Origin of the sequence: Pseudovibrio sp. Tun.PSC04-5.I4 (genome assembly GCF_900104145.1) — a bacterium.
Taxonomy (GTDB): domain Bacteria; phylum Pseudomonadota; class Alphaproteobacteria; order Rhizobiales; family Stappiaceae; genus Pseudovibrio.
The window spans coordinates 1,067,743-1,125,413 of the sequence record NZ_FNLB01000006.1; the positions used below are offsets into that span (position 1 = coordinate 1,067,743).

At 49.4% G+C, this 57,671-nt stretch carries 49 protein-coding genes (2 of these 49 only partly in view); 32 read left to right on the forward strand and 17 right to left on the reverse strand.

The features are described 5' to 3' along the window. The 5 genes from fabF to BLS62_RS10000 form a co-directional block, all read left to right on the forward strand. Nucleotides 1-803 carry the 3' portion of a beta-ketoacyl-ACP synthase II gene (fabF, locus tag BLS62_RS09980; RefSeq protein ID WP_093180048.1) on the forward strand. It extends 463 nt beyond the left edge of the window, so the window shows 803 of its 1,266 coding nt (coding positions 464-1,266); its start codon lies off the left edge, out of view; it ends in the stop codon at nt 801-803. 144 nt (nt 804-947) lie between these two features. Further along, nucleotides 948-2,123, forward strand: a complete 1,176-nt coding sequence (mltG, locus tag BLS62_RS09985; protein WP_093180051.1) for an endolytic transglycosylase MltG — start codon at nt 948-950, stop codon at nt 2,121-2,123. 211 nt (nt 2,124-2,334) lie between these two features. After that, the gene (locus BLS62_RS09990; RefSeq protein WP_093180053.1) at nt 2,335-3,225 is read left to right on the forward strand and encodes a YicC/YloC family endoribonuclease; all 891 of its coding nucleotides are present in this window, start codon (nt 2,335-2,337) and stop codon (nt 3,223-3,225) included. Nucleotides 3,226-3,258: 33 nt separating this feature from the next. After that, entirely contained in the window at nt 3,259-3,951 is a 693-nt protein-coding gene (gene gmk, locus BLS62_RS09995; protein WP_093180056.1) for a guanylate kinase, read from the forward strand. Nucleotides 3,952-4,177: 226 nt separating this feature from the next. Beyond that, nucleotides 4,178-5,557, forward strand: coding sequence for a multicopper oxidase family protein (locus BLS62_RS10000; protein WP_093180059.1), 1,380 nt, complete (start codon nt 4,178-4,180; stop codon nt 5,555-5,557). Between the two features lie 146 nt (nt 5,558-5,703). On the opposite strand, the gene rsmA is transcribed toward BLS62_RS10000, so the two are convergent. The 6 genes from rsmA to lptF form a co-directional block, all read right to left on the reverse strand. Then, nucleotides 5,704-6,543, reverse strand: coding sequence for a 16S rRNA (adenine(1518)-N(6)/adenine(1519)-N(6))-dimethyltransferase RsmA (gene rsmA / locus BLS62_RS10005; RefSeq protein WP_093180062.1), 840 nt, complete (start codon nt 6,541-6,543; stop codon nt 5,704-5,706). Beyond that, the gene (gene pdxA / locus BLS62_RS10010) at nt 6,543-7,559 is read right to left on the reverse strand and encodes a 4-hydroxythreonine-4-phosphate dehydrogenase PdxA (protein ID WP_093180066.1); all 1,017 of its coding nucleotides are present in this window, start codon (nt 7,557-7,559) and stop codon (nt 6,543-6,545) included. Before pdxA ends, rsmA begins: the two co-directional genes overlap by 1 nt. Nucleotides 7,560-7,593: 34 nt before the next feature. After that, entirely contained in the window at nt 7,594-8,535 is a 942-nt protein-coding gene (locus tag BLS62_RS10015; RefSeq protein ID WP_159436515.1) for a SurA N-terminal domain-containing protein, read from the reverse strand. Between the two features lie 210 nt (nt 8,536-8,745). Beyond that, nucleotides 8,746-11,148 carry an LPS-assembly protein LptD gene (locus BLS62_RS10020; protein WP_093180074.1) on the reverse strand — a complete coding sequence of 801 codons (2,403 nt, stop codon included), beginning with the start codon at nt 11,146-11,148 and terminating at the stop codon, nt 8,746-8,748. Further along, nucleotides 11,148-12,239, reverse strand: coding sequence for an LPS export ABC transporter permease LptG (lptG, locus tag BLS62_RS10025; RefSeq protein ID WP_093180077.1), 1,092 nt, complete (start codon nt 12,237-12,239; stop codon nt 11,148-11,150). Before lptG ends, BLS62_RS10020 begins: the two co-directional genes overlap by 1 nt. After that, on the reverse strand, nt 12,239-13,432 hold the full coding sequence (lptF, locus tag BLS62_RS10030) for an LPS export ABC transporter permease LptF (protein WP_093180079.1): 1,194 nt from the start codon (nt 13,430-13,432) through the stop codon (nt 12,239-12,241). Before lptF ends, lptG begins: the two co-directional genes overlap by 1 nt. 284 nt (nt 13,433-13,716) lie before the next feature. Here lptF and BLS62_RS10035 point away from each other — a divergent pair, with 284 nt between their 5' ends. From BLS62_RS10035 to BLS62_RS10045, 3 genes are all read left to right on the forward strand, one after another. Beyond that, entirely contained in the window at nt 13,717-15,207 is a 1,491-nt protein-coding gene (locus BLS62_RS10035; RefSeq protein ID WP_093180083.1) for a leucyl aminopeptidase, read from the forward strand. Between the two features lie 723 nt (nt 15,208-15,930). Next, on the forward strand, nt 15,931-16,380 hold the full coding sequence (locus BLS62_RS10040) for a DNA polymerase III subunit chi (protein ID WP_093180087.1): 450 nt from the start codon (nt 15,931-15,933) through the stop codon (nt 16,378-16,380). Next, entirely contained in the window at nt 16,377-17,069 is a 693-nt protein-coding gene (locus tag BLS62_RS10045; protein ID WP_093180091.1) for a class I SAM-dependent methyltransferase, read from the forward strand. The genes BLS62_RS10040 and BLS62_RS10045 overlap by 4 nt, the downstream gene beginning before the upstream one ends. A 183-nt stretch (nt 17,070-17,252) precedes the next feature. Here BLS62_RS10045 and BLS62_RS10050 read toward each other — a convergent pair whose 3' ends face one another. From BLS62_RS10050 to BLS62_RS10060, 3 genes are all read right to left on the reverse strand, one after another. Continuing rightward, entirely contained in the window at nt 17,253-19,139 is a 1,887-nt protein-coding gene (locus tag BLS62_RS10050) for an ABC-F family ATP-binding cassette domain-containing protein (protein WP_093180094.1), read from the reverse strand. A 178-nt stretch (nt 19,140-19,317) separates the two neighbouring features. Continuing rightward, nucleotides 19,318-19,749, reverse strand: coding sequence for a DUF1801 domain-containing protein (locus BLS62_RS10055; protein WP_093180097.1), 432 nt, complete (start codon nt 19,747-19,749; stop codon nt 19,318-19,320). A gap of 142 nt (nt 19,750-19,891) precedes the next feature. Next, entirely contained in the window at nt 19,892-20,425 is a 534-nt protein-coding gene (locus BLS62_RS10060; RefSeq protein WP_093188735.1) for a DinB family protein, read from the reverse strand. Nucleotides 20,426-20,871: 446 nt separating this feature from the next. On the opposite strand from BLS62_RS10060, the gene ndk reads away from it, so the two are divergent. The 6 genes from ndk (at nt 20,872) to BLS62_RS10090 (ending at nt 25,759) form a co-directional block, all read left to right on the forward strand. Beyond that, on the forward strand, nt 20,872-21,294 hold the full coding sequence (gene ndk / locus BLS62_RS10065; RefSeq protein WP_093180100.1) for a nucleoside-diphosphate kinase: 423 nt from the start codon (nt 20,872-20,874) through the stop codon (nt 21,292-21,294). 220 nt (nt 21,295-21,514) lie between these two features. Beyond that, entirely contained in the window at nt 21,515-21,988 is a 474-nt protein-coding gene (locus BLS62_RS10070) for a GlcG/HbpS family heme-binding protein (RefSeq protein WP_093180103.1), read from the forward strand. Between the two features lie 321 nt (nt 21,989-22,309). Further along, complete coding sequence (locus BLS62_RS10075) at nt 22,310-22,921, forward strand: TetR/AcrR family transcriptional regulator (protein ID WP_208990794.1); 612 nt, start codon at nt 22,310-22,312, stop codon at nt 22,919-22,921. 238 nt (nt 22,922-23,159) lie between these two features. Beyond that, nucleotides 23,160-23,765, forward strand: coding sequence for a TetR/AcrR family transcriptional regulator (locus BLS62_RS10080; RefSeq protein WP_093180109.1), 606 nt, complete (start codon nt 23,160-23,162; stop codon nt 23,763-23,765). 484 nt (nt 23,766-24,249) lie between these two features. After that, the gene (locus BLS62_RS10085; RefSeq protein WP_093180112.1) at nt 24,250-24,864 is read left to right on the forward strand and encodes a TetR/AcrR family transcriptional regulator; all 615 of its coding nucleotides are present in this window, start codon (nt 24,250-24,252) and stop codon (nt 24,862-24,864) included. 283 nt (nt 24,865-25,147) lie between these two features. Then, nucleotides 25,148-25,759: a TetR/AcrR family transcriptional regulator gene (locus tag BLS62_RS10090; protein ID WP_093188738.1), complete on the forward strand. Its 612-nt coding sequence runs from the start codon at nt 25,148-25,150 to the stop codon at nt 25,757-25,759. A gap of 84 nt (nt 25,760-25,843) precedes the next feature. Here BLS62_RS10090 and BLS62_RS10095 read toward each other — a convergent pair whose 3' ends face one another. After that, on the reverse strand, nt 25,844-26,212 hold the full coding sequence (locus BLS62_RS10095; RefSeq protein ID WP_093180115.1) for a hypothetical protein: 369 nt from the start codon (nt 26,210-26,212) through the stop codon (nt 25,844-25,846). A 134-nt stretch (nt 26,213-26,346) separates the two neighbouring features. Here BLS62_RS10095 and BLS62_RS10100 point away from each other — a divergent pair, with 134 nt between their 5' ends. The 6 genes from BLS62_RS10100 (at nt 26,347) to BLS62_RS10125 (ending at nt 30,821) form a co-directional block, all read left to right on the forward strand. Continuing rightward, on the forward strand, nt 26,347-26,940 hold the full coding sequence (locus BLS62_RS10100; RefSeq protein ID WP_208990795.1) for a TetR/AcrR family transcriptional regulator: 594 nt from the start codon (nt 26,347-26,349) through the stop codon (nt 26,938-26,940). A gap of 280 nt (nt 26,941-27,220) precedes the next feature. Then, nucleotides 27,221-27,847, forward strand: a complete 627-nt coding sequence (locus tag BLS62_RS10105; RefSeq protein WP_093180117.1) for a TetR/AcrR family transcriptional regulator — start codon at nt 27,221-27,223, stop codon at nt 27,845-27,847. A 306-nt stretch (nt 27,848-28,153) separates the two neighbouring features. Beyond that, complete coding sequence (locus BLS62_RS10110; protein ID WP_159436516.1) at nt 28,154-28,708, forward strand: TetR/AcrR family transcriptional regulator; 555 nt, start codon at nt 28,154-28,156, stop codon at nt 28,706-28,708. A gap of 77 nt (nt 28,709-28,785) precedes the next feature. Beyond that, nucleotides 28,786-29,406, forward strand: coding sequence for a TetR/AcrR family transcriptional regulator (locus BLS62_RS10115; protein ID WP_093180123.1), 621 nt, complete (start codon nt 28,786-28,788; stop codon nt 29,404-29,406). Between the two features lie 161 nt (nt 29,407-29,567). Beyond that, the gene (locus tag BLS62_RS10120; RefSeq protein ID WP_093180126.1) at nt 29,568-30,188 is read left to right on the forward strand and encodes a TetR/AcrR family transcriptional regulator; all 621 of its coding nucleotides are present in this window, start codon (nt 29,568-29,570) and stop codon (nt 30,186-30,188) included. A 66-nt stretch (nt 30,189-30,254) separates the two neighbouring features. Beyond that, nucleotides 30,255-30,821, forward strand: a complete 567-nt coding sequence (locus tag BLS62_RS10125; protein ID WP_093180129.1) for a TetR/AcrR family transcriptional regulator — start codon at nt 30,255-30,257, stop codon at nt 30,819-30,821. A 27-nt stretch (nt 30,822-30,848) separates the two neighbouring features. Here the strand turns inward: BLS62_RS10125 and BLS62_RS10130 are convergent, their stop codons facing one another. Beyond that, nucleotides 30,849-31,466, reverse strand: coding sequence for an HAD family hydrolase (locus BLS62_RS10130; protein ID WP_093180132.1), 618 nt, complete (start codon nt 31,464-31,466; stop codon nt 30,849-30,851). Between the two features lie 245 nt (nt 31,467-31,711). Between BLS62_RS10130 and BLS62_RS10135 the strand changes: the two genes are divergently transcribed. Continuing rightward, nucleotides 31,712-33,805 carry a molybdopterin-containing oxidoreductase family protein gene (locus BLS62_RS10135; RefSeq protein ID WP_093180135.1) on the forward strand — a complete coding sequence of 698 codons (2,094 nt, stop codon included), beginning with the start codon at nt 31,712-31,714 and terminating at the stop codon, nt 33,803-33,805. A gap of 118 nt (nt 33,806-33,923) precedes the next feature. On the opposite strand, the gene purN is transcribed toward BLS62_RS10135, so the two are convergent. Together purN and purM are read right to left on the reverse strand one after the other, a co-directional pair. Next, nucleotides 33,924-34,577, reverse strand: coding sequence for a phosphoribosylglycinamide formyltransferase (gene purN, locus BLS62_RS10140; protein ID WP_093180138.1), 654 nt, complete (start codon nt 34,575-34,577; stop codon nt 33,924-33,926). Further along, nucleotides 34,574-35,659: a phosphoribosylformylglycinamidine cyclo-ligase gene (purM, locus tag BLS62_RS10145; RefSeq protein WP_093180141.1), complete on the reverse strand. Its 1,086-nt coding sequence runs from the start codon at nt 35,657-35,659 to the stop codon at nt 34,574-34,576. The genes purN and purM overlap by 4 nt, the downstream gene beginning before the upstream one ends. 407 nt (nt 35,660-36,066) lie before the next feature. Between purM and BLS62_RS10150 the strand changes: the two genes are divergently transcribed. From BLS62_RS10150 to BLS62_RS10165, 4 genes are all read left to right on the forward strand, one after another. Further along, nucleotides 36,067-37,158 (forward strand): AI-2E family transporter, encoded by a 1,092-nt coding sequence (locus BLS62_RS10150; protein WP_093180144.1) that lies wholly within the window; start codon nt 36,067-36,069, stop codon nt 37,156-37,158. Then, nucleotides 37,155-37,835, forward strand: a complete 681-nt coding sequence (locus BLS62_RS10155) for a P-loop NTPase family protein (RefSeq protein ID WP_093180147.1) — start codon at nt 37,155-37,157, stop codon at nt 37,833-37,835. Before BLS62_RS10150 ends, BLS62_RS10155 begins: the two co-directional genes overlap by 4 nt. A gap of 225 nt (nt 37,836-38,060) precedes the next feature. Further along, the gene (locus BLS62_RS10160) at nt 38,061-40,208 is read left to right on the forward strand and encodes an RNA degradosome polyphosphate kinase (RefSeq protein ID WP_244283635.1); all 2,148 of its coding nucleotides are present in this window, start codon (nt 38,061-38,063) and stop codon (nt 40,206-40,208) included. Next, the gene (locus BLS62_RS10165) at nt 40,186-41,709 is read left to right on the forward strand and encodes a Ppx/GppA phosphatase family protein (RefSeq protein ID WP_093180154.1); all 1,524 of its coding nucleotides are present in this window, start codon (nt 40,186-40,188) and stop codon (nt 41,707-41,709) included. Before BLS62_RS10160 ends, BLS62_RS10165 begins: the two co-directional genes overlap by 23 nt. Before the next feature lie 108 nt (nt 41,710-41,817). Here the strand turns inward: BLS62_RS10165 and rnd are convergent, their stop codons facing one another. Continuing rightward, the gene (gene rnd, locus BLS62_RS10170; protein WP_093180157.1) at nt 41,818-43,047 is read right to left on the reverse strand and encodes a ribonuclease D; all 1,230 of its coding nucleotides are present in this window, start codon (nt 43,045-43,047) and stop codon (nt 41,818-41,820) included. Nucleotides 43,048-43,346: 299 nt separating this feature from the next. Here rnd and aspS point away from each other — a divergent pair, with 299 nt between their 5' ends. Together aspS and BLS62_RS10180 are read left to right on the forward strand one after the other, a co-directional pair. Beyond that, a complete protein-coding gene (gene aspS / locus BLS62_RS10175; protein ID WP_093180161.1) occupies nt 43,347-45,131 on the forward strand; it encodes an aspartate--tRNA ligase in 1,785 nt (594 codons plus the stop codon). A gap of 155 nt (nt 45,132-45,286) precedes the next feature. Next, nucleotides 45,287-47,071, forward strand: coding sequence for an ABC transporter ATP-binding protein (locus BLS62_RS10180; protein ID WP_093180164.1), 1,785 nt, complete (start codon nt 45,287-45,289; stop codon nt 47,069-47,071). Nucleotides 47,072-47,151: 80 nt separating this feature from the next. On the opposite strand, the gene BLS62_RS10185 is transcribed toward BLS62_RS10180, so the two are convergent. Further along, entirely contained in the window at nt 47,152-48,906 is a 1,755-nt protein-coding gene (locus BLS62_RS10185) for a hypothetical protein (protein WP_093180167.1), read from the reverse strand. A gap of 404 nt (nt 48,907-49,310) precedes the next feature. After that, the gene (locus tag BLS62_RS10190) at nt 49,311-50,504 is read right to left on the reverse strand and encodes a hypothetical protein (protein WP_093180170.1); all 1,194 of its coding nucleotides are present in this window, start codon (nt 50,502-50,504) and stop codon (nt 49,311-49,313) included. 255 nt (nt 50,505-50,759) lie between these two features. On the opposite strand from BLS62_RS10190, the gene BLS62_RS10195 reads away from it, so the two are divergent. The 4 genes from BLS62_RS10195 to BLS62_RS10210 all read left to right on the forward strand — a co-directional run bounded on the left by BLS62_RS10195 (nt 50,760) and on the right by BLS62_RS10210 (nt 55,391). Then, nucleotides 50,760-52,421 (forward strand): EAL domain-containing protein, encoded by a 1,662-nt coding sequence (locus BLS62_RS10195; RefSeq protein ID WP_093180173.1) that lies wholly within the window; start codon nt 50,760-50,762, stop codon nt 52,419-52,421. Nucleotides 52,422-52,742: 321 nt separating this feature from the next. After that, the gene (locus BLS62_RS10200; RefSeq protein WP_093188744.1) at nt 52,743-53,555 is read left to right on the forward strand and encodes a ferredoxin--NADP reductase; all 813 of its coding nucleotides are present in this window, start codon (nt 52,743-52,745) and stop codon (nt 53,553-53,555) included. 56 nt (nt 53,556-53,611) lie between these two features. Further along, the gene (locus BLS62_RS10205; RefSeq protein ID WP_093180176.1) at nt 53,612-54,145 is read left to right on the forward strand and encodes a regulatory protein RecX; all 534 of its coding nucleotides are present in this window, start codon (nt 53,612-53,614) and stop codon (nt 54,143-54,145) included. 115 nt (nt 54,146-54,260) lie between these two features. After that, nucleotides 54,261-55,391, forward strand: coding sequence for a heparin lyase I family protein (locus tag BLS62_RS10210; protein WP_093180178.1), 1,131 nt, complete (start codon nt 54,261-54,263; stop codon nt 55,389-55,391). Here BLS62_RS10210 and BLS62_RS10215 read toward each other — a convergent pair. After that, nucleotides 55,388-57,055: a formate--tetrahydrofolate ligase gene (locus tag BLS62_RS10215; RefSeq protein ID WP_093180181.1), complete on the reverse strand. Its 1,668-nt coding sequence runs from the start codon at nt 57,053-57,055 to the stop codon at nt 55,388-55,390. The two genes, BLS62_RS10210 and BLS62_RS10215, sit on opposite strands and share 4 nt — an antisense overlap. A 303-nt stretch (nt 57,056-57,358) precedes the next feature. Here BLS62_RS10215 and BLS62_RS10220 point away from each other — a divergent pair, with 303 nt between their 5' ends. Beyond that, on the forward strand, nt 57,359-57,671 hold the beginning of the coding sequence (locus tag BLS62_RS10220) for a DMT family transporter (protein WP_093180184.1). The gene runs 581 nt beyond the window's last position; the window shows 313 of its 894 coding nt (coding positions 1-313); its start codon is at nt 57,359-57,361; its stop codon lies off the right edge, out of view.

The following is a 57,671-nucleotide window of genomic DNA, read 5'->3' on the forward strand; positions in this document are numbered from 1 at the left end:
TTCAGCACAAACTCAAAGGCCCGAACCATTCTGTGGTGACAGCTTGTTCAACAGGAGCGCACGCCATTGGCGATGCTGCTCGTTTGATCGCGCTGGATGACGCTGATGTTATGGTTGCAGGTGGTACCGAGAGCACAATTTGTCGCCTTGGTGTTGCTGGCTTTAACGCTTGTAAAGCGCTGTCTACTGCCTACAACGATGAGCCTGAAAAAGCGTCTCGTCCCTACGATAAAGACCGCGATGGTTTTGTTATGGGTGATGGGTCTGGTGTCGTTGTCCTGGAAGAATACGAGCACGCCGTTGCGCGCGGCGCTAAAATTTACGCTGAAGTTGTTGGGTATGGTCTGTCTGGTGATGCACACCACATTACAGCGCCAGCGTCTGACGGTGACGGCGGTTTCCGCTGTATGCAAGCTGCGTTGAAACGGGCTGGTGTATCACTCGGTGATGTTGATTATATCAATGCGCATGGCACTTCAACGCCAATGGGTGATGAAATCGAATTGCGTGCGGTAGAGCGTTTGGCTGGCGATGCGGCTGGAACTCTGACCATGTCTTCCACGAAATCTGCAACAGGTCACCTTTTGGGTGCTGCTGGCGCAGTTGAAGCAATCTTCGCAGTTTTGGCAATCCGTGATCAGATTGCTCCACCAACAATCAACCTTGATAATCCATCAGTTGAAACTGAGATAGACTTGGTCCCTAATAAAGCCAAGAAGATGGACATAACTTACGCATTGTCCAACTCATTTGGTTTTGGCGGAACAAACGCATCTCTGGTTCTCAAAAAAGTTGAAGCTTAATTCGCTTTTTTGATATGTGAATAAGAGGGGCCAGACTCCGCGTTGCGGGTTCTGGCCTTTTGTATTTGGACTCTTCAGTGAGTGTATGACTCGGTAATGAGTAAAGATGGGAAAGCCCTGTGCTTTCCGATGTAGAGGGTTAATATGGCTCAAACGCCTGAAGACAACTCAAACGGGCCAAATGACCATTCAGGTCTATACATCCAGCCGGGCGGATCTTCCGCACCGCGCAGTCCAAGTCGGGCCATCCAGCCTGAAACCGCTCCACCACCTCCACCTCGCTCCCGTCATGCGCGCAATCCTGTCGTTATTACAATCAACTTCCTACTTTCAATGGCGGTGTTGGGGATAATTATTGCAGGTGCTGCTCTGTATTGGGGCAAAGGTCAGTTTGACGCAGAAGGCCCGTTGAGCGAAGAAAAAAACTTCATTGTCGCCAGCGGCATGAGCCTGCCTCAGATCGCCGGAAAGCTGGAGGATGAAGGCGTCATCTCCAATTCCTTGGTGTTTGAAGCTGGAACTCGTCTGTTCAAAAACGAGACAAAAGTGAAAGCGGGTGAATACGCATTCCCTGCTCGCATTTCCATGAAAAGCGTCATGGATGATCTCGTGTCGGGCCGCGCGGTCTACCACTCAGTGACCTTCCCGGAAGGTTGGAGCAGTGCTCAAATCATCAAACGCCTCAATGCGAACGAAATTCTGACCGGTGAGATTTCATCGATCCCGGCTGAAGGATCGCTTTTGCCGGAGACCTACACATTCACACGTGGAACCACGAGAACGCGTATCATTGAGCAGATGCAAAAGGCCATGACGCAGAGCATTGCCCGTATCTGGGAAAAACGATCTCAGGGCCTGCCGATAGATTCACCAGAAGATCTTGTAGTACTAGCGTCCATCGTGGAGAAGGAAACCTCCAAGCTCGATGAGCATTCACGTGTTGCCTCTGTTTTTGTGAACCGTCTGCGCAAGGGAATGCCGCTACAATCCGATCCGACCATTCTTTACGGTCTGTTTGGCGGCGATGCATGGACCACAGATCGGTCCGCGATTACTCGCTCCATGTTGAAGGCAAAGAACCCCTACAACACCTACCAAATTAAAGCACTGCCTCCGGGGCCTATCGGAAATCCGAGTGTTGCTGCTCTGGAAGCTGTTGCGAATCCGGCACGCACCAAAGATCTGTACTTTGTGGCAGATGGAACCGGCGGCCATGCCTTTGCTACAAGCTACAAGCAACATCAACGCAATGTGGCCAACTGGCGTAAGATAGAAAAAGAGCTGCGCGCCAAACGCAAAGCTGAAAAGAATAAGAACTGATCTGCGGATTTTTGCAGGACAAGCCTGATGAAACCTGCCCTATGACTGCATAGGGCAGGTTTTTTCCTGACCGGACAGGTTTTGTGCAGAATGGAAGACATATCTCATGGGATCTGGAAGACTGAGTGAATAAGCTTTGGCTTAGGTATTTAGGATAATGGGTTGCCCATACTAATTTGAATGACCTTTTGGTCTTACGGAGTTTCAAAGAATGACACTGGCAAGCATGACCGGTTTCGCCCGCGTTGAAGGTGCGCATGAAGAAACACGATGGGTCTGGGAGCTGCGCTCAGTCAATGGCAAAGGCTTTGATGCGCGCTTACGCTTGCCTCAGGGCTTGGATGGTGTGGAAGCAGAAGTACGCAAGCGTCTCGCCGCCCAATTGAAGCGCGGTAACGTATCCGTCGGCTTGCAAATGCAGCGCCCTCACGGCGATACAGCGCTGGTCGTCAATGAAGTCGCTCTGGAGCAGGTTTTGAAAGCCATTTCCGTTCTGCGTGAGCGCCTGCCGGATTCTCCTGAACCGACACTTGATGCCATTCTTGGATACAAGGGTGTTCTGGAGTTTGAAGAGAGCGAAGAAAGCGAAGAAGAGCAGGGTGCCCAGCTCAAGACGGTGTTGTCCTCCTTCGATGAGGCTCTTTCTGAGTTGGTAAGCATGCGTTGCAGTGAAGGCCGCGCGATCACGACGCTGCTCAAGGGGCAGATCGACACCATTGAGGCGTTGACTAAGCAGGCAGAGCAATTGCCCTCTCGCAGCCCTGAAGCCATTCGGGCACGCATGAAAGCACAACTGGACGAGCTTCTTGAAGCCTCCAGCCAGCTGGATCCGCAACGCCTGCATCAGGAAGCCGCTGTTCTGGCAACCAAAGCAGATATTCGCGAAGAGTTGGACCGGCTCTATGCCCATGTCACAGCCGTTCGTGAGCTTGTAACAAAGGGCGGCGCAATTGGTCGCCGGTTGGATTTTCTTGCTCAGGAATTTAACCGCGAAGCCAATACATTGTGCTCCAAATCCAACAGTGTGGAACTGACAGCCATTGGTCTGGAGCTGAAAACAGTGATTGATCAGTTGCGCGAGCAAACACAGAATATCGAATAAGCGCACAACACTATAAAGAAGATAGAGATAAGAATGATCTCCGAAAACTCAAACGGGACCACTGTTTCAGCTCAGGCTATTGAAGATGTACGCCGCGGCTTTATGCTTGTGCTTGCTGCGCCATCGGGAGCAGGCAAGGGAACCATCGCAGCCAAGCTGATGGAAGAGGATGCCAATCTGGCTCTCTCGGTCTCAGCAACAACCCGCCAGCGCCGCGCTGCCGAAGAGCATGGCGTGCATTACTTCTTCCATGAAGCGGATGAGTTTGAACGCAAGATCAAAGCCAATGAATTGCTGGAATGGGCGAAAGTTCACGACAACTACTACGGCACGCCGCGCGAATCTGTTGATGCAAGCCTCAATGAGGGGAAGGACGTTCTGTTCGATATTGATATCGCAGGCGTTCGCCAGTTGCAAAAGCAGGCCGGAGAAGATGTTGTCTCAATCTTCGTCTTGCCACCGTCCATCGCAGAGATGCATGCTCGGCTCAAAGGCCGTGGCGATGATGATGACACAGCAATCAAACGCCGTATGAAAACTGCGATTGATGAAGTGTCAGGTTGGCAGGAGTTTGATTACATCATCGTCAATGATGACTTGAACAAGGCCGTAACGACGGTGCAATCCATCATTACAGCGGAGCGTTTGAAACGTCTTCGCCTTGCAAAACTAACTGGCAAAATGGATGGTATGATTGCTGATCTGAAAGCGGTAATCGCTGAGTAATCACACTTAAAATAGGATAAACCAAGCTAATTCAATAAGTTAATGAGATTTTGTGACTCAAAATGCCAACTACTTGATTCAGTTTGTGAAGTAGATGCGAGCCAAGCACAGCCAATGTAGGGCAGTGCTTGGCTCAACCAAACAATTCAAAAAATGACAGCCTGCACAGTGAATAGCCACTAACCAGCCAAGCATGCAGACAGGCCGAGCTTGAGGACAAAGAGCGATGATCACACGGCGTGAGGCGCTTAAAAGCGCTTTGGTTGGTGGAGCTGCTGTTGCGGGTGGTCTGACAGGTGCAACCAATCTGTGGGCTGTGCCTAAGAGGCATGATCTTGTAGCCCAGAACATCGAATATCAATTGATGCAGGGTGCTCCAACCACAAAGAACCTATTCACGTTCGGAGACGCGATGCCGCCAACTCTTCGCGTTAAGCAGGGGCAACCGTTCCATTCTCGCCTGATCAACAAACTCGATGAGCCCACCACCGTTCACTGGCACGGCATGCGTTTGCCCAACGATATGGATGGCGTAGCGTTTCTAACCCAGCATTACGTTTATACCGGTGATCATTTTGATTACCGCTTCACCCCCCACGATGCTGGTACATTCTGGTATCACCCGCATTGCAATTCGCTGGAACAGCTCTCCTACGGTATGACCGGGCTGATGGTTGTTGAGGAGGCCGAAGATCCCGGATTTGATCAGGATATTCCAGTCAATCTGCGTGATTTCCGGTTGGGCGGAGATGGTCAGTTTATCAAACTTTTTCAGGCCCGAAAATCTGCGCGCGCTGGCACCTTTGGCACGCTGAGAACGTCAAACTGGCAAAGCGCACCTCAAATGGATGTGACGGCCGGCTCTCTTGTGCGTTTACGGCTTTGCGTCACCGATGTGACACGCATTTATAAGTTGTCATTGCCAGAGGGAACGGCTGCAAAAGTCATCGCCATGGATGGCAACCCTGTCACTCCGTTTGCCATCAATAAATTGGCTCTGGGACCGGGGCAGCGCGCAGATATCGCCCTGCGCATTCCTGATGATGAAGGGCAGACTATCAATCTCACCAACTTCTCTTCTTCAGCACCATGGACGGTGTTGTCTCTAAGGGCAATCGGGCCGTCGCTGAAACGCGACCTGCGCGAAATTAAACCACTGCCAGCCAATCCAATTCCGCAGCCTGATCTCAAAGACGCCGAGTACATTCCGCTGGAGTTTTCAGCCGCTGCCGAAAAAAGGCCAGCGAACCCGATCTGCGGCAGCTTGGGATTCTCTTTTTGGGCGGTCAATAAGCGCGCTTGGCAAGGTGCCGAGCGTGGCCCGCTCGATCCCGTCGCAGTCTTGAAACGCGACAAGTCCTATGTGTTTGAGTTCATCAATCGCACACCGCAAACCCACCCAATCCACATTCACGGCATGACTTTCCAGCTGCTGAAAAGCAACAAGCGTAAGCTGCAACCATGGTGGACGGATACGGCATTGGTTTTTCCAGATGAGCGAGTGCAGGTCGCTGTGCGGCCAGATTATGTCGGGGATTGGCTCATGCACTGCCACATCATCGAGCATCAGGAAAGCGGCATGACTGCTTTTATGCGGGTGGAGTAGGCGAGGCTCGGTTTTCGCTGAGAGATTTTATAGAGATGAAAAAGCCCTGAGGCCCAATAAGGCACTCAGGGCTTTTAGTATTGCACGTTCTCGAAAATTGGGTCCGGTTTGCGGATCTAACCTATTCGGATGATCAGCAAGCGAATTTAGTCCTTGTCAAATGCATGGGCCAGAGCAACAAAGCCCGCAACGTCGATCTCTTCCGCCCGAGCAGTCGGCTTCAAGCCAACTGCTTCAATGCGTGCCTCTGCATCCGGTTTTAAGCCCTTCATGCTCGCGCGTAGCATTTTCCGGCGTTGTCCAAAGGCGTGAGCGGTAACGCGCTCCAGCGCCTTTAAGGGGCAATCCAGTGGCTTCTCCCGCGGGTGAAGCTGCACCACTGCAGATGTCACTTTAGGCGGTGGCATAAACGCTTTCGGATTCAGGTCGAACAGAATGTCCGTATGACAGCGCCAGTTTGTCAGAACGCTAAGGCGTCCATAGGCCTTGTCGCCAGCCTCGGAAACGATCCGTTGTCCCACTTCCTTTTGGAACATGAGCGTGAGGGACTCCCAAAAGGGCGGCCATTCCTCTGTGGTTAGCCAGCCAAGCAACAGCTGCGTCCCAACGTTATACGGCAGGTTCGCGATGATCTTGATCGGGCCATCAGCCAAATCCGCTGGATTGTATTTGAGAGCATCTCCCTCAATCACCTCCAGTTTGCCATCGTAATGGCTGGAGATTTGCGCCAGAGCAGGAAGACAGCGTTTGTCCTTCTCAATAGCGATAACCTTTTTTGCGCCAGCAGCCAGCAAAGCGCGGGTCAAACCACCAGGGCCAGGCCCAACTTCAATTACGGTACAGTTACTCAAATCGCCAGCACTGCGAGCAATGCGCGAGGTGAGGTTGAGGTCCAGAAGGAAATTCTGACCAAGGGATTTTCGAGCATCAAGCCCGTGCTCTGCAATCACCTCACGAAGAGGCGGCAGTTCATCAATTTGTGCCATTAAACAAGCTCAGGTTCTGCGAGGGCCGCTGCAAGACGCAAGGAGGCCATCAAACTGTTTGGGGAGGCCTTATCGGTCCCAGCTATATCAAAGGCAGTGCCGTGATCAGGAGATGTGCGCACGTAGGGGAGGCCGAGCGTCACATTTACAGCCTCGTCAAAGGCCAGTGTTTTAACCGGGATCAACGCCTGATCGTGGTACATGGCCACAGCAACATCGTAAGTATCCAAAGCTTGGCTGTGGAACATGGTGTCCGCAGGAAGTGGGCCACGGGCATCTATGCCCTCGCTACGCAACTGGGCAATAGCAGGAGAGATGATAGTAACTTCTTCCATTCCCATTGAACCGCCTTCACCTGCATGCGGATTAAGGCCCGCAATCGCAAGTCGGGGCGCAGCAATGCCAAACCGCTCAATCATGTCTTTGTTAATAGCTCGGCACCGGTCGACAATCAGATCTTTGGTAATGAGATTTGGAACGTCGATATAGGGAACGTGAATGGTAAGAGGTACGGCCATCAATTCTGGACCAGCAAGTAACATAATTGGGTCGACATCCACGCCCCAATAAGACTTGGCAAGCTCACCCAGAAACTCAGTGTGCCCGGGATGATGGAAACCACTGTCGTAGAGAATTTTCTTAGAAATCGGATTGGTAACAACGGCTGAGGCGCGGCCTTCTTTGACGTGCCGCACGGCTGTCTCGATTGATTCCACAACAAGGGGTGCATTGGTGCCGGACGGAGCGCCCGGGCTCACTTGTACCGGACCAGTCAAGGGCACGACAGGCAGAGCTTCATCAAAACACTGTCTGGCATCCTCAGGCTCAACCACTTTGATGGGAACCTTAAGACCAAGATGTTTTGCGCGAGATTTTAGAAATTCTGGATCACAGAGGACGTAAAACGGTTGTACTTCCTGCTCAAAGCGTATTTTCCAGGTTTTCAGGGTGATGTCAGGCCCAATGCCTGCAGGCTCGCCCATGGTGAGGGCGAGCGCTAACTTTACTCTGCGCATGATATCAAAGTATCTCCTGCTGCTGATCGGACGATCAGCGTTGCTCGATTACAGCATTGGAGCGGAGGTCACGAAGGTAACGGCGAGAAAGCTGTTGACCTTTTTTATTCCGCAACTCGCCCTCAACGGTGCTTCGTGCAGTCGCATCACTGTTGATTGTCTCTCTACCACAAAGCGCAATCATCTCAAATCCGGAGTCTACAGGGGTAGGCGCTGTGACGCGGCCAATTGAGATAGCATTCAGTCTTTTCACAAAGGCTGCTGGCAAATCTGTTTCCAAACGTTTTCCAATTGGCCGAACAGTCACTTCGTTCAGACCAGAAGCAATCCGAGTGCCTTCTTCACAGGAGGTAAAACGGGCTCGAAGCTTCTTCATTTCGGAGTTACGTTTGTTCTTAAAAGACTTGCTGGAGTTCTTTGGAACAACAAAGATGATGCGTTGCAGGTCGTACTCAACACTGGTCGCGCCGCTTTCATCTTTGTTCTCCTTGCCCTGCATTGCTGCAATGACGTCAGACTCGTTAATCCGAACGGTTGCGCGAAAACGCTGCATTACAACATCGGACCAAGCAATTTCTGCACGCAGGCGCTTCAACAAGCTGCGCGGATTCACGCCGCTCTGATTAAGGGCCTGCTTAAATTGGGTAGGTGACAGCTTAACGCGCTGGGAAATGGAGGCAAAAGCATCGTCGACTTGCTTGTCAGTGACTTCAACACCAACGCGCTTCGCTTCTGCCTGCTTCAACGCCTCGTCAATTAACTCTTCCTTAGCTTTGCGTTTGGCAACTTTGGAAGGAGCTCTGGTGGTCAGCGTGATAAGTTTTGAGCGCTGCTGCAGCTCATAGCTTGTGATTGGACGACCGTTGACAACAACAACAATCTTACTTGCAGCTTCTGCGGTCGTGAGCAGAGGGCCAGCCGGCGCCAGAAGGCCGGCAGCGACAACAAGCGAAGCACAGAAGCGGGTTAGTTTCATTTTGTAAAGCTCTCCGTCCCAGAGGCATATGCCAATATTTGGACGCTCCCTAGATAGCATTGATGTCTATTTGACACAGGTTGACTCAAATTTGAAGGGTGCAGCCAAGAAAATTTAATTCAAAGTCATACTAGTAAATATAGGCGACAATCTGTCGTGTCTCTGGCTGATATCTTGTGTACAGCCAGAGATTTAGTCGGAAACGTCTACTCAATCATTAGGGGAGGAGTTTGAAGTTGAGCTTGAAAGGCTACTGTCCCCAATTGTACGCAAGCCGAATCGGAAGAAGAAGATGCGTTCAACAGGTTCACCGTTGTTCCGGCTTCTATCTTCACCATAAGAAACCGAAGCAGAGAACCCTTCATCGTCATACCCAACGCCAACTGCGTCTTGTACGAAATTCTCGTTGATCACGTCGTAGCGAACGGAACCAAACATACGCCAATTTTCTTGTAAATTCAGATTGAGTGCACCGACAAGCTCTTCTCGTTGCTGATCAATTCCTGCGTCAGGACGCTCAGCAAGATAGGCATAGGAAAGTACTGTAGAGGCTGGGCCATAACGACCACTCGCGCTGACTTCAGCACGTTGAACGCCAAAGTCACTCTCATCGAAGCGCGCGTTACCACCAATTCGGAAGCCGGTGTTGGTGTCGAAGTACAAGCTGCTGACGTAATCTGATCCATCAGTTTGCAGGCCGGAATCCCCTGTCGCGTCTAGGAGACCTGGGATGGCATAGGAGTTCTGACCAGCCAGCTGGAATGAACGTCCGAACAATCCACTCAGGAATGAGCCTTTATCGAACTGCAACTTATACTGGAGGCCAAGGTTTGCGCGTGTTCCGCCTTCATTTCTGTCGAAGCCAGAAAACTTGTCCCATTCAAACAGGGTCGAGGCATCAAACACGATGGACTGAGCGTCCTCATTTGGAAGCTCGCCAATGGCAGTTTCATTCGGGCGCACAATGATCTGTGCCACAGGCTCGATCACCTGATTGCCGCCGTTGAAGCTTGCAAGGAACGGATAGCGGTACTCAAGACCTATCGCAGGCATGCCACGGAAAACAACGGCTTCGTCAGATAGCGCTGTCACGTTATCGTCAGCATTTGCAAGGAAGAAGAGGTTGGTCTTCACATAGGCAAAAGGCGTGAACACCTGTCCAATCGGATCAATAAGCGTACGTTGCCATGTCAGGTTCGCACTCGCACGGGAAAACGTACCTTCAACACCCCTGAACCGGTTTACACCATTCACAGAGAAAGCGTCTGTTATCTGGCGAGTCAAACTAGTTAAATTGCCATCGTAATTAAGCTGACCACCAAATATCGACTTATCGAAATAGATAGAGTTATCGATGCTTGGATGAACAAAGGGTTGTTTTTCCTGCAAGTCAGCATTGACTTGAGTAAATGGGCCGACCGGATTCATCGGCTGAGTAGGGCTGGGGTTGTCTTCCTGACTTACTTGGAAGCCATAGGCATTGGCGTCAAAGAGATTACGTTCCGTTTCGCCCTTCAAATAAAGCTTAGAGACGTCTTGGGCACTTCCAAACTGAGCAAAGCCGTAATCCTGGCGGAAGGCACGATCAGTCGCATACGTGATATCCCAACCGGTTTGCCAACGGCTTGTCAGGTCAAACTGACCATTCGTATTGATGATAAACCGTCCAGCAACATCGCCACTGGAACCTGCAAACTCGTCTTGGTTTGCCTGCGAAATACCGCCAACGGAAATATTATAGGACCCACTATCAAATTGCTGACGCCAATCCAGCTGACCAAGAACTCCCTGCTGAGTGAGGGGAGTGACTGTCACAGCCAAATCATAGGTCGGGGAAATTGACCAGTAGTACGGGATCGCGATTCCGTAACCTAAGCGGTTCTGAGCAACAAAACGTGGAAGTAGGAAGCCGGATTTTCGTTTGACTGATGGATCGGCAATCGAAAAATATGGGACCTTCGCAACCGTCTGTCCGAATAGCTCTATAGACGCGCCTTCAAAGTAAATGCGGCGCTCTTGTTGGTTATGGATGATTGTCGTTGATCTGACCTGCCAAAGCGGTGGTTTCGGTGCTTTTTTATAGACAGAATATGTACCGTTACGAAGCGTCGTGACGTTATCACTGGATCGTTCAGCGCTCTCAGCAACGAAGTGTGTGAACTGAGGCGTATCAATCTGAAGAGCTTGCACAAAGCCTTCAGAGAAATCGTCACTCAGTGTCATGTCTTCTGCCAGAATGAGATTCCCATCTGGTTCAGTCATGCGCACGCTGCCGTGTGCCGAGAACTTACCATCCTTACGATTGTAAGTAACGCGGTCTGCTTGCAAGGTGTAATTGTCGAAGTAGATCTCTACGCCGCCGGTCGCAATGATGATGTCATTGTCAAAATCGTAACGCAGTTCTTTTGCTTCCAACATCATAGGCTGAGACGTATCAATCGCCTCAGCTGCCGACTGTGCAAGATCAATCTGCGCAACAGCAGGCGCGCTTGCAGCCAAGAGGCCAGCGCCGCACAGCAGTGCAAGTGCAGAGACAGTGCGAAGGTATTCTGGCGATACGCAGCCAGCTCCAACTCGCTTGAATTTCTGTTTCAGGAACAAGGCCGAACCCATCAACCATCCTCCTGATTCAACAGAATAGTAAAACCCATCAGAACCCCAAATACGCCAGGTGCCCAAGCTGCTACCGTTGTGGGAACGATACCTGCGCCACCTAAATCCTTAGAGATTTCAGAGACGGCATAAAGCACAAACCCCGAAATAATACCCCAAACGATCAAGTGACCAATTCCCCCAAAACGCGATACACGCAGCGAAACAGCAGCAGCAATAACAACCATTGCCACAAATAGCAGGGGTTTGGCTAGAAGAGTTTGATATTGTAAAGAATACCTATACGCAGGCAAGCCCGCCCTTTGAGAGAGCTCTATAAAGCGCGGAAGGCTCCAAAAGCTTATGGATTCCGGCGACCCTATGCTTTCTTTGACTTCCGTCGGTGTCAAAAATGTACTGACTGTATAGCTTCCATAATGTTGTGGATCAGTATCCACAGCGTAGACGACAGCATCAGTTAGACGCCAAAATCCATCGGCGAGCACAGCTTTACTAGCTTCGATTCTCTCTGAGAAATCCCCCGCGATGTCATATGATAGGATTGTGACGCCGTTCAAAGAGGCACCTTGGTCTGTAATATAACGAGCATGCAGGACAGATTCGCCGTCTGCACCATTCTGTCGGAGCCAGACCTCACCGGAGTTTTCCAAAATGTAGGTTTGCTCAACGCTGAAGAGACCCTCAGCGATTTCATCTGATTTTTGTTGAAGCAGCACTGCACCTGGATTGTATCCAATCACAGAGAAGACACCAATAAACAGACCGGTTAGCAGAGCAGGGGCCGTGAATTGCCATACGGAAATACCAGCCGCTCTTGCAACAACGAGTTCCAGACTACGGCTGAGAGACATAAAGGCCCAGATAGAGCCAAACAGCACAGCAAATGGAATAACCTGCTCCAAAAGAAGCGGAACGCGCAGAGCAGAGATTGCTACAATACGTAAAAGCGAAAATCCTTCACGGTCACCACCTCGGCGTACAAGTTCAAGTACATCGAAGAGAAAAATCAGAACCGCGGCGAATAGGAACAGCGCGAGAATTGACGTTATGAACCGTTTGGAGATGTAAAGACTAAGCGTTTTTCCGGTCATTACAGACTTGCAGTCCCTTGGTTTTTGCGGCCAAACAATTTTGAAAACACACTGCTCACGCCATTGATCAGGCGTTGTGTTAATTCGACCAGACGCTGTACAAACCAAGGTCTACGGCTCAGGCTAATGGACCACGCAGCAAGCGCAATTGCGAATATTGGGATTGCGTAAAGCAACGGGAACATATCTGGATCTGCACTCACGACTAATGTTGCGCCAAAACCAGCTGTTCTAAGCAGGGTCGCAACTGCAATTGTTGTTGCAATTGCAAGGCCTTGGTCTTGCCTCGTTGTTTTGGGTGAACCAAGCAATGCATAGATGATCAGGCCAAAGGCAATGGGGTAAAGCGGTATGCTCATTCGGTCGTGGAATTCCACAATTAGTTTGTCCCAGTGCTTGGCAGCATAAGAATCATCAGGACTTGCACTCAATAATTCGAAGGTTGGGCGCTCGCTTGCCTTAAAGGTGGGCTCGCGGGCCTCGGGAATCATTGAGGACAGATCAAAGCCATAACTTTCAAAGCTGACGATAGACATATTCTGCCCACCTATGGGACGGCGTTGAATAGTACCATTCAGCATCACCAGCAGAGTTTTGTCAGCTGCTTCAATAATGCGGCCGGTCTTGGCGGTGTAGGTGAACGAGGTTTCCGGGTCTCTTGCGTCATCCAGCAGCAGGCCCTCCAAAATTCCATTTCCGCTACGGTTTCGAATATGGAAGGTCAGGTTCTCTTCAATTGGAATGAACCGGCCGGGCTTGATGATGTTAGCCACCAGATCCACACGAACACGCGTCAATTCACTGCGCAACTCTGCAAGCCCTGTCGGAGAAAGGTAGATCGACAGGAAATACATGAACGCTGTGATGATGAGCGAGAAGGTGAGGATGGGGCGTAAGACCAGCCACTTGGAAGCGCCTGATGCATTGATGACAATCAGCTCACTATCGCGAGACATGCTATTCAGCACGATGACGAATGCCAGCATCATAGCAAAGGGCGCAACAATGAGAATGAGGAAGGGCAATGCCAGAGCGGTAATGTAACCGAACTGCAGCAGTGTCTGGCCTTTTGATGTCACCAGATCGAGCTGGCGCAGCGCTTGGGTAGACCAAACGACGCCTGTCATAGCCGCCAAAGTAATGATGAAGGCGAATAGACTGCGTTTTATTATGTAACGTTCGATTGTTTTCATCGTGCCGTGTACCAGAACCTTTTCCTGTTCATTTTAGGGGAGGCCAAGCCACAAAATGATTCAAGCCCTTTCATTAGCATGGAATAAGGCGGAAAGCCGGATGAGCGGATCTTTTAATGAATAAACTCGCAAGTTTCTCCACACAGCCTTGAAATAGGGGCGTTATCGCGCCATGTTCCTCAATGAATTTCATGAGTAGCTGGACGACACGTCCGCCTGTGTCTGTTGGTATTTTCTGCTAACTATTGCATGTCGCAGGTCCTATGGAGAAAAGAAATTATAATATGACGCAATTCACATCCATTAAAGTCGCACAATATTCTGATGCAACCGCTCCTGTTCAGGTCGTATTCGCAAGTGAAGAGCTTGGCTTTACCGCTGAAGCTGAGGGTGTGATTGGCGCAGCCAAAGAAACAATCGAGCGTGCCGCAAAGACTGCTGACTTTACCGGCAAAAAATCCGGCATCCTGCACTTGTTAGCCCCTGCTGGTCTCAAGGTTGACCGCCTTATCATTGCTGGTCTTGGCAAAGTGGCTGAGCTGACCGAGCAGGATTGGGTCAATCTGGGCGGTGAAGTTGCCGGTAAACTCCTGGCACTTAAAACTGAAATAGCTGATGTAACATTTCCTTCTGAGGCAACTCCTCAGCAAGCTGCAGATTTTGCGCAAGGCGCACTGCTGCGTGGCTACAAATTTGACACCTACCGCACCGTGAAAAAAGAAGCTGACGGTGACAAACATTGCGAAATCTCAATCAAAGTCGCAGATGCCGCCGCTGTTCAAACAGCTTGGGTGGAAGCTGAAGCGGTTGCGCAGGGTACTTTGCTTGCTCGTACACTTGTTGATGAGCCAGCAAACACACTTGGCCCAGTAGAATTTGCAGCCAAAGCACAGCGGCTCTCTGAAATGGGCGTCGAAGTTGAAATCCTCGACGAAGACAAGATGCAAGAGTTGGGCATGAATGCACTGCTGGCAGTTGGTCAGGGCTCTGTTCGTCCATCACGTCTTGCTGTTATGACCTGGAATGGCGGCAAAGACGGCGAAGCGCCAATCGCATTCGTTGGTAAGGGCGTTGTTTTCGACACGGGCGGCATCTCTTTGAAGCCGGGCGCTGGTATGGAAGACATGAAGGGTGATATGGGCGGCGCTGCTGCTGTCATCGGCCTCATGAAAGCCCTTGCGGGTCGTAAAGCAGCGGTCAACGTTGTGTGTGTGCTTGGTCTCGTCGAGAATATGCCTGACGGAAACGCGATCCGCCCAGGTGATATCGTCAAAACCATGTCTGGTCAGACCGTCGAAATCCTCAACACGGATGCAGAAGGTCGTTTGGTTCTGGGTGATGCGCTTTGGTACACACAAGATCGTTTTGCACCGAAGTTCATGATTGATCTGGCGACCCTGACAGGTGCGTGTTTGGTTGCGCTTGCCGGTCACCGTGCAGGCGTCTTCTCTGAAGATGACGACCTGTCAGACCACATTTGCAAAGCTGGTGAAACAACTGCTGAAAAAATGTGGCGTCTGCCACTTGGTGATGAATACGACAAGATGATCGACACACCAAATGCAGACATGCGCAACACTGGCGGGGCTCGCTGGGGCGGTGCAAGCACAGCAGCGGTTTACTTGCAACGCCACACCAACAAAACACCATGGGCTCACATCGATGTAGCTGGCACTGCAATGGGATCCAAAAAGAACGCGATCTCTCAGGGCTGGGCATCCGGTTTCGGCGTACGTGCACTGAACCGTATGGTCAAAGATCATTACGAAGGCTAATCCCTTCACTCATATGATGTTTTAAAGAAAACCGGCTGCATGATCGTGCAGTCGGTTTTTTCGTGGTTATTGGAAAATTGGTTATTTGTGCTCCGAAATAGACGCACAAAAAAAGCTCCTTCTGAAAACCAGAACGGAGCCTTGAATTTTGAAAATGGGCGAATGCGTTAAGCGCTATGTAGGGATCAAAGATCCTACTCTTTTGAAATAATTAAAGTATTCAGTCTGCTGTTTCAGCAAGTCTGGTAGTGTTCGCAGTTTCCAGAATTCTGCGGGATCATCGCGCCAACTGCGGCTGTTACACCAACAAGACCGGACACAAGAACAAAAAACAATACAATACGCGCTGCCATATGGTCGTTTCCTAAATAGAGTATGCCTGCGGACCAACACCAACACCATCACAGAGATGAGAGCTTCTCATCCTCTTTAGTGCGATACCGGTTTTGCCGAGCTTAACACTCCCTTGAAATTCCCCATGAATGAGGTCAAGTCTAGCCCCTTAAAACGTATAGGTTGGGTTTATCAACGATTCCTATGAATATCCCGAAGTATTTGGGATCATTCACGACAATTTTTGGATTAAAATGTGGTCAACTCAGAAACACTGTGATTAGGGCTTTACGAGAATACAGCACGTGCCGCTTGATCAGATTGAATCAAGCAAACAGAATGTGTGCCAAAAATACCAGGACACCACCGGGCTAAACGGGAAATAAAAATATGAGCGAAGTGCTGTTTTATCAGTTATCCAAATTTCCGCTGGAAAGAGTGCTGCCAACTCTCCTCGAAAAATGCCTTGAGAGAGACTGGGGGGTGACTGTTCAGTTCGGAACCGAAGAACGGTGCGACGCCATAGATGCCTATCTGTGGACCTACTCTGATGATGGTTTCTTGCCCCATGGAACCAAGAAGGAAGGCCACCCGGAACATCAACCAATCTACCTGACCACAGAGGGGGACAACCCCAATGAAGCAATTGTTCGCTTTCTGGTGGATCGCGCACCACTGCCGGACCCTGCTCAGTACAAGCGCGTCGTGTATATGTTCGATGGCAATGATCAGGAAGCGCTTCAGGAGGCGCGCAAGCGCTGGGTAGAGGTCAAGGGCGGCGAGCATGAACTCACCTACTGGGCGCAGACCGACAATGGCGGCTGGGACCGGAAAGCATGAGCGCGCAAAACGGTGATCATCGCAAGCAACTTCGCGCACGCCTTGATACTCTGGAGGGTGCAAATGGCGGCGACTGGGAGAACCGTAAGAACTGGTTTGAGCAGGTCTACACCACGGCAGAAGGCGACACAGGCGAGATCCCTTGGGCAGAGCTGAAACCAAAAGCACCGCTGGTGGAGTGGCTCAAGGACAACCCGGGCAAGGCGCGGACAGCGCTGGATGTGGGCTGCGGATTGGGCGACAACGCCAATGCATTGCAAGAGGCTGGTTGGAGTACCTCCGCTTTTGATGTTGCCCCCTCGGCCATTGAATGGGCAAAAAAGCGTTTCCCGACAGGCGCGATCGATTTTCGTTGCGCCGATCTCCTGAGCCCGCCAGAGGATTGGATTGGCAAGTTCGATCTGGTCTATGAGTGTTTTACACTGCAAGCCATTGGCATTGAGATGCGCGGGCAAGTGGCAAAACCACTCAAAAGCCTCATAGCACCCAGTGGTACCCTGATCATTCTAGGCCGCTATTATGATGGAGAAGGCGAACGCTCCGGCCCGCCATGGCCCCTAACTGACTCAGAGTTGTCAGTGTACTACGCAGATGGATTCGAGCAGACTGTGAGACGCACCTTCATTCAGCACAAAGACGATGGCCGCAACATCCCCCACATCTGGCTGGAACTAAAACGCCGCGGGTGAAATGGTTTCTGATGGAGATGAATCTCCAATGGTATTTTTCTGTTAGAGCTAGTTGGGATGTTCAGCGGATTGTAATACCGATTAAAGCCCTGAGCAGTGACTATGTAAGTCCAATACTGCCCAAAATAAACCCGAGGCCTGTGAAGACCTCGGGCTGAATTTTACTCGATAATTTTGTCAGGTCTAACCTGCTGTCAGCTCTTCCAACTCAGCAGACATCTTCAGCCACGTTTCTTCCGTCTCACTCAGCACCTTCACATAGGCTGCACGGCGAATAGCGTGTTGTTTCGCTTTGTCCGGTGCCTCGGTGTAAATGCGTGGGTTGGCCAGCAGAACGTCAAGCTTCTTGATGTACTTCTGGTACTTGGAGACTTCTTTTTCGGCAGCTTCTATATTCTTCTTCAACGGAGCCAGCTTGGAGCGGCGCTCGGCAGCTTCCTTGCGGCGAGCCTGCGCATTGGCTTTTTCGCTGTCTTCTTCGACTGTCTTCTTCGATTTGGAGCCACCGTCACCCTGCAAGATAAACTTGCGGTACTCAGCCATATCGCCATCAAAGTCACGAACGCCGCCATCAGCAACAAGCCACAACCGGTCAGCACACGCTTCCACCAAATGCCTGTCATGGCTGATGAGAATAACCGCACCCTCATAATCGTTGATCGCGTGCACAAGGGCTTCGCGGCTGTCGATATCAAGGTGGTTGGTAGGCTCATCGAGAATAACAAGGTTCGGTCCATGGAAGGTCGCAAGACCCAGCAACAGCCGTGCCTTCTCACCACCGGAAAGATCCTTAGCAGGTGTCATCATGCGGTCTGTCGGCAAGCCAAACCGGTCCACACGAGCACGAACTTTGGATTCGATCACACCCGGCATTAACGGACGCACATGCTCAATCGGGCTGGATTCCGGCATCAAATCGTCCAGCTGATGCTGCGCGAAGAACGCAGTGCTCAGCTTGGTTGCCTTGGTCATTTCACCAGACATCAAACCAAGACGGCCAGCAATCAGCTTGGCAAAGGTCGACTTACCATTACCATTCGCACCCAAAAGGGCGATGCGGTCATCATGATCAATGTTCAGCGTCAGATTGCTGAGGATGGGCTTGTCATCATAGCCAACAGATGCATTTTCCATCTTGATGATCGGCGGAGACAGCTTGACCTCAGGCTGCGGAATGAACAGATCCAGTCCTGAGCCTTCATCCAACACAGAAATAGGCTGCATTTTCTCAAGCATTTTAATGCGAGACTGCGCCTGTTTCGCCTTGGAAGCTTTCGCGCGGAAACGGTCAACGAAGCTTTGAATGTGCTTCCTTGCCTTGTCCTGCTTCTCAACGGCTTTGCGTTGCAAAATGATGGTTTCACGGCGTTGACGGTCAAAACTGTCATAACCACCGCGATAGAACGTCAGCTTACCGCTGTCCATATGCACGATGCTATCAACCGCATTGTTGAGCAAGTCGCGATCATGGCTGATCAGAACCACTTGGTACGGGTAGCGCGCAATAAAGTTTTCCAGCCACATCGTGCCTTCAAGGTCGAGGTAGTTGGTCGGCTCATCCAGCAACATCAGGTCGGGTTTGGAAAACAGCAGCGCCGCCAATGCAACGCGCATTCGCCAGCCACCAGAAAAGTTGGCACATGGCTGTTTCTGCTCATCGTAAGAAAAGCCTAGACCCGTCAGAATAGAGGAAGCCCGCGCTTCAGCGCTGTGGCTCTCAATATCGGCAAGGCGCGTATGGATCTCTGCGATGCGGTGTGCGTCATGCGCAGTTTCCGCTTCCGCCAAAAGAGCTGTGCGCTCTGTATCAGCAGCAAGCACCACTTCCAGCAGCGTTTCCTGCGTACCTGGCGCTTCCTGAGCAACCTGGCCGATCCGCGCTTTTTGCGGCATATACACGCCGCCGCTTTCAACGGAGAGCTCACCGCACAACAGTTTAAACAGTGTCGATTTCCCAACACCATTGCGGCCCACGAGGCCAGTTTTGGCGCCGCTGGGTATAGTAACGGAGGCATCGTCGATCAAAAGCCGACCGGCAATCCGGTATGTAAGATTAGAAACTTGAAGCATGGGACGCTATTTGCCCGCTCACGCACCATTTAGCAAGAGGCGAACAGGCGTAGAAGGTAAATTATATGCAGCTGCGTAAAGCCTTAGGTGCAACCTGAGAGCGATAGTCTCATTCCGCAAGGAATTTATGTGGCTTGCGCCGGTATCAAATTACATTTGGTCGAAACGGCTTCTGAACTTACTTCCCATACCTAAACGCCATGGACACACAGTGAGCAACGGCGTCCTCAGGGTAGGGCGCATCCAGCGGAATCCAGAGGCAGCGGTTGCCTTCAAAGCTTAGGATGTCGCCGTAGAGCTCCCTAAACTCTGAGATGAGGGATGTGTTGCAGTTGAAGAACAATCCGGCCTGATCTCCAAATTTTGGCTTCCAATGCAGGCGCACAGTTACACCGGGGTGCTTGGCGAGGGGCCGGTAGGCAGGCTCACCCCACTTAAGGCTCTCAACTATGGAAGCGGAACCATAAAGACCTGTGCCGATTTGCAAGATCAGTGCACGCAGCTCAAACAAGCGCTCCCGTTTGTCATCGGGGTAGCGAGCAAAGACATCTGCAACAGGCGCAAGTGGCTCGATAATCAGATCAGCCTTGGTGGTAGAGGCAGGGCACATGTTATTATCCTGAAAGAGGCAGTAAGACACACATAAGCCTAATCCACCTCTTCAGGGCAACACAATATGGCACTTGCTCCAAGGTCGAGAGCTGTGCCTGTGAAATTCCAGATCACAGCAGGATACAGGTTTGGCGATGGCCTTACGGCGTCACCATATCCTCTTCCTTCGCCATCCAGTGGCCAGTTTCCCGCTGGAAGTAGATCATATCCAGTGCTGCTGGCTTGCGGCCAATCTGCGTCAGCATGGCATGAACCTGCCCGCGATGGTGGGTCTGATGGTTGAAGAAGTGGAACAGAGCTGCGCCAAGCGGCTGTTGCATGACCAAAGGCTTGCGCACAGTGCGGTAGATCATGGTGCGCAGGAGGTCTTTTTCCTGCATCTGGTCAATCACCGCACAAATGCGGCTGTCCAGCACAAGGCGCTTTTCTTTCAGCGCGGTAAGGCCACCAGTCAGTGTTTCATCAAGGCTGTCGATCGGGTCACCTTGACCGGAAAAGCGGAAAAGCCAGAGTTTGTCTGCCACCAACTGATGGTCCATGGTCCCGTGAATGGAGTTAAAGTATGTGCCCAGATCCCGGTGATACTCATCCGTCGTGATCTCTTCACATTCTTTGAGCAATAGATCGTTGGCCCACTGATTATAGGCCGCATACATTACAAATGCTGCTTTCATAGGGGTGTCCTCTTGCATGTCTGTTGAAAGGACAATGCCCGCCTTTGAACCTTCATAAATTGACACACCTCAAATTTCTGAAAGGTCGGGGGGAGACCAGAAGTCGCAACCTGGAATACTTTTAGGGTGTCGAGTGGGGGAACCTGTTGTTCGACCTATGTTATTCTGAAATATCAAGAAAACTATCACGAGGTGCCCTTAAGGCTTATTCCTAAATTAGTTCGGGATAAGGGCACCTGCACGCTGAGGTGGCTCATCAAATCACTGTTTTTCTGCTGTTTTTTCTAAGGTCATCGTGGGAATACGGATATAATCCCTTGCTTTTTACGGGTGAGTTTAAGTATATCTCGCGCGAACCATTGTGGTGGCGTTTTGCGCCCCGCAAGGAAAACCTTTCATAAAAGAGCGACCAGTTGGGCGCTCGTAACAAACTGCAGGAAATAACAATGGCGATTGAACGCACTTTTTCCATGATCAAGCCGGACGCAACCAAGCGCAACCTGACCGGTGCTATCACCGCTAAGCTGGAAGAAGCTGGCCTTCGCGTTGTTGCATCCAAGCGCGTATTCATGTCCCTAAAACAGGCTGAAGGCTTCTACGCTGTTCATGCAGCGCGTCCATTCTTCGGCGAGCTGACTGAATTTATGTCTTCTGCTCCAACCATCGTTCAGGTTCTTGAAGGCGAAAACGCTGTTCTCAAAAACCGCGAAGTTATGGGCGCAACCAACCCGGCAGACGCTGCTGAAGGCACAATCCGTAAGGCATTCGCTCTGTCCATCGGCGAAAACTCCGTACACGGTTCTGATGCTGTTGAAACTGCTGCTGAAGAAATTGCTTACTGGTTCTCCGGCACCGAAATCGTAGGCTAATCCAGCTCTACGGTTTTAGCTTTGAGCTAGAATTTTAAAAGCCCGTTTGATGCTTGGATGCGTCAGACGGGTTTTTTGATATCAAAATTGCATCTGGACAGCTCCAAACGGAAACAAATGTCTTAATTAATGCATAAGTTACGTTGGGCTCTCTTGCTTCTGACACAGTTTTAATTCTTAGTCCGTTCGCATGTGGGACAATGGAACGCGGAATAAATCCATGAATAATATAGTAAAATCTCTGCTCATCGGGGCATCACTGACACTTATTGGTTCAGCAGTATCTGCTCAGGACTTCACTCGGCCATACTTGAGCCTTGATGCGGCCGGGAAAGGCATGAGCGCGTGTGTCGCTCTGGCTAAAGAAAACGGCTGGAACATGTCCATTGTTATTTTAGATCGCGGTGAAGACATCGTTGCATCAGCTCGTATGGATGAAGCGTTGCCAGCAAGCTACCTGGGCGCAACCTTGAAGGCAGAAACATCTCTGTCCTGGGGCATGCCGACCGAGAAGGTCAATGAGGTCCTCGAGCAGGCTCCGGTCTATAAACAGTTCCCAGGCATCGTGGGTATTGCAGGCGGTATGCCAATCATCGTCGGTGAAAAATCCCTTGTGGGCGCTATCGGTGTTGCAGGCAGCTCCATGGATAACGACAGTGCATGTGCGAAGGCAGCTATTGCAGCCATGCGTTAAGCCTGAAGAGACGCGGTTATAATTGTAGTAGTCCAGTTATAGCTGAAAATTTGCAGTTATTAGGAAGCCAGCCGTCCATTTTTTGCGGCTGGTTTTTTGTTATTTAAAGGGGCACATGCCCTAGGGAGAGGGACGGTGACAACCTGCCTCATACGAATGTGCAAAAAACCACCTTGGAAATGATCTTTGTCAGAAGTTTAAGTGACTGAAATTATGAGAGTATTTACCGTATTGAACCCTCTAAGGAATAAATTAACCCCGCCGTAATTTAATCGATTCTTATATTGATTAAAGTTGTAGTTTATATATATAGTGATTGCTATGGAAATCGAAAAGGCACCACGGGGCCGACCTCGCCGGTTGGACAAAGATAAGATGCTTGAGATCGCTAGCAACCTGTTCTGGCAACAGGGTTTTGAAGCGACCTCGATTAGTGAGCTTGTAACTGCAATGGGTATTACACCTCCAAGTCTGTATGCTGCATTTTCTTCTAAGGAAGAACTGTATCTTGCAGCAATTGATCGCTACTCAGCCAGCTATGGCCGTCAGATGCTCTCAGGGCTGGCGCTGCACTCCTGCGCTTATGAAGCTATTCGGACGGTTTTATACGAATGTGTTGATGTCTTCATCGGTGATGACCATCCTTCAGGTTGCATGATCTCCACGGGACTAGTTGAAAGTTCAAGCGCTCAGAACGCTCTAGCCCGCAAACTGGCGAATATGCGAGTGCAAACCATCAAAATTATCGCCGACAAACTGAAAGCCTGTGAAGTTCAGTTTATTGAAGGCACCGACCTGTACGGGCTTGCAAGTTTCTTTGGTGCTACCATTCAGGGTATGTCTATTCAGGCAAGGGACGTTAACTCCCCGACAGATCTATACAAAATCGCGGATCATAGCTTGAGCGTGCTGCAGGCCTGCCGCAGGTTTTGATAGATATTTGCGCATATAAAGAGATGTAAATGAGCCGACCCTTGTAATATACTTGCAGGATTAAGCTCTAATATTTTGATATATTATACAAACTAAACTAAGTGATTTGCCTAAACACTCAGATCTGTCAGCCATAACCTTGTTAAGGGTGTTTCCCATGCACCCGTGGGTTTGTTGAGAAACGGCCTCCTTCCCCTATGCTGTTGGTACTGGGAAACAAAACACTAGGGAGGCCAAAATGGGATACCAAGCTGCAATCACCAAGACAATCCCTCAAACGATGCAGGACGCTCTCAGAGATTCCATCGAAGTGTTTTGGCGGCGTGGTGTAGACCGCACCTCAATGGAGGACGTTTGCAGAGAAACAGAGGTTTCCCGCAAATTTCTATATGACCATTTTAATTCCAGAGAAGAGCTCTATCGCACCGCTGTGATGTGGTATCTGGACCAATATGGTCGGCAACTTCTCTCAGAGTTTGCCTCGCATTCCAACCCCACTGAGGCCATTCGCGGCGCTTTGTATGAATGCATCGGAATGTTTTGCGACAAAAAGTGCGAGCACGCCAAGTTGCTGTCGTACGCTCTGGCGGCGGTCAACAACAGTGACGCCATTTTAATCAGCGAACTTTTGGCGTTACGGCGCAAGGTGTATTCCTCCATCCTGTGTAAGCTGGAGGGGAATAAATCCCAACTGAAAGCCGACGTGGATATCTCCATTCTTGCGCGCTTCTACCTCACAACGCTCCGGGGGTTGGCAAGTCAGGCCGCCGATGGCATCCCAAGTGATGTTCTGTACCGGGTTGCAGACATGAGCCTTGAATTGCTGGAGACCTACAGAAAGTAGGCTCTGGTTCATCTGAGTGAAAACGTTTGGCCTGAGGGAGATTTTGATCTCCGTTCAGGCCATTTTGTTGGAGAGTGCTATCGCTTCTACAACTCACTTCAATGAGCTGCTTCATCAAAATCAATGGAAACTCAGTTGAAACCGACAGCTAAGCGGTATTCAAGTACGCGTTCCTTGTGGGATGCCTTCATAACGCCTCTCTGAAATTTAACTTTGCCTGTGTTGACCACTCCGATAGATCTCAAAATTGCCATATATTACTCAGGGAAACACTGGGAAGGCAGTGGTCGAAACCTCTCTAAACCATAGAATTAGAAGGGTTCTGTTGTTCCTCGCCATCTGGGGCAACTAATTTTCGTAAATTCCAAAGAGTGGTATCATCTCGCTATTAAGAGTGTTTATTTTTCACCCTAAGGTATGTTGCGACCTTCGTATAAGTGCGTAGAACTGATCATCTGTTCAGCAAAAAACCGGGAGAAGTTTTATGCAAATCGAGAACTATGAAATCAGTAGGCCAATCCCAATAAGTCTCTCCAAGACTTTTGAGGCCTCTATCCATGAGTTTGCAATTCATGGGATAGAGGGGACGTCACTTCAACAGATCAGTATAGTGACCGGCGTCGCGGCAGATCACTTGAGCACTACCTTCCAAGATACGGAGAATCTCTTCTCCAACGTTGTGAAGTGGTACCTGACGCGTTACGAACACCAGATCCTTTCAGGGTTCGCAATGCACTCCAATCCGGTAGAAGCCATTCGCATTGCCCTATATGAATGTATAGAGCTGTTTTGCGAGGATGACTGTCCTCATGGCAGCTTGCTCTCAGTTGAGTTGATGGAGCTTTCCGACACCACGGGTGTAATTTCTGCGGAAATGGAAAAATTGCGCAAGAAGGTCCTTGCTCGTATTTTTCGGAAACTGAATGATACCAAATCCCGCTTCACGCCAGAGTTCAATGCAGTCGAACTTGCCGAATACTACACTGGGGTCATGGTCATTATGATCAGGCAGGCATGTGATGGTGTGGGCAGGAATGAGCTTTATGATTTAGCAGATTCAAGTCTGATGCGATTAGAGGACCAACCGGTCATTCACTAACAATAAACGTCTATATGAACGCCTTAAAAAGTCGAGTTACAATAACCATTGGTGGTAACTCTATTTTTTTAAGGCGGCTTGCTGTGCTCCCTCGAAAATGCCCCTTCAAACGTCGGGCCTCCAAGGCATCGAAGGGAATTTTTTATTATCAAATGTAAGTATTAAATCCTATAAAATTCTGTTTTTTAAAGATGTTTCAGTCTTATCGATCCCTCCTTAAGCTTAGAATTTTTAATGTTAAGAACTTGTTGTTCTTTGTTCTGCTGAGGTTACTATGTTTCCTATGGATACTAAGAATGACATGTACGTCAGAACAATATCGCCTGATATTGAGGCAATGTTAGAAGCTTCAGTGAAGATGTTCTGGAAGCGCGGTTATGAGTCAACATCCTATGAAGATATCGTTGACGCTATGGGAGGGTCTTGCGACTTTGTAGAAGGCGTTTTCTCCAATAAGGAGGAACTCTATTCCGCCGCGACCAGGTGGTATCTTCATAATTATGGCCGCCGTTTATTATCAGGCTTTGCCATGCATTCCAATTGCTGTGACGCCATACGGGTAGCGCTGTATGAGTGCGTGGATGTGCTGTGTGATAAGAGCGTTTCAGATGGGTGCCTGTTCACAACGGGACTCTTAGAGATCTCAAATTCGGATTCCATACTAGCAAAAGAAATAACGGCTCTTCGCGCCACTATGATTGACGCAATCACTCAGAAGCTGACCAACTGCAAAGACAGCCTAAAGGCAGAAACAGATATTCCGACACTTGCACGCTTTTACTCCGCAACTCTTCAAGGCTTAGCCGGTCAGTCTAGGGATGGGGCAACCAAAGAGCAGCTCTATCGGGTCGTCGATATGAGTATGAAAGTACTGAATTCCTTCCGTACCAATTAAACGCCAGATCAATATCCTATTGTTTATTGCATATAAGAACAAATAAGGAACATTAAAGATATCACCGAAACAGGAGCTCTTTTTCTAGGGGGTGGCGATGGTGACTTTGCTCGTATGCTGAGCTTGTTCGAAGTGAGTAAAGGCCACCTCACTCTTATTCATCGGAAAGCTTTTTCCGATGTTTTCGGCGCATACGCCCATCCTGTTAATACACCGGCCTGTGCGATTACTCCATGAACTGTAACAGTGCCGGATAGCACGCTCCAAGGTCTCTTTGCCACGCCAAAAGCTTTTGCCAATTGCAGGGCGAAGATCGCCATCCCACCAGTGTTCTTGTATCAACACTGTATCATTCGGATTCAGGCTGTGGTGCTGCTCAAACAGTGTCTGCCGCTTAAAATGCAATTTTTGATAAGCGCGCTGGGCTTTGGATAACCAATCAGAACCGTGCACTTGATATCTTTATAGACAATGAAATTTATTGACTCACTACGTTATATATCTTTGCTCTATTATTTTCCATGTCATCAGAACAGCGTTGAGCCAGAGTCTGGACTTCATATACTCGCCCAATGAAATCACGTGACATGACCGAAAATCATATGACGTCCCCAGAGCTTGAGGCCATTTTTGACAAATGCGTTCAGGTCTTTTTACTACGGGGTTACGAAACGTCGACCTTGGACGATATCACCAAGGCAAGTGGTGTAACACGTGAATTTCTCGATCAACATTTCTCTTCCAAGCAAGAACTAACCAGTGCCGCCTTGCGCTGGTATTACATTAAGTACAGCCGTCAAATGCGTACGGAAATGGCAATGCACTCAGACCTCTATGCGGCGATGGAGGCTGTTCTCTTTGCATTCATCTCGATCAGTTGTGATCAGGTCCAGGCCGAAAAAGGCCTGTTTGTGCGAACATTTATTGATATTTCCTATGTTGATAAAGGTCTTAAGAAAGAGTTCGAAGCTCTTCAGGATGACTGGGAAACTCAGATCATTGACAAATTTACACAGTGTCAATCCGAATTGAAGGACCCCACCGAAATTGACGTCTTGGCTCATTATTTCCTCACGGTCATTGAGGGCCTATACGAGCTCATCAAATATGGCACGCCTTGTGAGATGATGCGCAAGGTGGCCCTTATAAGCTTGGAAGTTTTGGCAGCACACATGAAGTAGTGTTTATGTAAGTATAATTGCATGTAAACACAGATAGCAACGGTCGCCTGACCCTGAAAAAGAGATAGGGCAGTGTCCTAGTAAATCGTATTCCCGAAAAATAGTCCGACTTCCTTCTTTAATCAGAGAGTTGGCGATTATTTCAGGAAATACGTTGTTGCGCCAAAGCTTTGCAGACTGTGAATTCAATTGATTCAGTCGAACCCACTGTGTTTCAGCGTTGTTTGCTATGTTATAAAAACTGGATTGAGCGGAGCCGACCGCTTCATATACTGATCACATGAGCCAGAATAATCCTACAAATGATGGCGAGTTAACTCCAGATCTTGAGAGCATGTTTGATAACTGTGTTCAGGTGTTTTTACGGCTGGGCTATGAAACGTCGACGATGGATGATCTGGCCAAGGCGGGCAAGGTGTCTCGCCCATTTCTGGACCAACGTTACTCTTCTAAAACCGACCTGACAGTTGCTGCTCTGAAGTGGTATTATACAAAATACGGTCGGCAGATGACAACTGCCATGGCGACGCATTCAGATATCAGCGCAGCTATGGAAGCGGGCCTGGTTTCCTTCATCGAGATCAGCTACGATCAGATCCGCGCTGACAAAAGGCTCTTTGTACGTACGCTCATAGATATCAGTTACGTGGATGAGGGCGTAAAAGCCGCGTTTGATGATATGCGGAATGATTGGGAAGTACAGGTTAAAGACAAATTCGCTCAATGCCAGAATGAGTTTATTGATCCAACAGAAATCGATGTGCTTTTACATTATTTTTTGACATTAGTGGAAGGCACCTATCAACTCATTAAATATGGCACGCCCAGTGAAATTATGTACAAAGTGGCGTTGTTGAGTGTGGAAGTGCTAGATGCCCATATGAAATCATCACACTTGAATAAATAGACGCGCGCAAAAGCACAGATGACACACCCCGTGAAATGAGGCGCGAGGTGGCCCTTACAAGTTTTGGAAGCACACATGAAGGAGCTCAATGGAAAATAATCTCTTTTGGGCTGCGAACCAATGAACTAAATTTATAATAAATGTATTTTGAACACTTAGATCACGCCCATTATTCCTTTGTTTTCCTAATAATATTCACGGCATTGAGGAAACGAATAGACATCCTATAGTTGGTTCATGTGCGCAAAAAAACTCGAAACCTGTGATGATTTATCCGCTGACATAGAGTGCGTCTATGAACGATGCGTGGAAATATTTCTTCGTCATGGGTATGAGCGTGTTTCCCTAGAGGATCTCGAAGAAATATGTCGTGTTCCTCACGGAACTCTAACCACAAAATATAACAGCAAACAACAATTGGCCGCTGCAGCTATAGACTGGTATTACTCAAAATATAGCCAAAGAATGAAATCTGCTATGGAGCAGCAGACTGATATTTGCTCGGCTGTAAAAGCTGCTCTCTATGCTTTTATTGAATTCAATTATACTCAGGGTGAAGTGTCAAAGGACCACTATGTTCGCAGTATTATTGATATCTCGCGCATAGATACTGAATTGAATCAGGAATTTGAGAGACTACAACACGATTGGGAACTTAGTTTTATTGGTAAGTTTGAACAATATAGAGATCAGCTATCTGATCCTTCAAAAGCTGAAGGGTTGGCGCAATTTTATCTGACAACGATTGAGGGCCTCTATGAGGTTATAAAGTCAAAGCCTCCAAGACCAATGGTGTTTGGTGTTGCAGACCTCAGCCTTGATGTTGTTAAGGCGAACCTAAAGCAATCGCCCGAGCATTGAGCTGTTTGATTTTGCCGATGTTTACCACGTTAGAAGGCGTAAGTTGCTCAGCTGAACGTCAATCCTATAGTTGCAGCATGACCAGTTCTGCATACCACGTGGAGGATAGCCTCTCACCAGTCCTTGAAGAAGTTCTGGATGATTGTTTGAAGCTATTGCTTCTACGTGGTTATGAAGAAGCCTCCCTAGAAGAACTCGCAGTGGCAGGTGGAACCTACAAAGGGTTCATCCTTTCACATTTCACAACCAAAAAGCAGTTCTGTATGGCCGCTGTGAAATGGCACTTTTCCAAAAATATGAGGCAGTTAGGGGCAATTCTTGCGATTCATTCAGAAATTTATTCCGCCGTTGAAGCCCTTCTTTATGAGTACATAGAATTGGTCACTGAACAATGCCGAGCAGGAAAGGGGATACTCTTTCATTCCCTATTGGATATTTGCCGCTTGGATGCCGATTTAATTATGACGCTTGCTGAAATAAAACGCGATGCAACTGAACGGTTTATGCTCAAATTCATTCAATGCGAAGTAGATCTGAAGGTTCCCGCAGAAGCCGCAGGACTTGCAGCCTTTTACATTACAGTTGTTGAGGGGCTGGCAGTTCAGGCACGCGCTGGTATGTCTTCAAACTCTCTGTATCAGACTGCAGATTTTAGTCTTGTTGTGCTAGGGAGGCGCTTGAAAACCCCTGTTCTGTGAGGTCTGTCAGCCAAGTAAAGGATTTGCACGAAAGCAACCTAGCTACGGGGCCTTACAAACAGTGAAGGAATACAACATATATCGATGCCTCCGTTTTGGAGTTGGTATCCATATGCTCAGAACCAGATTGCTGGTTTCGCCCCGCTGCGTATACTCGGTATATGTCCTCATTAGACCCCATACACGAGGGTGAACTCTCACCTGAACTCGAAACAACGTTAGATGCCTGCGTAAAGGTGTTTATGCTGCAGGGCTTCCAACATGCGACACTGGAAGACGTTGCAGCTGCCAGCGGAACATCGCGAGAGTTTATAGAACAGCACTTCGCCACCAAAGAGCAGTTTTGTTCTGCGGCCCTACGCTGGTACTTCTCCAAATTCTATCGTCAGCTGAGATCCGTACTGGCGTTGCATTCTGAGCTCTACCCGGCTGTTGAAGCCGTTCTTTATGAGTATATAGAACTGTCCTGCGAGCAGTATGACGCTGGCACTGCACTGAGATTTCACACTCTGATGGATATCGCCGGTCTGGATGAAGACCTCGCTGAAGAGCTTCGTAAAATGAAGGTTGAAGGTATGGAGCATTTCCTCTTCAAGTTCACCCAGTGCAAGGGGGAGCTGACAGGAAATGATGAAGCAACGGGGTTGGCTCAATTCTATTCCACGGTGGTTGAAGGTCTTTCCATCATGGTCCAGAATGGTATGTCTCACGACGCCCTCTACAAAACGGCAAACCTGAGCCTTGAGGTTCTGGAAAATCATCTCAAAAAAGGCAGTAACTGATAAGCTGTATTCAAAGGGTACGCCTGTGCCGGAAACTGTTCTGGCATGACGTAGTAAGGTGGTCTGGTGCCAAGGGGAAACAATCTCCATCAAACAATTCTGGATGCGGCCCTAGAGCTTTTCTTAAGGCACGGTTACGCCAACATCTCTATTGCAGAAATCAGCGAGAAGAGTGGCGCGGCAACAGGCGATATCTATCAATACTTCAAGGGAAAACCGGATATCGCAGTTGCCTTGTGGAACCAGTCTGTAAACGGCTGGCGCACGCAAACAAGAAACACACCCCAGACTCATAGCGTGGAAGACGCCATAAAAGCCTCGGTCTCAGGTCTTTTGAAATGGGGGAGTGAGAAGCCTCAGCAGTTCCGCGTTTTTGAGGAGTTCAAGGTCAAAGCGCAGACGGAAGTCGGGTTTGTCACAATCAAAGAGCAGATACACGCCGTCCACCTACAGGGAGAGGCGCTCTACAGCACGTGGAGAGGTCTTGGAGCTGTAAAGGATATCTCATGGAATATTGCCTCATGCCTCATTGTGGGGCCTTCCTACGCGTTCCTGAACACGGAAGAGACAGTCACAGTAAAGGATCGTGAGGTTTTGGTAGAGATGGCATGGGAAGCGGTAAAGCAGCCCTAGACCCCACGGCCCAACAAAAAGCCTGTTCTAAGCTTCTTTCAGCACCTTCAGGATTTGCTCTTTGGTTTTTGGAGTAAAGTGTAACGCCTTCCAGCCCATATCCTGAGCGGCAATCACGTTCTCTTCCCGGTCATCAATCAGCAATATACGCGCAGGGGAAATACCCAGGCTCGTTGATATGTGTATGAAGTAATCTGCATTGGGCTTGACGCATCCCATAGGGCCGGATGCGAAGATCGTCTCTACCCGGTTGCTATAGCCCATATCCTCGCCAATATAGCGGACACGATGTGCCTCGTTGTTGGTGGCAATCACCTGACGCACCCCCGCTTGGGAGAGTGTCCCCATGAGCGCGATCAAATCTTGATCCGGGTGAGCATCCCGTTCAAACCAGTAATGCATAAAGTCATCCAGATTGCCCGTATAACCAACGATCGCCGCCCATTGCTGCAAAGGTTTTTTTAAATCCACTTTGCCAATAAGAACATCCTCATAGTGTTCTGAGAAGATGACCTTCGCAAAGGAGGGCCAGGAAACGTCTAGGTCCTCTTCAAACTTCTGAACCCACTCAAACCGGTCATTGACGAGATTCCGGTTCAACACACCGTCAAAATCCCATGCAATCACGTCGATATCCTGCAACATATTGAGGCCTTCCTCATGACAGATAAACCTGCATCAAGCTCGCAGTATATCTGAGGTCGTAAGAAGTGATCCTTAACGACAATATTATAGGGAAGGGGCAGTGGTAAGGTGTGTGCAGCTAGCATCAATAAAGTGTCAACTCGCGACCTTTTTGAGTGGGCTTCTTGACAATTTTATCAATACCCTTGAACTGTGCATCAAAAGAACAAGTCTAGAACACCAAGAAGTACGGAAGTGCGCCAAGCATGACTAAGCCAGAAAAGCCACAAAGATTTGCATCCGCCTGTCCCCATGATTGCCCCTCAACATGCGCTGTTGAAGTGGAAGTTTATGCAGACGGACGCATTGGCCGATTGCATGGCGCACGAGACAATGATTATACAGCCGGCGTTATCTGCGCAAAGGTCGCTCGCTATGCAGAACGCCTGCATCATCCCGACCGTCTGACAAAGCCACTGCGCCGGACTGGGCCGAAAGGCTCCGGCCAGTTTGAGGAAATTAGCTGGGAAGACGCGCTTCAGGAGGTCACGGATAAGTTTCAAGCTGCAGAGCAAAAGCATGGCCCGCAAACGGTGTGGCCTTACTTCTTTGCGGGTACCATGGGCCTTGTTCAGCGCGATAGTATTGACCGTCTGCGTAATGCCAAGGGTTACTCCGGCATGTACCAGACCTTTTGTACCAATATGGCATGGACTGGTTATATTGCAGGCACAGGCAAACTCGCTGGGCCGGACCCACTGGAAATGGCCCTTGCGGATGCTGTTGTGATCTGGGGCACCAACCCGGTGGCAACACAGATCAACGTCATGACCCACGCCATTAAGGCGCGCAAAGCCAACAAAGCCAAGATCGTTGTTGTCGACGTTTATAAAACCGAGACCATGAAACAGGCCGACATAGGTCTGGTGATCAAACCGGGGTCAGATGCCGCGCTCGCCTGTGCTGTGATGCATGTCTTCTTCCGTGATGGTTATGCCGATCGCGCCTATATGGAAAAATACGCGGACGCACCCGCTGAGCTTGAAGAGCATCTGAAAACACGCGATCCGGAGTGGGCCAGCAAGATCACCGGCCTGTCCATTGACCAGATCGAAGAATTTGCAAAGCTGGTTGGCGAAACCAAAAAGACCTTCTACCGGTTGGGCTACGGCTTTACCCGCCAGCGCAACGGCGTTGTCTCCATGCATGCAGCCAGCTGCATCGGCGTTGTTGGCGGTAACTACCAGTACAAAGGCGGCGGCGTCTTCCATAACAATGGAGCTATCTACGGTCTCAACATGGCGATGGTCGAAGCTCATTCGCTGCGCGATCCGTCCATCCGTAAGTTGGACATGTCTCAGGTTGGCCGCGTGCTGACAGGCGACAAAGATGCCCTGATGGATGGACCTCCCATCACAGCCATGTTGATCCAGAACACCAACCCGGTCTCTGTGGCACCAGAGCAGACACTCGTGAAGCAAGGCTTTGCCCGTGAGGATCTGTTTTTAGTGGTTCACGAGCAGTTCATGACAGAAACCGCGAAAATGGCCGATATCGTTTTGCCAGCCACGCAGTTTCTGGAGCACTATGATATCTACAAAGGCGCTGGGCATCAGAACCTGCTGTTTGGTCCAAAACTGGCGGACGCACCGGGAGAGGCGAAAGAGAACCTTTACGTGCTCAATCAGCTGATAGCGCGCCTTGGTGGCAAGGAGCATGAAGGCCATGCCTTTACCGCTCGCGAACACATCGACTGGATGCTCAAAAACTCCAAGTACCCCGGCGGACTTGCTGAGCTGGAAGAAAAGCGTTGGTTGGATTGTCAGCCGAGTTTTGATGAGGCGCATTACATCAACGGGTTTGGCTATGAGGATGGCAAATTTCGCTTCAAACCAGACTGGCCAAATATCCCCGCACCAAACAATGGCCCAATGGGGCCGTGGCAGGACATGCCGGTGCTCCCCGATCATTGGGAAATTAACGAGATGCCAACTGCGGACTGTCCATACCGTCTGGTGACATCACCCTCGCGTTCGTTCCTCAACTCCACCTTTACGGAGACATTGAGTTCTCAAAAGAAGGAAGGGCGCCCAACAGCCATGCTACACGCGCAAGATGCAGAGCATCTGGGATTGGAAGAGGGGGACAAGATTATCCTCTCCAACCATCGCGGCGAAGTGCGCCTGTTTGCGACCATCGGAGATCGTCCTCAAAAGGGAACCATTGTGGCCGAAGGCATCTGGCCCAACGCAGCCCATGAAGGCGGAAATGGTATTAACACGCTGACCGGAGCAGACCAGACCGCTCCATTCGGCGGTGCTGCATTCCATGATATTCACGTGGCAATCCGCAAAGCATAAAAAACGCAGGTAAAACGTAAACCTTGCAAATCAACGCATCGAACAACGCAAACAAAAAGGCCGCAGATAATCCCATCTGCGGCCGGTAATTTATCTGGTGTTGTCTAGGGTTACCCCATCAAGCGATGAGACTATCCCCCTCATGCTCTGAATTATCAATTTTGACACGTAAACCGGAAATATGAACCTTGCCACTGGCAACTGCTTCCAAGGCTATCGGGTAGATCCTGTGCTCTACCTCCAAAACCCGTGCCGCCAGAGCGTCCGGTGTATCCCCGTCAAGAACGGGAACAGCCCCTTGAGCAATGATAGGCCCCACATCCATTTCTGCGGTAACAAAGTGAACCGTTGCACCGTGAATGCGAACGCCTTCAGTCAATGCACGTTCATGCGTATGAAGACCGGTGAAGCTAGGCAGCAGAGCAGGGTGGATGTTGATCATCCGGCCTTGCCACTGATGCACAAACCAAGGCGTTAAAAGTCGCAAAAAACCTGCAAGCACAAGCAGCTCAACATTGTTCTCCCGCAGCTTGGCATCCAGATCACGCTCAAAAGCCTCTCGGTCTTTGCCGTAAAGCTTATGGTCCACGGCGAAGGTTGCAAAGCCTTCTTTTGATGCCGTTTCAAGTCCTTTTGCTTCTGGCTTGTTAGACCCGACAGCCACGATTTGTGCAGGAAAATCGGGAGCCTTTGCTGCCTCTATAAGAGACAGCATGTTGGAGCCACGCCCGGAGATCAAAATGCCAACGCGCCGTTTTGCTCCATTGTTCATTTTGCAAAACCCATAGATCCGTCAAAGACCACTTGCTCTTGTCCGTCCTGTGCCGCTTCCAGCTTGCCCAATGTTACAACAGTTTCGCCTTCACGCTCAAGGACTTCGCGAACTGCATCAACCTTATCGGCATGAACAGCAACAACCATACCGACACCGCAGTTGAAGGTACGCAGCATTTCAAACTGCGCAATACCGCCGGTTTTTGCAAGCCAGCCAAACACAGCCGGTGAGGCGATTGCAGAAAGATCAATCCGCGCCGCAAGACCCTTTGGCAAAACACGCGGCAGGTTCTCAGGAAGACCACCACCGGTGATATGAGCCAGAGCTTTGATGCCGCCTGTCTCTTTAATCGCGCTAAGCAGCGACTTCACATAGATGCGGGTCGGTTCCATCAAGGCTTCGCCAAGCGTCTTGCCATCTTCAAACGGCGCCGCATCGGACCATTTAAGACCAGACAGTTCGACGATCTTGCGGACAAGAGAAAAGCCGTTGGAATGAACGCCGGAAGAGGCAAGGCCCAACAGCACGTCACCCGCGCCAATATCTTTGGAAGGAAGCAGCGTGCCACGTTCAGCAGCGCCTACGGAAAAGCCTGCAAGGTCGTAATCACCCTTTGCATACATGCCGGGCATTTCAGCGGTTTCACCGCCGATCAGCGCTGCACCAGCAATTTTACAGCCTTCTGCAATACCCGCTACAACGTCAGCGGCCATATCAACGTCCAGCGCACCGGTTGCAAAATAGTCGAGGAAGAACAAAGGTTCTGCGCCCTGAACCACAAGATCGTTCACACACATGGCAACAAGGTCGATGCCCACGCCGCTATGCACGTTTGTATCAATCGCGATTTTTAGCTTGGTTCCAACACCGTCGTTGGCTGCCACAAGAACTGGGTCTTTAAAACCAGCGGCTTTAAGGTCGAACAGACCCCCAAAACCGCCAATGTCACTATCAGCACCTGGACGACGTGTTGCTTTCACAAGGGGGCTGATCCGTTTGACCAGTGCGTTCCCGGCGTCAATATCGACACCCGCTTGAGAATAGGTAAGGCCGTTTTTGCCGTTCTGGTCCTGGCTCATGGATACTGCTCCGCATCATCAAGAGTGTTGCGACACCGCCGCTTAATTCAGTTGGCGGCATAAAACCAAAAGTGCAGGGAATTGCAAGGCCGAAACATGTGCAGATTGCTACTGGTATCTCAGAAACAGGCCTGACCTGTGCAGAACCAACGCAGTTTCAGGGAATAAATGAGGCATTGAAAATTCTCTCAGGAAGGGGAAAGATTTTCGCCTATCCCCGTGTGCCCTAAAAATTACACTGGCGAAAAGGAAGAGTAGCTTCTCTGGCAAACCCAATGCCACGACTTGACGGCGCAAGCTTGGGGAAACTACAAACAACCTCAAGTTTTGAACGCGCTCTGCAAACTATTAGATTGCCAGGCATCAATTATTTCGGGTCAATGCAGACTTCCCTTTGGAGTTGTTTTATGAGTACAAACAAACAGTTGTTCTTCTGGCTTCTGTCTTTTGCAGTCTTCATCCTGTTTCTGCTGGTGTTTCAGAGCATCCTCCTGCCGTTCGTTGCAGGCATGGCACTTGCGTATTTGCTCGACCCAATTGCAGATTATCTGGAACACCACGGCTTCGGCAGAATGTGGGCAACTCTCACAATCCTGCTGATCTTCATTATCGTCTTTGTCGCAGCTCTGCTCATTCTGGTGCCGATCCTCGGTAAGCAGTTGATCGCATTGTTGGATTACCTTCCTGAACTCGCCGGAAATCTCGAAGCCTTGCTGCGAGAAGGTCTCGGTCCGCAGTTGGACCGGCTCAGTAATCTGTCAGGACAAACCTCCAAAATTGATTGGGGCGCCTTCGTAGGCCAAGCCGCAACCTTTGTCGGAGGGTTGCTCTCCTCCATTTGGAGTGGCGGCCAAGCTCTCATATCAATCATAGGCTTAGCGGTTGTAACACCCGTCGTAGCCTTCTACCTGCTGCTCGACTGGGACGGCATGATCGCACGCATCGACAGCTGGCTCCCAAGGGATTACCAGAAGACAATTCGTGTCCTGGCAAAAGACATGGACGGCGTCGTCGCAGGCTTCGTCCGCGGTCAAGTCCTTATGTGTCTGATCCTAGGAACTTTTTACGCTGTTGCACTGCTCATTCTTGGTCTGAAATTCGGTCTGCTGATTGGCCTGACAGCAGGTCTAATCAGCTTCATACCCTATGTTGGCGCCATCGTCGGGTTTGGTCTTTCAATTGGTATTGCTTTGGTTCAATTTTGGCCTGACTATTTTATGATTGGTGCTGTTCTGGTGGTTTTCGTCGTAGGCCAGTTTTTGGAGGGAAATGTCCTTCAACCCAAACTTTTAGGCGAAAGTGTCGGCCTTCATCCCGTTTGGCTGATGTTTGCACTGTTCGCTTTTGGTTCTCTCATGGGATTTGTGGGGATGTTAATAGCAATTCCGGCCGCTGCAGTGGTTGGGGTACTAGCGCGATTTGTTCTCAGGCAATATCTTGCAAGTTCGCTTTATGCAGGTCACAAAAATAATACCAATATGACGGAAGGACTGGAATGACGGGATCTACAGGGCCACAACAATTGCCTTTGGTCTTGCCCCATGAGGAGGCATTGGGGGTTGATGATTATCTGGTTTCAACGTCAAATCAGGCTGCATTCAACCTGATTTCCAACTGGCCACAATGGCCATCTCCAATTGTCACATTGCAAGGGCCAATTGGATCAGGGAAAACTCATCTGGTAAATGCTTGGCAAGAGCTGAGCGGGGCCCAGATCGTGGGTGGTGACGAGCTGGAGTTTCTGGATATAACTGCACTAGCAGAATCCGGTCCCATTGCCGTGGAAGATCTGCACTCTGGATTTGATGAAGCCTCGTTGTTTCATCTCTTCAATGCTGTGCGCTTGGCCGACGGCAATATGCTGATGACCACTCGGGAGTGGCCGAATACGTTTGAGCTGAAAACCAAGGATCTTGAGTCGCGCTTTCGGGCAGCGACGCCCGTTCAGGTCCAGGAACCAGACGATATGCTGCTTCGCATGGTGTTGACCAAACATTTTGCGGATCGTCAGGTTACTGTTGACTCCAGTGTGATAGACTACCTTGTGATACGCATTGAACGTTCGCTGGATGCTGCACGCAATGTGGTCAATCTGCTGGATAGACATGCTTTAGCGACCGGTAAGAAGATTTCTCGTGTAATGGCCTCCAAAATTATGGAGAACATGGACGAGTAAACACGCAGGTTTATCTTCCCGTCAAGAATGTGTGGTCTATAGGGCCAGAATCATACAATGCCCGCCTAACCATTGAATACGAATGGGTGAGACTACGCGAAAAATGTAAGCCTCAGTTTGAAGGCTTCGGAGGTGTACGGAATGAATGAGTTTACGGAAATCAATGCTTTGGAAGATGATGCCACCGATATCACTGATTTTGAGGTGAACGCGGGTCTGGCACTGATGCAAAAGCCAGAGCGTTTTATAAACCGTGAACTCTCGTGGCTTCAGTTCAACCGGCGTGTTCTGGAAGAATCCATGAACCCAAGCCATCCACTTCTGGAACGGCTTCGGTTTCTGTCCATCTCTGCCAACAACTTAGATGAATTCTTCATGGTGCGTGTTGCTGGTCTTCGCGGGCAGCAACGTGCTGGTGTTACAACAATTTCTGATGATGGTTTGACTGCAACAGAGCAGTTGGAGCAAATTTCAGTTGAAGTTAAAAAGCTTCAGAGTGAGCAACAAGCTCGCTTTCGTCAGTTGAGGACTGAGCTTGCCGATGAGGGGATCTTCATCGTCGAGACTCAAAGTATGAGTCAGGCAGAAACCGATTGGTTGGAAGATTACTTCCTTCAACACATTTTTCCAGTCCTCACACCGCTTGCCATTGATCCGGCACACCCGTTTCCGTTCATTCCAAACCTCGGGTTCTCGCTGATCCTCGACCTGCGACCGGTTGATGGCGGGGGCGGTATGGTTGCGCTCCTTCGCATGCCAAGTCCAATTGGCCGGTTTGTTGTACTCCCCACGCCTCCGGAAGCTCAACAAAAGGCAACACGCTTTATTCCCATTGAAACAATCATCTCTCTGTTTATCGGCAAGCTATTCCCGGGCTATGAGGTTTGCGGAAAAGGCGCCTTCCGTGTACTGCGCGATTCAGATTTGGAGATTGAGGAAGAAGCGGAAGATCTGGTGCGCGTTTTTGAAACAGCACTGAAGCGCCGTCGTCGTGGATCTGTGATCCGTATGGAAATTGACGAGAGCACACCAGAAAACCTGCGCAACTTTGTGGCCAATGAGCTGGAAGTTGAAGCAGATGAGATTTTCCTCGCCAATGGTTTGCTAGCTCTCAACGACTTGTCTCAAGCCGTTAACGTCAAGCGCGACGATCTGAAATTTCCGCCTTATACGCCGCGGTACCCAGAGCGCATTCGCGAACATGGCGGCGATTGTTTTGCCGCAATTCAGCAAAAAGACATCCTCATCCACCACCCATATGAGAGCTTTGATGTGGTGGTGCAGTTCCTGCGTCAGGCGGCGCAGGATCCAGATGTGGTTGCTATCAAACAAACGCTTTACCGCACCTCCAAGAACTCGCCTATCGTCAAAGCGCTGGCTGAAGCTGCAGAATCTGGGAAATCTGTTACTGCACTTATAGAGTTAAAAGCCCGATTTGATGAAGAAGCCAATATTCGTTGGGCACGAGATTTGGAGCGTGCTGGTGTGCAGGTTGTCTTTGGCTTCCTAGAGCTGAAAACCCATGCAAAAGTCTCAATGGTTGTACGCCGCGAGCAGGGTGGTCTGAGGACCTACTGCCATTTTGGCACTGGCAACTACCACCCCATCACAGCACGCATCTACACCGATTTGTCTTATTTTACTGCAGAGCCCGCCATGGCGCGTGATGCAGCTAAGGTCTTCAACTACATCACGGGTTATGCGGAGCCGGGTGAGCTTGAGCGTCTCGCGGTTTCTCCCAAGAACCTGCGCAAACGGATCATCCAGCACACAGAAGCAGAGATCGCTCACACCAAAGCGGGGCGTCCGGGTCAGATCTGGATGAAAATGAACTCCCTTGTTGATCCAGGAGTGATTGACGCGCTTTACCGTGCAAGTCAGGCTGGCGTGCAGATTGACCTGGTGGTTCGCGGTATTTGTTGTCTGCGGGCAGGCGTGCCGGGGTTGTCAGATAATATCCGCGCCAAATCTATTGTGGGTAGGTTCCTTGAGCATAGCCGTATCTTCTGCTTTGGGAATGGTCATGGGTTGCCCTCCGATGAAGCCCATGTCTATATCTCCTCAGCGGATATGATGCCGCGTAATCTGGATCGTCGCGTGGAAACGCTTGTACCAGTGAAAACACCAGCTGTTCACAAACAGATCCTTGATCAGATCATGGTTGCGAACCTAGAAGATAATCAACAAAGCTGGCGCCTACTTCCGGACGGCAGTCATGAACGCATTATTGCAGAGCCCGACGAAGATCCGTTCAATGTGCATATGTTCTTCATGACCAACCCATCCTTATCCGGTCGTGGCAGCTCGCTACAGGGCGATAGCCCTAAACTTTTTGCAGAACGGCCAAGTAGTGATAGATATCTCGACGAGTGAAGAACCTCGCGGACGATTTACAGACCCGGGACCAATAGCAATCATTGATATTGGTTCTAACTCTGTCCGTCTTGTTATTTATGAAAGATTGGCGCGGAATCCGACAGCGCTTTTCAATGAGAAAATTTTGGCTGGCCTTGGCCGTGGTGTTGGTCAAACCAAACGCCTCGGCGAAGAAAATGTCGCGACTGCATTGCGTGCTTTGGTACGTTTTAGGCGTGTTTGCGACCATGTTGGCGTCATTCAGCTCAATATTCTCGCCACCGCCGCAGCGCGTGAGGCTGAGAATGGGCCAGAATTCATTGCCCGTGTAGAAGAAATTTGCCGCGAAAAAGTGCAAATCCTCTCGGGCCGGGATGAGGCCTTTTATTCTGCAATGGGCGTCTACTCCGGGTTTTGGCGCGCAGATGGCCTTGTTGGTGATCTGGGCGGCGGCTCCTTGGAACTGGTTGATATCAGCGCACATGGCATTGGTGATGGTCGGACATTCCCGTTAGGCGGTATTCGTCTTCAGGAATCTTCAGACCGTGACCTCGCTTTGGCAAATGAGATTGCCAAGGAAGAGCTGGATAAAGCTGGTTGGTTGGGCAAGGCCAAGGATCGTAATTTTTACGCTATTGGTGGCACATGGCGCTCGCTTGGTCGGCTGCATTTGTTCCAGCAAGGTTATCCCTTGCATGTGATGCATGACTATTCCGTCCCAGCGGAAGTTATGATCGAATTCTGCGAGCAAATCATGCGAGACGACCTGAGCAACGAGCCATGTATTCAAGTCATTTCCAAAGCACGGCGCTCTCTGCTGCCCTATGGCGCGACAGTCATGCGTCAAACCCTGCTGCATTGTCAGGCTGATACGGTGGTCTTTTCTGCCCTTGGTGTGCGGGAAGGGCTGTTGTTTGAGTTGCTTGATGAGGGCGGTAAGGCGCAAGACCCGCTTATTACAGCGGCTCATGAGCTGGGTGTGTTGCGGTCCCGAGATCCGTCCTATTCAGCAGAAGTGATTGAATGGAGCGAACAGGCCATGCGTGTTGCTGGTGTGGATGAGAGCGAAGGCGAGCGCCGCCTAAGGACCTCTGCGTGTCATTTGACAGATATTGGCTGGCGGGCTCACCCGGATTATCGAGGGCAACAATCTCTTAACATTATATCCAATGGCGGCTTTGTGGGTATTGATCATGCTGGTCGGGCCTATTTGGCACTGAGCGTGTTCTATCGCTATGAAGGCCTGATGGATGATGCTTTATCACCTGAGATCCGAAGCCTGTGTAATCCACGGCTCATGAAACTTGCACGGATTTTGGGAGCGACCTTACGTGTGGCGGCATTGATCAGCGCGTCCATGAATGGTGTGTTGCTAAAAAGCAAACTCTCACTCGTGAATGGAAAACTCGTACTCGCTCTGCCTGCTGAACTTGCTGATATGCAAGGAGATCGCCTGACAAAACGCTTGAACCAATTGGGCCGTGTCATGGATCTGGAGGCTGAGGTGAGGGTGCACTAACCCTCCTGAAATAATGCTGTATTACAAGAAAGCCCCGACAGATAATGCCGGGGCTTTTCTTATATGCCAATTTTTTGGACTAAATGATTTGCTCAATCGCGATGCAGATTATTCTGACTTCGCCTTATCGCGAGTGCCCTTGCTGCTACTACGGCGACGTGAGTTGGTTTCGGCACGCTCAATTGGTTCGCCTTGTTCGCATACAACAACGACGCGACCATTGAAGGCCAGACCGATCTCACCATTTTTAAGGCGAAGAGCATCTTCCCCGAAGAGTTCTCTGCGCCAGCCTGAAAGGGCTTGCACATCAGTGACTTCGTTGGAGGCGATTCTATCCAGATCATCTACAGTGGCGATAACCTTTGAGGCAACACCAAAGCTCTCGCTCTTCATTTTCAAAAGAACTTTGAGCAGGTCAACCGCAGCAGACGCTCCATCTGGAGACGTGCGGCCCTTGGGAACCTCAGGTAAATCACTCTCATTGATTTCCAAAGCACGTTTTACGGCCTTAAGAATGTCATCCGCATGACGAGAGCGCTCAAAACCACGTGGAATGGTGCGTAGGTGCCCCAGAGCTTCAATCGTAATCGGCTTTTGGGTTGCTACTTCAAAAATTGCATCATCTTTGATTACGCGGCTGCGCGGCACGTCTCGTTTCTGAGCTTCCTGTTCACGCCAAAACGCGAGTTCCTTCAGCACAGCCAGATCGCGTGGTTTGCGAACTCGCAACTTCATGCGCTGCCATGCTTTTGCTGGATCACTGCGATAGGTATCGACAGAAGACAGCGTTGCCATCTCGTCTTCTACCCAATGGCTGCGGCCCTGCTCCTCAAGCTGTTTTTTAAGGAACTGATAGACATCGCGCAGATGTGTTACATCGGCGACAGCATAAGTCAGCTGCTTTTCGGTCAAAGGACGGAGGGACCAATCGGTAAATCTGGAAGATTTATCGATGCGTTCGCCCGTAACTTTGGCAACCAGTTGATCGTAGGAGACTGAATCGCCAAATCCGCAAACCATTGCCGCGACCTGACTGTCAAACAGCGGTGCGGGAACAAATCCACCTAAATGGTAGATAATTTCAATGTCTTGCCGTGCGGCATGAAACACCTTCACGATGGCGGTGTTGCGCATCAAAGCAAAAAACGGTTCGAGATCCAGATCTTCAGCCAGTGCATCTACCAGAACTGCGTGATCAGGATTAGCAATCTGAATTACGCAGAGCTTTGGCCAGAAAGTGGTTTCTCGCAAAAACTCAGTATCAACTGTTACGAAATCTGAATTGGCGAGCTTGGCGCAGGCTTGGGCCAGCTCTTCTGTTGTTGTGATCATCTTCATGGTGCCAAGGTCTATAACGCAACCTGAAGAGCTTGTCCTTAACAAATTTGCCTGTTTTTCCTATGAAGTGGTTGTAAACGCCTCTTTTTGCATTCAAGGCACAAAAGGGTCGTACCTCGGAGCTAATATATGAGGGCTTGGCAGAGGAAACTCGGGAAATGTGCCTAAGAAACCCCTTCAAGGTCTCTCTCTTACTTGACTTTGATGTGCTGGCATGTCTTTTCCAGCCGATGACCCTTTTACGCGGGTCAATAAGTTTTCCGAATGACATGATTCACTAGATTATCACTGAGGACGCTATGCATCGTTATCGAAGCCAAACCTGCGGAGAACTGCGGGCAAACAACGTGGGTGAAACTGCTCGCCTTTCTGGCTGGGTACATCGTGTACGCGATCACGGCGGCCTGCTGTTCATCGATCTGCGCGACCACTACGGACTGACCCAGTGTGTTGTTGATCCTGACTCCCCTGCATTCAAGCTGGCTGAAACCGTTCGTGCCGAATGGTGTATCCGTATCGACGGCGACGTTAAAACCCGCACCGAAGGCACTGCAAACGAAAGTCTTGCGACCGGTGAAATCGAAATTTTCATTCGTGAGATTGAAGTGCTTGGCGCGTCTCAGGAACTTCCAATGCCAGTTTTTGGTGAATTGGAATACCCTGAAGATATCCGTTTGAAATATCGTTTCTTGGACCTGCGCCGTGAGACGCTGCACGCAAACTTGATGACCCGTACGAAGATCGTCAACTCCATGCGTCGCCGTATGAACGATGCTGAGTTTAACGAATTCCAGACACCGATCCTGACCGCCTCTTCTCCAGAAGGCGCCCGTGATTTCTTGGTGCCTTCTCGTATTCACCCTGGTAAGTTCTACGCTCTTCCTCAGGCTCCTCAGCAGTTCAAGCAGCTGCTCATGATGTCTGGTTTCGACAAGTACTTCCAGATAGCTCCTTGTTTCCGTGATGAAGATCCACGCGCTGACCGCCTGCCAGGCGAGTTCTACCAGCTCGACGTGGAAATGAGCTTCGTGACTCAGGAAGACGTTCTGCAGACTATGGAACCTGTGATCCGTGGTGTGTTTGAAGAGTTCTCTGAAGGCAAACGTGTCACTCAGGAATTCCCACGTATTCCTTACGCTGAATCCATTCGCAAATATGGCTCTGATAAGCCAGATCTGCGGAACCCGATTGAAATGCAGGAAGTAACCGATCACTTCGCAGGCTCCGGCTTTAAAGTGTTCGCTCGCATGATCGAGAGCGATCCCAAGGTTCAGGTCTGGGCGATTCCAGCTCCTAAAGGGGGGTCTCGCGCATTCTGTGACCGTATGAATTCATGGGCACAGAGCGAAGGCCAGCCAGGTCTTGGTTACATTTTCTTCCGTAAAGAAGAAGATACAATCGCAGGTGCTGGCCCAGTTGCAAAGAACATCGGTGCAGAACGCACTGACGAACTTCGCAACCAGCTCGGTCTGACTGAAGGCGATGCAGTCTTCTTTGCAGCCGGAGATCCTAAAAAATTTGCGGATTTTGCTGGCAAGGCACGGACACGTGTTGCAGAAGAACTGAACCTCATCGATGAAGATCAGTTCGCACTGTGCTGGATCGTTGACTTCCCAATGTACGAGTGGGACGAAGAAAACAAGAAAGTTGACTTCTGTCACAACCCGTTCTCCATGCCGGAAGGTGGCATGGACGGCCTCAACAACACCGATCCACTGGCATTGAACGCGTACCAGTATGATGTGGTCTGTAACGGTTTTGAGATCGGCTCCGGCGCGATCCGTAATCACCAGGTTGAAGTCATGAAGAAAGCGTTTGAGATCGCTGGGTATGACGAAAGCTTGCTGGAAGAAAAATTCGGCGGCATGTACCGCGCATTCCAGTACGGCGCACCTCCACACGGCGGTATGGCTGCTGGTGTTGATCGCATCGTGATGTTGCTCGTTGGTGCTAAGAACCTGCGTGAAGTGACGCTGTTCCCAATGAACCAGCAAGCGCAGGATCTCATGATGGGTGCTCCAGGGGATGTTTTCCCAAACCAGCTTCGTGATCTGCACATTCGCCTCAATTTGCCTGAAGCTTAAGCGCTGACTGTAGAATTGTAGGTATGGCGGATTTCGCTATAATGATATAAATCTTGTGAAGGGCGGTCGTAGATTTACGGTCGCCTTTTCATCTTCTACCGATAGCAACTTGAGCGAGTGTTGTTCAGGTTCTTTGGAAAAGCTGAGGGTTTTGGGTGTTTAACGCCATAAGCAGAAAGCTATTTGCTGATAAGGACGGGGCTGCAAGTCTCATCCGCCGTCTTCTCCGAGAGAATTTCGGGCAATATCGAAAACAATACATCATCGCATTCGGATTTATGTTGGTTGCCGCCGCCGCAGGTGCAGGCAGCGCTGCTATCATGAAAGAGGTGATCGATAAGGTCTTTCTCGACCGTGATATGAACATGGTCTATGTGATTTCCGGATCCGTGATGGCAATCTTCCTTGCCAAAGGTGCTGCAACATACGGGCAAACCGTTGTGTTAAGTAGAATTGGCAACTCCATTGTTGCCAAGCTTCAGCGAGAAATGTTTGAAAAGGTCACGCGCCTCGGCGTGAGGTACTTCGACCACACCACGTTTGGTGACTTGGCAACACGTTTTGGGCATAACACGGGTGCTGCCCGTGGTGTGATGGATATGGTTATTCTCGCTGCAGGTCGTGATGTGATGTCAGTACTGGGGCTTGTGGCCGTCATGGTCTGGCAGGACCCACTGCTCTCCTTGATTTCATTGACCATCATGCCGCCAGCTGTCTTTGCAGTGTCCAAACTCGTCAAGCGCGTCAAAAAAATCGCAAAAAGCCAGTTTGTTTCTCAAACAATGATCTTGTCATTGGTGAAGGAAATGGCCCTTGGCATCCGCGTTGTGAAGTCCTTCAACTACGAAACAAATATGCATTCTTCGATGGAGACGGCTGTTTCTGATGTGGAAAGACAAGCAAATAAAATTGCCAAACTAACAGCGCGGACGTCTCCTCTGATGGAAACGCTTGGCGGCTTAGCTATCGGTACGATCATTCTTTATGGCGGGTACAGCGTCATCTCCCTTGGGCAGGACCCAGGGGCTTTCTTTGCGTTCATTACAGCGCTTTTACTGGCTTATGAGCCTATAAAACGTCTGGCACGCCTACAGGTAAACCTGAACACTCAGTTGGTTGGGGTTCGGTTGATGTATGAGCTTCTGGATATGAAAGAAGCACACCCGGATAGTGACGATAAGCCGAAACTGACGGTTAAGGGCGGTTTGGTTGAGTTCAAAGATGTGGAATTTGACTACGGTAAAGCCAAAGCGCTCAATGGACTGACGTTCTCTGCAAAGGCTGGGGATGTCACGGCGCTCGTTGGAGCTTCTGGAGCGGGTAAGTCGACAGTTTTTTCTTTGATTGAGCGTTTTTACGAGTTTGGCAGTGGTGAAATCCTGATTGATGGTCAGGATATACGAAACTACAGCATCACAAGCCTGCGCAGCAACATTGCTATTGTCACACAGGATACCTTTCTTTTTGATCGTACGATCAAGGAAAATATCCTGATTGGTCGTCCTGACGCCAGTGATGAAGAGGTAATCTCAGCGGCTAAGAACGCAAATGCCGATGAATTCATTACGCAGATGGACAAGGGCTACGACAGTAAAGCAGGTGAGGGTGGAGCGCGTTTGTCTGGTGGACAGCGCCAACGTTTAGCCATTGCACGTGCTATGTTATCCCAAGCCCCAATTCTTCTGCTGGATGAAGCGACATCAGCGCTGGATGCTGAATCAGAAAATAAAGTACAAGCCGCTCTGGCACGCCTGATGAAAGGCCGGACAACACTTGTGATTGCTCATAGGCTGTCTACCGTCCGCGATGCAAATACCATTCACGTTCTCGCAAAAGGTAAGCTTTTGGAAACTGGTAGTCATAACCAGCTCTATGAGATGGATGGATATTACAGGCATTTGTGTGAACTTCAATTTACGAGTAGCTCTGACAGTAAATAGTCTTTTTGAGGCGAGTGTGATTATAAAAAAACGCTGCGGTGAGGGAACACTGCAGCGTTTTTTAGTTTTATATTCGGAGCTTATTCAGAGTAAGAAACTGTCGCACCAAGCAGCTTGGGAAGTTCCTGCGGAGCAAGAGCTGCCATGCCACCAAGCTGCATGACTGATACTGGGGCTTCTGGCGCCAGCGTCACTCGCAAGTTGGTGGAGTTCATAGCGAAACTCTTAACTGCCTTAGCAAGCTCAATTGCGAAGTCAGTTTTAGCAAGCGGTCCGGCTTCTTGAAGCATGCCATCAATCATCATGGCAGAGAGCATCTCAGCAGGCACACCAGCTTGTTCTGCCTGTGCTGCAAGCAGTTCACTGATGAGTGGAGAGTCCATCACTTCAATCTGAGCACCTTTGAAAGTAGCAAGTGTAATCACCGCTTCAGCCTGCTCAGGATCAGTGAACAAACTGCGTGGGATGCCGCCAAGCTGAATATCAGCGCGCAGTTTCAGACCGTTCTTCAGTTCAAACTCAAACTTCTCAAGGATTAGATCTTCAGTATCTTCGTCCCAAGCAATATTGAAGCCTTCATTAATCGTCACACGTTCAATACCAAGGCGTTCAAGAACACCAAGAACCATCGGGTCTTCGAGAAGCGCTGCGTCAAATTCTAGGTCGCCAATGACTTGAGTAATCCTTGTAGGGATCGGACCGATATGGTTTTCCATCAACAACGTGAATTCACTCAGAGAAACTGGGGTGTCCAGATCGTCTGTGATGGCCTCAACGCCCGTGATGGAGAATTTGCCGATTGTTGGGATGATGTCGAGAGCCGCATTAGGATCGCGCTCTACCATCATTCCTTTTTCGACCATAGTTTTTAAGCTCGGCCATGCAATATCAGCAATCTCAAATGAGTCGATATCGAAAACCGCATCGTCACCTTCGATAGCTCCATGGAAGCCTTCAAACTTCACGCTGCCCAGGCTGTTGGAGCTGAAGTCTGACATTGACGCAGACGCGAGTGTCATTTCAAAGCTCGGAGCAACCTCAGTTTCACGTTTCGCCCGAATAGGATCCCATACCTTTACAGCGAGGTCCTTCACATCTGAATAACCGATGGAATAGGTGCCCAATGAATCAAATAACTCGAAAATGGTCTCTTCGCTTGGATCTGCATCCTCTACATCGAGCTTTTCAATGATGGAAAGCAGTTTAAGGCCATCTCCGCCGGAAATGGAGAGATCCTGAGCTGATGTAGATGCAATGCTCATTACCATCTTGCCAATTGGATCATAGGCTTTCGCCCCGTCCACGGACATTTCAATTTTAATGTCCTCAGCTGAGTACCCGCCCATGTACTTTGCAGTAGGGGCATCCGTAATTTGGAAAAATGCCAGCAATGGGCGAACATCAATATCGGTAATCTTGACATTATTGTAAGTGGTAACAGTATCACTCGTCACATTGGATGACACGTTTTCCGATTCCATACGTGTCTTACTGGTGGTCACATAGTTGGCAACGGTGATCAGGTCGGTCTTACCATCCTTGCTTCCGCTGCTCTTATAATCGCTCAGGACACTGTGTGATGTCACTTCGGACATTAAATTGGCATCAACCGTCATTTCAGCAACAGTGGTCTCGCCATAATTTATAGCGGTCCCAAGTTGAAGAAATGCCAGTAATGCATCCTGATCAAAGTTTTCCTTAAGGTTTGGATGGTCTATCCATTCCTCAGAGTAATCATTAATGGTGTAGTCTTTGACATAACCGCTGAAAACACCGATTGCATCTGCAGCCTTGGCAGCTGCAAGATCACTAATTGCCTCGTCGCTTTCAATCACACCAAACTCGTAAGTTGCGCTTTCTATGTCGAGTGACTGGTAGCTGTAGACATTACCGGATTTTTCAGAGTTTCTGAAAATCAGCTTTGGCAGGTTGATGTCGACGTAAAACGTATAAGCTGGCTTGCCTGCATCGTTTTGGTAGGTGAAGACGCCTGAAATTTTGTAATCACGGATTTCAGTCGTATCACTTGTCTCGACAACTTCTGTATAGGAGGCTCTCTCAAGTCCGTTTTCCAGATACCAAGCGTTGTAGTTGTCAATAAGTTCAGAAGCAGGACTTGCAAAGGACGGCTGTGTAGCAAGACCTAAAACAGTGATTGAAACGACAAAAAAATTCTTGCCGTTTGAAATTATGGAAAGGCATTAATAAAACCTTTTATGACCAGTAGGAGGGTTACTCCCTAGTTTACATTTGCTTCAAGGCCAATGCCAAGCAAAGAAATGAGGGAAAGAGGGGAAATTGCAGATACCCCAAGAATTTGTGTGACACTCACAGGTGCCATGGGGGTAATGCTGAGTGTAATGCTCTGTGGATTTTGTAAAAAACTATCAAACGCTTCTGAAAATTCCAGTTTTTTGGCTTTGTCAGGGATGCGGCTGAGATGCCTGTCCATCTTCGCAGTCAGGTTATTAATATAGGTTGGTCGTGTTTTTCCCTGGGTATGTGCCTGCCGTTCCAGAATATTCTCAATGCCACCTTCATTAATTAATGAAAGACTAAAGGATGAAACTGCAGTGCTCTGAAGAAGATCAAGGGCTACTGTATTGCCTTTGGCGGCAAGTTCAACGACCTGGTCAACCACAGTGTCTGTTAGGCCATTGAGCTGTATAGCGAGCTGGACAGCAAGAATTTTCTCCAAAACAACTTCACCTGTTGAGATTTTAAGCTCCCCTGTAGTCCCATCCCATTCGCCTTCGAAAACAATGTTTCCTTGAACTTCAGTAAGGCCAAGTTGATCGAGCCACGCCTGCTGCGCAGGATCAAACATGGACTTACTCAAAATGATGTTGGCAATGTCCACACTGGCAGAAAGAGGGTAGTCACCATTGTTGGAGTCAAATTCCAGCGTAATACGCTCTACCGGCATGGTTTGCCCGCTGGACTGGTCTTCAAACAACAAGCCAATAACCTCAGCAGTGGAGTAGAGTGACATTGGTAGGTCGGTCGCGGGATTATGCAGATCTGCCTGCGTTGGGAGATAAAGGTCAGTAATTGCAATCTTCTCCGCGGTGAACTTGAAATCAGGTTCCACCATCTGGAAGGTTGACGCTGCAAAAGCGCCAATAAATAACCGCCCATCGCTTTCCAATGAGGCCTGAGCCAAGGCGAGATCTTTAATTGAAAAGCGTTTCTTTGGATCGCCGTCTGGATGACCCTCTATGCCCTCAATATTCAAAACATCATCGGTAACACTCACAGGTCCAACAAATGTCAAATTTAAACCGCGCTCTTCCAAAAGCTCCAGAAAAGCCCGTGCAACTGGATTGGGAACATTGCTTTGTGCCGCAGCTTGTGTCTGACCAACTCCGACTAATAGGAGGAAAACGAACGGCAAAATAGTTCGTGAGAATAACCGCAAACTGAGTGTTTTCATTTTTGTTGGCTCCAACACCGGTACAGGTAGGATGCAATGAAGTGAGATATAGTGACATATTGAAGGTTAGGGCTCGGTGTATTCTGCTGCGAAAAATCAAAGTTTTGGGGCAGAGATCCAGATAAAATATCCGGTCCAAATCTCACATAAAAAGCATCTGGGGATTTTTCCATGTATTTGGAAGTTTTTTACAGTTTCGAGTAAGTCTTAACCATAAAATGGGATGTCGTATTTCTCCTTGTTAAGGTCGTTGCTGTGTCTCGCCATTATTTCGTTTTTGTTCGCGCAATTTTGGTTGCTCTGGGATTAGCACTCCTGCCGTTGCTTATGGGCAATATGATCTTGGAGAATTTTGCGACGCATCAGGCCCGTAGTGAGATGAACGCAATCGCTGATCGTTATATTTCGCGCAGTGAATCCGCGATTTCTGACGTTGTGGAAGTACTGCGCCAGATGCAGGTGAAGGGGTTAACGTCCTGTACACGCCAAAATCAGGGCGAATTTGAAAAGACCCTTGCACAAAACGTAATTATCAATGCCATCGGCATCGTAGATCACCGCGGTGTCCCGATGTGTTATGTGCCGGCTCAGGTTCGCAGCGGCAACGCAGTCTTACCAGCTCAAAAGAAAGATGCACCACGCGTTGGTATCGGCATGTCTTGGATGGAGTATCAAGGCATTCGCACTGCGCTTGTCTCGTGGAAGCTCAGCAATGGGTGGCGGTTGGTTGCCAATATCTCTCCAATTGTCCTCGCAATTGAAGCTGGACCGGACTATTTGCGCCAGGCTACGGAAATCGAAGTACGGTTGGGGCGTGATCATATTTGGGTCAATCCCGTTGGCAACAGTACACTTCCTGTCATTATGGGCAGTAACTATATTGAGGAGTTTGCCTCCTCTACCATATACCCGATCAATGTTCGGGTAAGGAGTGACCGTAATGCGGTTATGAGCTTGGTTAGTGAGCTCAAAATTGTCGCGGTGATTGCCTGTTCTGGTATTGCCATTTTCCTAATTGCACTCGGCGTGTGGCTCTCTTGGAAACCGGAAAAAGAAGCAGAAGACGACTTTATCGCCTCTATTCGTAACAACGAATTTATCCCATACTACCAGCCGGTCGTGGATATCGTAACAGGCGAACTTCAGGGCTGCGAGATGCTCATGCGCTGGCAGTTGCCTAATGGACGTATAGTCTCTCCGGGCCAGTTTATGACCTATGCAGAAACCACCGGGCATATTTTTGAGATGACTCGCTGCATTATGCGTCAATCCATTGATGATCTGGGCGAGCTTTATGCAAGCCATCCTGAATTAAAGATCTCGGTAAACCTGTTTGCTGGTCACTTTAATGATCGGTCAGTGATCGACGACATCCTCGATGTTTATGAGGATTCTCCAATTGCCCTCAGTCAGGTTGTGATGGAGGTGACAGAGCGTCAACCCTTGGAAGATATCGAACTGGCGCGTAAAATTATTGCAGAAATGCAGGCGCACGGTATTCGTGTAGCACTGGATGATGTGGGAACAGGCCATGGTGGTCTTGCCTACTTGCAAAAACTGGGCATGGACATCGTTAAGATCGACAAGATGTTTATCGACCCGCTTGGTAGCGAAGAAAACGCTTTCCGCCTCGTCGATGCCATTGCTGAACTTGCGGATACCATGAACATGGGCATCATCGCAGAAGGCGTAGAGAAGTACGAGCAGATCGTTTTGCTACGTGAACTCGGCGTATCATCAGCACAGGGTTATATCTTCTCCAAACCGCTTTCAGCGCGTCAGTACCTCGAGTTTGCTGAGGACATTTTCACTGACCGTCGTAATCCGGTGAAAGTTCTGGAAGTGCAGCAAGAACTTGAAGCCGAGGGAGCGGGAAATGACGCCTCTTCCAGCAGTGCAAACCAAACCACAATCTGAAACCTAGTCGCAGTATGCACTTTAATTTTTGAGAGACCGCTCTGTGTCCTCAAGGGAATAACTTTTGCAATTCCGTTGAATAATCGAAATATATTCCATAATAATTATTGATATATGATTTGGCATAACCTCAAAATCCCCGTAGTTACGTGTCACTCAATCAGCTAGTAGCTCTGATGAGGGGGTGCCGCTATTCTAAGGATTGCACGTGTCGGAAAAGAAATATTCACTAGCTGGGGCATAATTAGCTGAGTATGCCTCAGTATGGAGAGCCGGTTGAGTTAGTCTTTGCAGACCTCATCAACCGGAGCAATGCAAGAGATGAACCAGATACTAAAGGATTTTGAATTGAAGACAGCAGTTCCTGCAAATGTATTTGTAGAAACAGTTACGGAAGTGACTCACTTCACAGACCGTCTTTTCCGGTTCAAAATCACTCGTCCAGCAAGTTTCAGGTTTCGCTCTGGTGAATTTGTCATGATTGGTCTGATGATCGATGGCAAACCGTTGTTCCGCGCCTATTCCATTGCAAGTCCGTCATGGGATGAAGAACTGGAGTTCTTTTCCATTAAAGTGCCGGATGGACCTCTGACCCAGCATTTGCAAAATGTGAAGATAGGCGACGAGATTTTCCTGAAGAAAAAGTCGACTGGCACTCTCGTATTGGATGCTCTTTCACCAGCAAAGCGGCTCTACATGTTCTCTTCTGGTACTGGTATTGCCCCTTTTGCGAGTCTCATTCGGGATCCGGAGACCTATGAGAAATTTGAGGAAGTCATCCTGACCCATACAACTCGTGAGATTGCAGAGCTTCAGTATGGGGAACAGCTAATAGCCGATATCTCTAAGGATCCGCTGATCGGAGAAATGGCTCAGGGCAAGTTGCACCTTTACAACTCAGTTACCCGCGAGAAGTTTCAACGGGAAGGCCGGATCACACATCTGATTGACAGCGGGAAATTGTTTTCTGACCTCGGTGTCCCAAAACTCAATTCGGCCGAAGATCGAGCGATGATTTGTGGCTCAATGCACATGATCGCTGATACCAAAACCTTGCTGGAACAACGAGGTTTTGATGAAGGTGCGAACAACCACCCAAGTGATTTTGTTGTTGAACGTGCATTCGTGGGGTAAATCCTCCTGCAAAATATGCTAGCTGAAAGCTGGTTTGTTTTGCAAATGAGGGCAGTGTGGCAAAGAAAATATCTTCCGGTTATCTCCGTCGCGCTGCCTTGCATTATCTCAACCGTTACAGTACCTCAGAAGACAGCTTACGCCGTGTTTTGAAGCGCAAGATAGACAAACGGGCACGCGAAGCAGAAGAAGATCCCTCAGAGCTTTATGAACTCATAGACCCCACGATTGAGTTTTGTCGTGAGCATAAGTTTATTGATGATCTCAGGTTCGCACAAAGTAAAATCAGAACTGGAACCATAAGAGGCAAATCTCAATCACGGTTAAAGCTGGAGTTAAATGCGAAGGGGGTATCCGGAGAGGACATCCAATCAGCGTTTGACGAGGAAACCCATGATGAAGATAAAGCAGCATTGGCTTACGCAAAACGACGAGGTTTAGGTCCATGGCGAAGAAAGCCGAAGGACGAGCGTAAGGACAAAGAATTAGCCAGTCTGGTTCGAGCTGGATTTTCGTTTTCCATGGCACAGCAAATCATCGATATGTCGTTGGAGGAAGCCGAGGATATTATTTTCGCGCGTCAACTTTGACTATTTTCTTAAAGTCATCCGAAAAACGAGAAAGCAGTATTTGAAGCACAGCAACAATTTTCCCATAGATTAAGCCAGTCAGCTCAATGTCAGGCGCGATGCCTAGGGAGAGAATATGCTGTTTGCAGCCTATCGCCGAGTTTTATGGGAGCGCAGCATTCCAGCTTACGTGCTGAGTTTTATTTTGATCGGCTTGGCAGCTGATACTGCTTTGGCCAGTCAAACCCCCTCTGCAAAACCTAGTTTAAATCCCGATAATACAGAAGTAATCGTGACGCCGCAGCAAGGCGGAACAGTGCATGTTGATGAGCTTCGCAAAAACGGTTGTTCTGTTATTATAGACGACTTTGATGAGTACCCGAGCGCTTCTAATTGGGACGTCCACCGCATGAACAAACCTGAAAATTTCCAGATTGAAAGCCAGGTTGTGAGGGATGGTGGTCACGCGCTTGCCATCACCGTATTTGGTGACGATGAGTTGGATGCTGAGGGCAACCTCAAAAATGAACTTTGGGAAGCACGCCAAAACCGTTGTAAATTCGGTGATGAAGTTTGGTATTCCTTCAGTTTTCGCATTGATGGAACAGTCTGGCCGGCAGGTTCAACCAGATGGGTGATAGGCCAATGGAAGGAAGATTCCGGCGGCAGTCCATTTCTGGCGCAACGGTTTGATAACGGCGTGTTTCACATCACTGTGCAGCATAATAAAGTTCGCCAACTGGTAGCGCAGGCGGAAGGCAGTTATCAGCAGGATTTCAGTGATTTTTCGATTGAATTTCGGCAAATGTTGAGTTTAGATCGTCAAGGTTTTCGGAATAAAAATGATGCCAGTCGCACCTCAGATGATTTTCTCGGCAGTGGCTTAACCATACCGGAACTCAAAAAAGCTATTGAGGAACAGGATACCTCAAAATTTCCATTCTTGGTTGATCCGGAAACCTACTCAGATTACCCCGGTATCCAGATTGAGCTCTCTGATGACCCCGTTTTGCCAAACCCAACCACAGGCTGGGTCGATATGCGTTATCGCGTAAAGGGCAGCCGGCTGGGGCAGGGCCTTATCGAAATCTGGGCCAACAACAAATTCATCGCGCGCGTCACCGGTTACATCGGCAATGATGAGTTTAACGGTGACACTCAGTACTTCAAGTTCGGCCATTATCGCGACTATGATCGGGATGATCTACAATCAACGGTCTATCTGGACCGCTTCCGCAGAGGCCCAGAACGATCAGACGTGGACTAAAATAACCCTTCAATCTGGCCGTTCTCATCAAGTCCGATGGTTTCAGCAGCTGGATGGCGCGGCAATCCCGGCATCACCATAACGTCTCCGGTCAAGACCACGATAAACCCTGCACCCGCAGAAAGCTTCACTTCACGAACGTGGACACTGTGATCCGTTGGAGCGCCAAGTTTGCTTGGGTCGGTTGAAAATGAATAGGGCGTTTTGGCCATACATACAGGAAGGTGCCCATAACCTCTGTCTTCAAAGGATTTGAGCTGGTCCAGCACCGGTTGTTCGCAGGCAACAGAAGACGCTCCGTAGACCCCCTTGCCAATTGCCTCAATCTTATCCCAAAGCGGCTGGTCATCATCGTAAAGGAATTTGAAATTGGAGGGAGTTTTACCCATCAACTTTACTACGTCACGAGCCAACTGTTCGGTACCCGCAGATCCATCGGCCCAGTGTGTGCATGAAACAGCATGCACGCCAAGCGCTTCAACTCGTTCTGTGAGCAGCGCAATTTCATCGTCCGTGTCATCTACAAACCGGTTGATGGCAACAATCACAGGAACTTGGTAGGATGTAGTGTTCTTGATATGGCGTTCCAGATTGCTCAAGCCTTGCGAAAGTGCAGTCAGGTTCTCCGTACTCAGTTCTTTTTTCGAGACACCGCCGTGCATTTTGAGCGCGCGTACCGTGGCAACAATAACCACAGCATCAGGCGCTAAACCAGCTTGGCGGCATTTGATGTTGAAGAATTTCTCCGCTCCCAAATCTGCCCCAAATCCAGCTTCAGTCACAACATAATCTGCAAGTTTAAGTGCAGTCTTTGTTGCGATAACGGAGTTGCACCCATGCGCGATATTTGCAAATGGCCCTCCATGAATTATTGCTGGGTTGTTCTCCAGCGTCTGGACCAGATTAGGACGCAGCGCATCCTTCAAAAGCACAGTCATTGCGCCATCTGCTTTGATGTCGCGGCAATACACCGGCGTTTTATCGCGGCGGTAGGCGATAAGAAGTCGGCCCAGCCGCTCCTGCAAGTCTTCAAGGTTTTCAGCAAGGCACAACACGGCCATCACTTCGGAGGCAACGGTAATGTCATACCCGGATTCTGACGGGAACCCGTTACTCACACCGCCAAGGCCGGTCGTGATGGTGCGTATGGCACGGTCATTGATATCTACCACACGGCGCCAGACGATGCGGCGCTGGTCAAGGTCCTCTGCGTTACCCCAGTAAATGTGGTTATCAATCATCGCAGAAAGCAGATTATGCGCAGTCGAGATCGCATGCATGTCTCCGGTGAAATGAAGGTTGATATCCTCCATAGGCACCACTTGTGCATACCCGCCGCCAGCAGCTCCGCCCTTCATGCCAAAACAAGGCCCCAGAGAAGGTTCACGCAGGCAAATCGCGGTCTTCAATCCGATGCGGTTGAGCGCATCACCCAGCCCAACTGTTGTCGTCGTTTTACCTTCGCCAGCCGGTGTAGGCGACATGGCAGTCACAAGAATGAGCTTGCCTTGCTTTGGATCAATCGATTCTGGCAATTCATCCAAATTAATCTTTGCTTTGAAGCGACCGTAAGGCTCCAATGCAGCTTCCGGGATGTTCAGATCTTGAGCAATGCGAGCAATGGGATGCATTTCAGCTGCGCGCGCAATTTCAATATCTTTCATGGGAAATCTCCGGAAGGCATAGCCTGAGTAAATCAATGTGCCTCAGAAAAGCACTGTGCTTGACGCTGCTCTACAAAATGTGCGGAGAAAGTGCAAGGTCACATAAGGGTTAGCTAAAATGAAATGTGACGCAGGCTTGTTTCAATGGTTAGCAGAATTGTGGAACTTTCTTGCGGGAATAGTTGTTGGCTATTTCAAATAACCAATCACTACGCTTGCGCCCAAAAACCAAGGCCAGTAGAGCTGATAAGGTTTTCAATTCTGACTACGCATTCGTCGTAGCTTTTTCCGGTTAGGTCCCCCATGTACTTATTTGAAGTTGCTGCGCTTGGCGCTGCTGCCGCTTGGGCTGTGGGAAGCCTTATTTCTGCTAAGCCAGCAGCGCATCTTGGAGCCATTGGCTTTAACTGTGTGCGCATGTGGTTTGTGGTGCTGTTTCTCGGCACCTATGTTTTGGCGACCGGAAGTTGGAGCACTGTTGATTCCAGTCACTCATTTCTTATCTTTATGTCTGGCTTCATTGGCATCTTTATGGGGGATACTCTGTTGTTCCTCACACTCAACAGAATGGGCCCACGTCGAACCGCCATTTTGTTCTCCATGAACGCCCCCATGT

What these genes read in the sequence shown, in the direction of transcription:
- mltG (WP_093180051.1), top strand. Translation starts at nt 948, where the DNA reads ATGGCTCAAACGCCTGAAGACAACTCAAACGGGCCAAATGACCATTCA.
- BLS62_RS09990 (WP_093180053.1), top strand. Translation starts at nt 2,335, where the DNA reads ATGACACTGGCAAGCATGACCGGTTTCGCCCGCGTTGAAGGTGCGCAT.
- gmk (WP_093180056.1), top strand. Translation starts at nt 3,259, where the DNA reads ATGATCTCCGAAAACTCAAACGGGACCACTGTTTCAGCTCAGGCTATT.
- BLS62_RS10000 (WP_093180059.1), top strand. Translation starts at nt 4,178, where the DNA reads ATGATCACACGGCGTGAGGCGCTTAAAAGCGCTTTGGTTGGTGGAGCT.
- rsmA (WP_093180062.1), bottom strand. Translation starts at nt 6,543, where the DNA reads ATGGCACAAATTGATGAACTGCCGCCTCTTCGTGAGGTGATTGCAGAG.
- pdxA (WP_093180066.1), bottom strand. Translation starts at nt 7,559, where the DNA reads ATGCGCAGAGTAAAGTTAGCGCTCGCCCTCACCATGGGCGAGCCTGCA.
- BLS62_RS10015 (WP_159436515.1), bottom strand. Translation starts at nt 8,535, where the DNA reads ATGAAACTAACCCGCTTCTGTGCTTCGCTTGTTGTCGCTGCCGGCCTT.
- BLS62_RS10020 (WP_093180074.1), bottom strand. Translation starts at nt 11,148, where the DNA reads ATGGGTTCGGCCTTGTTCCTGAAACAGAAATTCAAGCGAGTTGGAGCT.
- lptG (WP_093180077.1), bottom strand. Translation starts at nt 12,239, where the DNA reads ATGACCGGAAAAACGCTTAGTCTTTACATCTCCAAACGGTTCATAACG.
- lptF (WP_093180079.1), bottom strand. Translation starts at nt 13,432, where the DNA reads ATGAAAACAATCGAACGTTACATAATAAAACGCAGTCTATTCGCCTTC.
- BLS62_RS10035 (WP_093180083.1), top strand. Translation starts at nt 13,717, where the DNA reads ATGACGCAATTCACATCCATTAAAGTCGCACAATATTCTGATGCAACC.
- BLS62_RS10040 (WP_093180087.1), top strand. Translation starts at nt 15,931, where the DNA reads ATGAGCGAAGTGCTGTTTTATCAGTTATCCAAATTTCCGCTGGAAAGA.
- BLS62_RS10045 (WP_093180091.1), top strand. Translation starts at nt 16,377, where the DNA reads ATGAGCGCGCAAAACGGTGATCATCGCAAGCAACTTCGCGCACGCCTT.
- BLS62_RS10050 (WP_093180094.1), bottom strand. Translation starts at nt 19,139, where the DNA reads ATGCTTCAAGTTTCTAATCTTACATACCGGATTGCCGGTCGGCTTTTG.
- BLS62_RS10055 (WP_093180097.1), bottom strand. Translation starts at nt 19,749, where the DNA reads ATGTGCCCTGCCTCTACCACCAAGGCTGATCTGATTATCGAGCCACTT.
- BLS62_RS10060 (WP_093188735.1), bottom strand. Translation starts at nt 20,425, where the DNA reads ATGAAAGCAGCATTTGTAATGTATGCGGCCTATAATCAGTGGGCCAAC.
- ndk (WP_093180100.1), top strand. Translation starts at nt 20,872, where the DNA reads ATGGCGATTGAACGCACTTTTTCCATGATCAAGCCGGACGCAACCAAG.
- BLS62_RS10070 (WP_093180103.1), top strand. Translation starts at nt 21,515, where the DNA reads ATGAATAATATAGTAAAATCTCTGCTCATCGGGGCATCACTGACACTT.
- BLS62_RS10075 (WP_208990794.1), top strand. Translation starts at nt 22,310, where the DNA reads ATGGAAATCGAAAAGGCACCACGGGGCCGACCTCGCCGGTTGGACAAA.
- BLS62_RS10080 (WP_093180109.1), top strand. Translation starts at nt 23,160, where the DNA reads ATGGGATACCAAGCTGCAATCACCAAGACAATCCCTCAAACGATGCAG.
- BLS62_RS10085 (WP_093180112.1), top strand. Translation starts at nt 24,250, where the DNA reads ATGCAAATCGAGAACTATGAAATCAGTAGGCCAATCCCAATAAGTCTC.
- BLS62_RS10090 (WP_093188738.1), top strand. Translation starts at nt 25,148, where the DNA reads ATGGATACTAAGAATGACATGTACGTCAGAACAATATCGCCTGATATT.
- BLS62_RS10100 (WP_208990795.1), top strand. Translation starts at nt 26,347, where the DNA reads ATGACCGAAAATCATATGACGTCCCCAGAGCTTGAGGCCATTTTTGAC.
- BLS62_RS10105 (WP_093180117.1), top strand. Translation starts at nt 27,221, where the DNA reads ATGAGCCAGAATAATCCTACAAATGATGGCGAGTTAACTCCAGATCTT.
- BLS62_RS10115 (WP_093180123.1), top strand. Translation starts at nt 28,786, where the DNA reads ATGACCAGTTCTGCATACCACGTGGAGGATAGCCTCTCACCAGTCCTT.
- BLS62_RS10120 (WP_093180126.1), top strand. Translation starts at nt 29,568, where the DNA reads ATGTCCTCATTAGACCCCATACACGAGGGTGAACTCTCACCTGAACTC.
- BLS62_RS10130 (WP_093180132.1), bottom strand. Translation starts at nt 31,466, where the DNA reads ATGTTGCAGGATATCGACGTGATTGCATGGGATTTTGACGGTGTGTTG.
- BLS62_RS10135 (WP_093180135.1), top strand. Translation starts at nt 31,712, where the DNA reads ATGACTAAGCCAGAAAAGCCACAAAGATTTGCATCCGCCTGTCCCCAT.
- purN (WP_093180138.1), bottom strand. Translation starts at nt 34,577, where the DNA reads ATGAACAATGGAGCAAAACGGCGCGTTGGCATTTTGATCTCCGGGCGT.
- purM (WP_093180141.1), bottom strand. Translation starts at nt 35,659, where the DNA reads ATGAGCCAGGACCAGAACGGCAAAAACGGCCTTACCTATTCTCAAGCG.
- BLS62_RS10150 (WP_093180144.1), top strand. Translation starts at nt 36,067, where the DNA reads ATGAGTACAAACAAACAGTTGTTCTTCTGGCTTCTGTCTTTTGCAGTC.
- BLS62_RS10155 (WP_093180147.1), top strand. Translation starts at nt 37,155, where the DNA reads ATGACGGGATCTACAGGGCCACAACAATTGCCTTTGGTCTTGCCCCAT.
- BLS62_RS10160 (WP_244283635.1), top strand. Translation starts at nt 38,061, where the DNA reads ATGCAAAAGCCAGAGCGTTTTATAAACCGTGAACTCTCGTGGCTTCAG.
- rnd (WP_093180157.1), bottom strand. Translation starts at nt 43,047, where the DNA reads ATGAAGATGATCACAACAACAGAAGAGCTGGCCCAAGCCTGCGCCAAG.
- aspS (WP_093180161.1), top strand. Translation starts at nt 43,347, where the DNA reads ATGCATCGTTATCGAAGCCAAACCTGCGGAGAACTGCGGGCAAACAAC.
- BLS62_RS10190 (WP_093180170.1), bottom strand. Translation starts at nt 50,504, where the DNA reads ATGAAAACACTCAGTTTGCGGTTATTCTCACGAACTATTTTGCCGTTC.
- BLS62_RS10200 (WP_093188744.1), top strand. Translation starts at nt 52,743, where the DNA reads ATGAACCAGATACTAAAGGATTTTGAATTGAAGACAGCAGTTCCTGCA.
- BLS62_RS10210 (WP_093180178.1), top strand. Translation starts at nt 54,261, where the DNA reads ATGCTGTTTGCAGCCTATCGCCGAGTTTTATGGGAGCGCAGCATTCCA.
- BLS62_RS10215 (WP_093180181.1), bottom strand. Translation starts at nt 57,055, where the DNA reads ATGAAAGATATTGAAATTGCGCGCGCAGCTGAAATGCATCCCATTGCT.